General features: G+C 59.8%; 57 protein-coding genes, 1 tRNA gene and 1 other RNA gene (2 of these 59 only partly in view). 33 read left to right on the plus strand and 26 right to left on the minus strand.

Going from position 1 to position 55,666, the window contains the following annotated elements:
- Window positions 1-503 carry the 3' portion of a YggT family protein gene (locus tag ACYPYQ_RS01055; protein WP_459718104.1) on the plus strand. The gene continues 67 nt to the left of window position 1, outside the view, so only the last 503 of its 570 coding nucleotides appear in the window; its start codon lies beyond the left edge, outside the window; its stop codon occupies window positions 501-503.
- Window positions 500-787: a DUF167 domain-containing protein gene (locus tag ACYPYQ_RS01060; RefSeq protein WP_459718107.1), complete on the plus strand. Its 288-nt coding sequence runs from the start codon at window positions 500-502 to the stop codon at window positions 785-787. Before ACYPYQ_RS01055 ends, ACYPYQ_RS01060 begins: the two co-directional genes overlap by 4 nt.
- A gap of 8 nt (window positions 788-795) precedes the next feature.
- On the opposite strand, the gene ACYPYQ_RS01065 is transcribed toward ACYPYQ_RS01060, so the two are convergent.
- The 13 genes from ACYPYQ_RS01065 to ffh form a co-directional block, all read right to left on the minus strand.
- Window positions 796-1,515: a carbonic anhydrase gene (locus ACYPYQ_RS01065; RefSeq protein WP_459718110.1), complete on the minus strand. Its 720-nt coding sequence runs from the start codon at window positions 1,513-1,515 to the stop codon at window positions 796-798.
- Window positions 1,516-1,598: 83 nt separating this feature from the next.
- Window positions 1,599-2,555, minus strand: coding sequence for a hypothetical protein (locus ACYPYQ_RS01070; protein WP_459718113.1), 957 nt, complete (start codon window positions 2,553-2,555; stop codon window positions 1,599-1,601).
- Window positions 2,556-2,702: 147 nt separating this feature from the next.
- Window positions 2,703-4,157 carry a ribonuclease G gene (gene rng / locus ACYPYQ_RS01075; RefSeq protein WP_459718117.1) on the minus strand — a complete coding sequence of 485 codons (1,455 nt, stop codon included), beginning with the start codon at window positions 4,155-4,157 and terminating at the stop codon, window positions 2,703-2,705.
- Window positions 4,154-4,774: a Maf family protein gene (locus tag ACYPYQ_RS01080; protein WP_459718120.1), complete on the minus strand. Its 621-nt coding sequence runs from the start codon at window positions 4,772-4,774 to the stop codon at window positions 4,154-4,156. The genes rng and ACYPYQ_RS01080 overlap by 4 nt, the downstream gene beginning before the upstream one ends.
- Window positions 4,775-4,787: 13 nt before the next feature.
- Entirely contained in the window at window positions 4,788-5,258 is a 471-nt protein-coding gene (gene rlmH / locus ACYPYQ_RS01085; RefSeq protein WP_459718123.1) for a 23S rRNA (pseudouridine(1915)-N(3))-methyltransferase RlmH, read from the minus strand.
- On the minus strand, window positions 5,255-5,608 hold the full coding sequence (gene rsfS, locus ACYPYQ_RS01090; RefSeq protein WP_459718126.1) for a ribosome silencing factor: 354 nt from the start codon (window positions 5,606-5,608) through the stop codon (window positions 5,255-5,257). Before rsfS ends, rlmH begins: the two co-directional genes overlap by 4 nt.
- Window positions 5,602-6,264 (minus strand): nicotinate-nucleotide adenylyltransferase, encoded by a 663-nt coding sequence (gene nadD, locus ACYPYQ_RS01095; RefSeq protein WP_459718129.1) that lies wholly within the window; start codon window positions 6,262-6,264, stop codon window positions 5,602-5,604. Before nadD ends, rsfS begins: the two co-directional genes overlap by 7 nt.
- 3 nt (window positions 6,265-6,267) lie before the next feature.
- Window positions 6,268-7,548, minus strand: a complete 1,281-nt coding sequence (gene aceF / locus ACYPYQ_RS01100) for a dihydrolipoyllysine-residue acetyltransferase (protein WP_459718132.1) — start codon at window positions 7,546-7,548, stop codon at window positions 6,268-6,270.
- Window positions 7,549-7,562: 14 nt separating this feature from the next.
- On the minus strand, window positions 7,563-10,217 hold the full coding sequence (aceE, locus tag ACYPYQ_RS01105) for a pyruvate dehydrogenase (acetyl-transferring), homodimeric type (protein WP_459718136.1): 2,655 nt from the start codon (window positions 10,215-10,217) through the stop codon (window positions 7,563-7,565).
- 3 nt (window positions 10,218-10,220) lie between these two features.
- Window positions 10,221-10,820, minus strand: coding sequence for a 5-formyltetrahydrofolate cyclo-ligase (locus tag ACYPYQ_RS01110; protein ID WP_459718140.1), 600 nt, complete (start codon window positions 10,818-10,820; stop codon window positions 10,221-10,223).
- Between the two features lie 150 nt (window positions 10,821-10,970).
- On the minus strand, window positions 10,971-12,488 hold the full coding sequence (gene ilvA, locus ACYPYQ_RS01115) for a threonine ammonia-lyase, biosynthetic (RefSeq protein WP_459718145.1): 1,518 nt from the start codon (window positions 12,486-12,488) through the stop codon (window positions 10,971-10,973).
- Window positions 12,489-12,545: 57 nt separating this feature from the next.
- Window positions 12,546-13,250 (minus strand): HAD family hydrolase, encoded by a 705-nt coding sequence (locus ACYPYQ_RS01120; protein ID WP_459718148.1) that lies wholly within the window; start codon window positions 13,248-13,250, stop codon window positions 12,546-12,548.
- A gap of 12 nt (window positions 13,251-13,262) precedes the next feature.
- A complete protein-coding gene (gene ffh / locus ACYPYQ_RS01125) occupies window positions 13,263-14,615 on the minus strand; it encodes a signal recognition particle protein (RefSeq protein WP_459718152.1) in 1,353 nt (450 codons plus the stop codon).
- A gap of 55 nt (window positions 14,616-14,670) precedes the next feature.
- Between ffh and ACYPYQ_RS01130 the strand changes: the two genes are divergently transcribed.
- From ACYPYQ_RS01130 to ACYPYQ_RS01195, 14 genes are all read left to right on the plus strand, one after another.
- Window positions 14,671-15,483, plus strand: a complete 813-nt coding sequence (locus ACYPYQ_RS01130) for a cytochrome C assembly family protein (RefSeq protein WP_459718156.1) — start codon at window positions 14,671-14,673, stop codon at window positions 15,481-15,483.
- Window positions 15,484-15,583: 100 nt separating this feature from the next.
- A complete protein-coding gene (gene rpsP / locus ACYPYQ_RS01135) occupies window positions 15,584-15,838 on the plus strand; it encodes a 30S ribosomal protein S16 (protein WP_459718158.1) in 255 nt (84 codons plus the stop codon).
- Between the two features lie 13 nt (window positions 15,839-15,851).
- A complete protein-coding gene (rimM, locus tag ACYPYQ_RS01140; protein WP_459718162.1) occupies window positions 15,852-16,349 on the plus strand; it encodes a ribosome maturation factor RimM in 498 nt (165 codons plus the stop codon).
- Window positions 16,346-17,122: a tRNA (guanosine(37)-N1)-methyltransferase TrmD gene (gene trmD / locus ACYPYQ_RS01145; protein WP_459718167.1), complete on the plus strand. Its 777-nt coding sequence runs from the start codon at window positions 16,346-16,348 to the stop codon at window positions 17,120-17,122. The genes rimM and trmD overlap by 4 nt, the downstream gene beginning before the upstream one ends.
- On the plus strand, window positions 17,119-17,487 hold the full coding sequence (rplS, locus tag ACYPYQ_RS01150; protein WP_459718170.1) for a 50S ribosomal protein L19: 369 nt from the start codon (window positions 17,119-17,121) through the stop codon (window positions 17,485-17,487). Before trmD ends, rplS begins: the two co-directional genes overlap by 4 nt.
- Before the next feature lie 210 nt (window positions 17,488-17,697).
- Window positions 17,698-18,159 carry a methylated-DNA--[protein]-cysteine S-methyltransferase gene (locus ACYPYQ_RS01155; protein ID WP_459718174.1) on the plus strand — a complete coding sequence of 154 codons (462 nt, stop codon included), beginning with the start codon at window positions 17,698-17,700 and terminating at the stop codon, window positions 18,157-18,159.
- Window positions 18,146-19,042, plus strand: coding sequence for a site-specific tyrosine recombinase XerD (gene xerD / locus ACYPYQ_RS01160; protein ID WP_459718179.1), 897 nt, complete (start codon window positions 18,146-18,148; stop codon window positions 19,040-19,042). Before ACYPYQ_RS01155 ends, xerD begins: the two co-directional genes overlap by 14 nt.
- 4 nt (window positions 19,043-19,046) lie before the next feature.
- The gene (locus tag ACYPYQ_RS01165) at window positions 19,047-19,418 is read left to right on the plus strand and encodes a YkgJ family cysteine cluster protein (RefSeq protein WP_459718183.1); all 372 of its coding nucleotides are present in this window, start codon (window positions 19,047-19,049) and stop codon (window positions 19,416-19,418) included.
- 132 nt (window positions 19,419-19,550) lie between these two features.
- Window positions 19,551-20,531, plus strand: a complete 981-nt coding sequence (locus tag ACYPYQ_RS01170) for a site-specific integrase (RefSeq protein WP_459718187.1) — start codon at window positions 19,551-19,553, stop codon at window positions 20,529-20,531.
- 46 nt (window positions 20,532-20,577) lie between these two features.
- On the plus strand, window positions 20,578-20,772 hold the full coding sequence (locus ACYPYQ_RS01175; RefSeq protein ID WP_459718190.1) for a hypothetical protein: 195 nt from the start codon (window positions 20,578-20,580) through the stop codon (window positions 20,770-20,772).
- 112 nt (window positions 20,773-20,884) lie between these two features.
- Window positions 20,885-22,093, plus strand: a complete 1,209-nt coding sequence (locus ACYPYQ_RS01180) for a DotA/TraY family protein (RefSeq protein ID WP_459718193.1) — start codon at window positions 20,885-20,887, stop codon at window positions 22,091-22,093.
- A 15-nt stretch (window positions 22,094-22,108) separates the two neighbouring features.
- Window positions 22,109-22,564 (plus strand): hypothetical protein, encoded by a 456-nt coding sequence (locus ACYPYQ_RS01185; protein WP_459718196.1) that lies wholly within the window; start codon window positions 22,109-22,111, stop codon window positions 22,562-22,564.
- A gap of 217 nt (window positions 22,565-22,781) precedes the next feature.
- The gene (locus ACYPYQ_RS01190; protein WP_459719289.1) at window positions 22,782-23,114 is read left to right on the plus strand and encodes a helix-turn-helix domain-containing protein; all 333 of its coding nucleotides are present in this window, start codon (window positions 22,782-22,784) and stop codon (window positions 23,112-23,114) included.
- 24 nt (window positions 23,115-23,138) lie between these two features.
- Window positions 23,139-23,309, plus strand: a complete 171-nt coding sequence (locus ACYPYQ_RS01195; RefSeq protein ID WP_459718199.1) for a hypothetical protein — start codon at window positions 23,139-23,141, stop codon at window positions 23,307-23,309.
- A gap of 266 nt (window positions 23,310-23,575) precedes the next feature.
- Here the strand turns inward: ACYPYQ_RS01195 and ACYPYQ_RS01200 are convergent, their stop codons facing one another.
- From ACYPYQ_RS01200 to ACYPYQ_RS01210, 3 genes are all read right to left on the minus strand, one after another.
- Window positions 23,576-25,057, minus strand: coding sequence for a relaxase/mobilization nuclease domain-containing protein (locus ACYPYQ_RS01200; protein ID WP_459718203.1), 1,482 nt, complete (start codon window positions 25,055-25,057; stop codon window positions 23,576-23,578).
- Window positions 25,058-25,826: 769 nt separating this feature from the next.
- Window positions 25,827-27,527 carry a replication endonuclease gene (locus ACYPYQ_RS01205; RefSeq protein ID WP_459718207.1) on the minus strand — a complete coding sequence of 567 codons (1,701 nt, stop codon included), beginning with the start codon at window positions 27,525-27,527 and terminating at the stop codon, window positions 25,827-25,829.
- 720 nt (window positions 27,528-28,247) lie between these two features.
- Window positions 28,248-28,323, minus strand: a tRNA-Ala gene (locus ACYPYQ_RS01210).
- Window positions 28,324-28,462: 139 nt separating this feature from the next.
- On the opposite strand from ACYPYQ_RS01210, the gene rpiA reads away from it, so the two are divergent.
- From rpiA to ACYPYQ_RS01235, 5 genes are all read left to right on the plus strand, one after another.
- Window positions 28,463-29,125: a ribose-5-phosphate isomerase RpiA gene (gene rpiA / locus ACYPYQ_RS01215; RefSeq protein ID WP_459719292.1), complete on the plus strand. Its 663-nt coding sequence runs from the start codon at window positions 28,463-28,465 to the stop codon at window positions 29,123-29,125.
- Window positions 29,126-29,185: 60 nt separating this feature from the next.
- Window positions 29,186-29,893, plus strand: a complete 708-nt coding sequence (gene phoU / locus ACYPYQ_RS01220; protein ID WP_459718210.1) for a phosphate signaling complex protein PhoU — start codon at window positions 29,186-29,188, stop codon at window positions 29,891-29,893.
- Between the two features lie 15 nt (window positions 29,894-29,908).
- On the plus strand, window positions 29,909-31,387 hold the full coding sequence (gene ppx, locus ACYPYQ_RS01225) for an exopolyphosphatase (RefSeq protein WP_459718213.1): 1,479 nt from the start codon (window positions 29,909-29,911) through the stop codon (window positions 31,385-31,387).
- Between the two features lie 204 nt (window positions 31,388-31,591).
- Window positions 31,592-31,944, plus strand: an RNA gene (gene rnpB / locus ACYPYQ_RS01230) — RNase P RNA component class A.
- A gap of 92 nt (window positions 31,945-32,036) precedes the next feature.
- Window positions 32,037-33,587, plus strand: coding sequence for an adenylate/guanylate cyclase domain-containing protein (locus ACYPYQ_RS01235; RefSeq protein WP_459718216.1), 1,551 nt, complete (start codon window positions 32,037-32,039; stop codon window positions 33,585-33,587).
- Window positions 33,588-33,613: 26 nt separating this feature from the next.
- Here ACYPYQ_RS01235 and ACYPYQ_RS01240 read toward each other — a convergent pair whose 3' ends face one another.
- Window positions 33,614-34,312, minus strand: coding sequence for a DsbC family protein (locus ACYPYQ_RS01240; protein ID WP_459718220.1), 699 nt, complete (start codon window positions 34,310-34,312; stop codon window positions 33,614-33,616).
- A 23-nt stretch (window positions 34,313-34,335) separates the two neighbouring features.
- Window positions 34,336-35,499, minus strand: coding sequence for a UbiH/UbiF family hydroxylase (locus tag ACYPYQ_RS01245; protein WP_459718223.1), 1,164 nt, complete (start codon window positions 35,497-35,499; stop codon window positions 34,336-34,338).
- Between the two features lie 125 nt (window positions 35,500-35,624).
- Between ACYPYQ_RS01245 and dusB the strand changes: the two genes are divergently transcribed.
- From dusB to ACYPYQ_RS01275, 6 genes are all read left to right on the plus strand, one after another.
- Window positions 35,625-36,635: a tRNA dihydrouridine synthase DusB gene (gene dusB, locus ACYPYQ_RS01250; RefSeq protein WP_459718226.1), complete on the plus strand. Its 1,011-nt coding sequence runs from the start codon at window positions 35,625-35,627 to the stop codon at window positions 36,633-36,635.
- Between the two features lie 144 nt (window positions 36,636-36,779).
- Entirely contained in the window at window positions 36,780-37,037 is a 258-nt protein-coding gene (locus ACYPYQ_RS01255) for a helix-turn-helix domain-containing protein (RefSeq protein ID WP_459718230.1), read from the plus strand.
- A gap of 19 nt (window positions 37,038-37,056) precedes the next feature.
- Complete coding sequence (gene purH, locus ACYPYQ_RS01260) at window positions 37,057-38,619, plus strand: bifunctional phosphoribosylaminoimidazolecarboxamide formyltransferase/IMP cyclohydrolase (RefSeq protein ID WP_459718233.1); 1,563 nt, start codon at window positions 37,057-37,059, stop codon at window positions 38,617-38,619.
- A 90-nt stretch (window positions 38,620-38,709) separates the two neighbouring features.
- The gene (gene purD / locus ACYPYQ_RS01265; RefSeq protein ID WP_459718237.1) at window positions 38,710-39,981 is read left to right on the plus strand and encodes a phosphoribosylamine--glycine ligase; all 1,272 of its coding nucleotides are present in this window, start codon (window positions 38,710-38,712) and stop codon (window positions 39,979-39,981) included.
- Between the two features lie 202 nt (window positions 39,982-40,183).
- Complete coding sequence (locus tag ACYPYQ_RS01270; protein ID WP_459718240.1) at window positions 40,184-41,347, plus strand: Fic family protein; 1,164 nt, start codon at window positions 40,184-40,186, stop codon at window positions 41,345-41,347.
- A 366-nt stretch (window positions 41,348-41,713) separates the two neighbouring features.
- Window positions 41,714-42,376, plus strand: a complete 663-nt coding sequence (locus ACYPYQ_RS01275; RefSeq protein WP_459718243.1) for a BglII/BstYI family type II restriction endonuclease — start codon at window positions 41,714-41,716, stop codon at window positions 42,374-42,376.
- Here ACYPYQ_RS01275 and ACYPYQ_RS01280 read toward each other — a convergent pair.
- The 4 genes from ACYPYQ_RS01280 to ACYPYQ_RS01295 form a co-directional block, all read right to left on the minus strand.
- Window positions 42,338-42,778, minus strand: coding sequence for a very short patch repair endonuclease (locus ACYPYQ_RS01280; protein ID WP_459718247.1), 441 nt, complete (start codon window positions 42,776-42,778; stop codon window positions 42,338-42,340). The genes ACYPYQ_RS01275 and ACYPYQ_RS01280 overlap by 39 nt on opposite strands.
- A gap of 11 nt (window positions 42,779-42,789) precedes the next feature.
- On the minus strand, window positions 42,790-44,022 hold the full coding sequence (dcm, locus tag ACYPYQ_RS01285) for a DNA (cytosine-5-)-methyltransferase (protein WP_459718250.1): 1,233 nt from the start codon (window positions 44,020-44,022) through the stop codon (window positions 42,790-42,792).
- Window positions 44,023-44,462: 440 nt separating this feature from the next.
- Window positions 44,463-44,921 (minus strand): tellurite resistance TerB family protein, encoded by a 459-nt coding sequence (locus ACYPYQ_RS01290; RefSeq protein ID WP_459718253.1) that lies wholly within the window; start codon window positions 44,919-44,921, stop codon window positions 44,463-44,465.
- Window positions 44,922-44,960: 39 nt separating this feature from the next.
- Window positions 44,961-45,257 carry a SlyX family protein gene (locus tag ACYPYQ_RS01295; RefSeq protein ID WP_459718255.1) on the minus strand — a complete coding sequence of 99 codons (297 nt, stop codon included), beginning with the start codon at window positions 45,255-45,257 and terminating at the stop codon, window positions 44,961-44,963.
- A 52-nt stretch (window positions 45,258-45,309) separates the two neighbouring features.
- Between ACYPYQ_RS01295 and ACYPYQ_RS01300 the strand changes: the two genes are divergently transcribed.
- The 3 genes from ACYPYQ_RS01300 (at window position 45,310) to ACYPYQ_RS01310 (ending at window position 47,570) form a co-directional block, all read left to right on the plus strand.
- Window positions 45,310-45,870, plus strand: coding sequence for an L-threonylcarbamoyladenylate synthase (locus tag ACYPYQ_RS01300; protein WP_459718260.1), 561 nt, complete (start codon window positions 45,310-45,312; stop codon window positions 45,868-45,870).
- A 142-nt stretch (window positions 45,871-46,012) separates the two neighbouring features.
- Window positions 46,013-46,927, plus strand: a complete 915-nt coding sequence (gene hemF / locus ACYPYQ_RS01305; protein ID WP_459718263.1) for an oxygen-dependent coproporphyrinogen oxidase — start codon at window positions 46,013-46,015, stop codon at window positions 46,925-46,927.
- 22 nt (window positions 46,928-46,949) lie between these two features.
- Window positions 46,950-47,570 (plus strand): class I SAM-dependent methyltransferase, encoded by a 621-nt coding sequence (locus tag ACYPYQ_RS01310; RefSeq protein WP_459718266.1) that lies wholly within the window; start codon window positions 46,950-46,952, stop codon window positions 47,568-47,570.
- A gap of 97 nt (window positions 47,571-47,667) precedes the next feature.
- Here ACYPYQ_RS01310 and ACYPYQ_RS01315 read toward each other — a convergent pair whose 3' ends face one another.
- The 4 genes from ACYPYQ_RS01315 to ACYPYQ_RS01330 form a co-directional block, all read right to left on the minus strand.
- On the minus strand, window positions 47,668-51,786 hold the full coding sequence (locus ACYPYQ_RS01315) for a DUF6701 domain-containing protein (RefSeq protein ID WP_459718270.1): 4,119 nt from the start codon (window positions 51,784-51,786) through the stop codon (window positions 47,668-47,670).
- A gap of 76 nt (window positions 51,787-51,862) precedes the next feature.
- A complete protein-coding gene (locus ACYPYQ_RS01320; RefSeq protein WP_459718273.1) occupies window positions 51,863-52,495 on the minus strand; it encodes a class I SAM-dependent methyltransferase in 633 nt (210 codons plus the stop codon).
- 53 nt (window positions 52,496-52,548) lie between these two features.
- A complete protein-coding gene (locus ACYPYQ_RS01325; RefSeq protein WP_459718277.1) occupies window positions 52,549-53,052 on the minus strand; it encodes a hypothetical protein in 504 nt (167 codons plus the stop codon).
- 98 nt (window positions 53,053-53,150) lie between these two features.
- Window positions 53,151-54,053 (minus strand): hydrogen peroxide-inducible genes activator, encoded by a 903-nt coding sequence (locus ACYPYQ_RS01330; protein ID WP_459718280.1) that lies wholly within the window; start codon window positions 54,051-54,053, stop codon window positions 53,151-53,153.
- 149 nt (window positions 54,054-54,202) lie between these two features.
- Between ACYPYQ_RS01330 and ACYPYQ_RS01335 the strand changes: the two genes are divergently transcribed.
- The 3 genes in view from ACYPYQ_RS01335 to ACYPYQ_RS01345 are tightly spaced (at most 60 nt apart) and all read left to right on the plus strand, a layout consistent with a single transcriptional unit that may run on beyond the window.
- Complete coding sequence (locus tag ACYPYQ_RS01335; RefSeq protein WP_459718284.1) at window positions 54,203-54,676, plus strand: rubrerythrin family protein; 474 nt, start codon at window positions 54,203-54,205, stop codon at window positions 54,674-54,676.
- A gap of 26 nt (window positions 54,677-54,702) precedes the next feature.
- Window positions 54,703-54,867 (plus strand): rubredoxin, encoded by a 165-nt coding sequence (locus ACYPYQ_RS01340; protein WP_459718287.1) that lies wholly within the window; start codon window positions 54,703-54,705, stop codon window positions 54,865-54,867.
- Between the two features lie 60 nt (window positions 54,868-54,927).
- Window positions 54,928-55,666, plus strand: the 5' portion of a protein-coding gene (locus tag ACYPYQ_RS01345; protein ID WP_459718289.1) for an FAD-dependent oxidoreductase. Its footprint extends 434 nt past the window's final position; 739 of the gene's 1,173 nt are visible here — the first part of the coding sequence; its start codon is at window positions 54,928-54,930; its stop codon lies off the right edge, out of view.

Below are 55,666 nucleotides of genomic sequence, written 5' to 3' on the forward strand. Positions count from 1 at the left end.
TGTTCCGTTTCCACGCGGTGTGGCTGCGCGTGCCGATGCGCAACCCGCTCGGCGAGTTCGTGCTGGCGATCACCGATTTCATCGTGCTGCCGCTGCGCCGCCGCCTGCCTGCCCTCGCAGGCATGGATAGTGCCACGCTACTGCTGGCCTTCGTCTTCGAGTTCGTCTATCTCGTGGCTTTCCTCGGTTTGCAGGGATACCAGTTCGACACGTTCCCGCTGCCGGGCTTGCTGGCCTGGACATTGGTCAAGCTGCTGAAACTGAGCCTGTATCTGCTGATGGCCAGCCTGTTGCTCGAAGCGGTGCTGTCGTGGGTCAATCCGCATACGCCGCTGGCACCGCTGCTGTCGGCGGTGAACCAGCCCTTCGTGCAACCTTTGCGCCGCCGCATCCCGGCCGTCGGTAATTTCGATCTGTCCATCCTGGTATTGCTGCTGTTGTGCCAGCTGTTGCTGATCGTGCTGGTCGGCGCGCTGGAGCAGGGCGCGATGCGCTTGCTGTGAGTGTGTGGTATCGCCGCAATGGCGACGTGCTGACGCTGACGCTGCATGTGCAGCCTGGGGCCAAACGCAGCGAGGTGGCGGGCTTGCATGGCGAGGCATTGAAGGTGCGCCTTGCCGCCCCGCCCATAGAGGGGCGGGCCAATGATGCGCTATGCAGGTTCATCGCCGATATCTTCGGCGTGCCGTTGAAACAGGTGGAGCTCAAGCAGGGCGCACAGTCGCGCCACAAGGTGCTGGCGGTCAGCGGCAGCAGCGTCGATCCGGAAAGTTGCCTGAAGTCCTGAGCATCCTGTCAATGCGCGCGCAGGCGTCTCTCTGAAAGCAGGGCTTTTATATCGCCCAGTTTGCTGCGGTCGCTCTCGCCGTTCACGTTGATGAGGTGCAGCTTGCCCGCGCCGCTGTGCATGTCGTCGGCGAAGTCCATCACCGCTCCGATCACGACCAGCTCGCCCTTGCGCATCTCTTCCGCGAATTTGATCATCGCTGCACTGACCTGGTTATGCACATTGGCCTGCACGCCATCCATGTTGTTGAGGTTGGACGAGATGTTGATGGTGTCCAGCTCGCGCCGGATGGCTTCCGATTCTTTCGAATAGTTGCCGCTGACGGCGGCGATGGCACCGCAACGCGAATGGCCCACGAACATCAGTACCGGCGTATGCAGGTGATGCACGCCGTATTCCACCGAACCTTCTGCCGTGGTGAGCTGGTTGCCGATGTTGCGGATCATGAACAGTTGCCCCTCGGGCGCGCGCGCGAACATATTGGTATGCACGCGCGAGTCGGAGCAGCTGACGACGGTGGCGAAGGGGTGTTGCCCTTTGGCCAGTTCGGAGAAGAATTCGATGCGCCGTATCGACATGTAGATGCCGTTGTTGGCGGAGAGGTCATTGAGGAATGCACTCACCGCCGCGGCTTCGGCTTTGGCTTGCCCATGAGCCGGCTGGGCGTATGACTGCGGAGAGAAGCTGATCGCACAGGCAAGCAGCAGGAGGGCGTATCGGTTGAGCATGTGACACCTTGTAGACATTCCGGGTATGCAGGATAAACGCTTGGGCAGACGGGACAATAGACGAAAAGCGGGTGTTATCGGCCTTATTCCTCGTCGAACAGCATCTGCAGGCGCAGCCACAGCAGCGGATCCATGTCGTAGCTTTGCGCGTGCCGGAAATGCAATTGCGGATTGAATTCGAAGAACAACCAGCGTCGGTTCAATTGGCGGCGGTAGAGCACAGACAGCACGGCATCGTCCAGACGCGACTGGGGGCGACTCACCCCGATCAGACTGAGCTGGTATTGCACTGCGCGTTTCTCGTCCAGTGTATGGAAGACGGTGAAGTCCTGCTGCAGGTCGAAACGCTGCGGCAGGTGCAGCCATGTCACGCTGCTGGTGGCGCGGAACAGTGTCTGCTCTGCCAGCTGGCGTTCGAAGTCCACCTGTGTGGTCTCACCCAGACCGGACTGGCTGAACCAGTAGAGCGATTGCGCCGGTTTCATGCGCCATTCGCCCAGAGGCACGACGAGGCTGGCACGTGCACGGGCAAAGGGTTCAAGCGGCGCATGCAGCTTGATGCCGATGTCGGTGCTGGTGTGCCAGACCTGTTCCTCTCGCTCTTCCAGGCGCAGGGCGAGGCCGTATTCGCCCGGTGCGCGGAAAGGCCCGACACGTTGCGCCGGATTCTGGGCGGCACCCGGGCCGGCGGTGTTCTGTTCCGGATCGCTTTCCAGCAGCAGGTGCAAACGATGCTCGGTCGAAGGCAGGTGCAGCTTGACGCGACCGGACAGGGTGGTCTCGCGCTGGCCGCCGGCCAGTAACCGCTCGTCAAGGTCTAGTTGGAGCACACTGCGATTGCTCTCCTGGAAGTCGCGTTCATCGCCGAAGAAGCGATCCAGCCCGGTGATCAGCCGGACGAATTGCTCTGATACGTACTCTCGTGTGGCATCCGCCTGCTGCATGCCTGTGCTAGCCAGCGCGGGGAGCGGGTTGCCGAGCTCGGCCCAGCCCGCACCAGGCAGGCACAGCGCAATCCACAGGCATGATGCGCGGAACATGGTTATACGGGACTGTAGGGGCATTGGCGGATGATACACAGAAAAAAAGCCGGCTCGCGCCGGCTTGGAATCGCACTGTTGCTGTTGCCTTGACTCCGGACTTCTGCCAGGCAGAAAACCGGAAGGCCAGCGTTTAACGCACGACCCCTACATCAGGATGACATCGTATTGCTCCTGATTGTAAAGACTCTCCACCTGCAGCGACACCGGCTTGCCGATGAAGTCGGACAACTGGGCCAGACTCTGCGATTCCTCGTCGAGGAACAGGTCGATCACCTGCTGCGAAGCGAGGATGCGGTACTCGCGCGCATTGAACTGGCGGGCTTCGCGCAGGATCTCGCGCAGGATCTGGTAACACACGGTCTGTGCGGTCTTCACTTCGCCGCGCCCTTGGCAGGTAGGGCAGGGTTCGCACAGCACATGGGCCAGACTCTCGCGGGTACGCTTGCGCGTCATCTCGACCAGGCCCAGCGTGGAGAATCCGTTGACGCTGACACGGGTGCGATCCAGCGCCAGCATCTTGCGGAACTCCTCCAGCACGCCGTCGCGGTGTTCCTGGCTGTCCATGTCGATGAAATCGCAGATGATGATGCCGCCCAGGTTGCGCAGGCGCAGCTGGCGCGCGATGACCTGTGCCGCTTCCAGATTGGTCTTGAAGATGGTGTCGTCGAAGTTGCGGCCGCCGACGAAGCCCCCGGTGTTCACATCGATGGTGGTCAGCGCCTCGGTCTGGTCGATGATCAGGTAGCCACCCGACTTCAGGTTGACGCGCTTGGACAGCGCGGATTCGATCTCGTCCTCGATGCCATACAGGTCGAACAGCGGACGGGTACCGATGTAATGGTTCAACCTCCCCGCCGCCGCAGGACTGAAATCCGCCGCGAACTCCTGCATGCGCTGGTGGGTGTCGCGCGAATCCACCAGGATGCGCGAAGTCTCCGGTCCGACGAAATCGCGCAGCACGCGCAGGCTGATATCCAGCTCTTTGTACAGCAGGGCGGGTGCGCCGAGCTGCTTTGCGCGTTGCTGCAGCTTGTCCCACAACTTGTCCAGGTAGGCCACGTCGGTGCGCATCTCCTCGTCCGTCGAACCTTCGGCCATGGTGCGGATGATGTAGCCGCCGCCATGCTCGGCGGGGAGCAACTGCTGCAGGCGCGCGCGCAGGGTCTCGCGCTCCTCCTCGTTCTCGATGCGCTGTGACACGCCTATATGCCCTTCCTGCGGCAGATAGACCAGCAATCTCCCGGCGAAGCTCAATTGCGTGGACAGTCGAGCGCCCTTGCTGCCGATCGGATCCTTGATGACCTGCGCCAGCACGCTCTGCCCTTCGAACAATACCTTCTCGATGGGCTTGGCAGCGTCGCCGTTGATGCGGTTCTCCCAGATGTCGGCGACGTGCAGGAAGGCGGAACGTTCCAGTCCGATGTCGATGAAGGCCGACTGCATGCCCGGCAGCACGCGTTTCACCTTGCCGACGTAGACGTTGCCGACCAGACCGCGCTGGCTGCCGCGTTCGATGTGCAGTTCCTGCACCACGCCCTGTTGCATCACCGCGACGCGTGTCTCCTGCGGGGTGACGTTGATCAGTATCTCTTCATTCATGCGGTGGAGACTCCGAAAGATTGCAGCAATTCTACCGTCTCGAACAATGGTAGCCCCATCACGCCTGTGTAGCTGCCGTCGATATGCTTGACGAATGCACCGGCGGCACCCTGGATGCCGTAGGCACCGGCCTTGTCGTGTGCCTCGCCGGTCAGCAGGTAGCGGCGGATGCGCGCCTCGCTCAGTTCGGCGAAGGTGATGTCGGTAGTCGACAGGCGCATCTCCACGCGTCCCTCGAATGCGATTGCTACCGCGGTGAGCACCTGATGGCGTGTGCCGGAAAGTTCGCTGAGGATCTGCAAGGCGTGCTCGTTATCGTCCGGCTTGCCGATGATCTTGCCGTTCACGGTGACGGTGGTATCGGCTGCCAGCACCGGATAGGGACGGAGTTTGCGCAGCAACAGCGCCTCCCAGCCCGCCTCGGCCTTTTCGCGGCAGATGCGCTGCACATAGTCGACCGGTAGTTCACCATCGAGCGGAGTCTCGTCCACGCGCACTTCACGGCGCGCATCGTTGCGCAACAGCAACGGATCGAAATGCACGCCGATCTGCTTGAGCAGTTCGCGGCGGCGAGGACTCTGCGAGGCGAGATAGATGCGTGCGTGGCTGGTACTCATGGCTGACCCGGAGTCATTCTCTGTGATAGGGGTGATTGTGCATCAGCGAGTGCGCGCGATAAAGCTGTTCCGCCAGCAGTACGCGCACCATGCCGTGCGGCAGGGTGAAGGCGGACAGCGCCATCAGTTGCCGTGCGCGCTGTTTGACCGACGCGTGCAAGCCATCCGCGCCGCCGATGATGAAGGCGACATCGCCGCCCTGCTGCATCCAGTCTTTCATCTGTTGGGCCAGTTGCCTGGTGGTCGGGGTGGCACCGTGTTCGTCGAGCGCGATGCAGTGCGCGGAGGCGGGCAGGGCGGAGAGGATGCGCTGAGCCTCGGCTTCCATGATCTGCTCGGTGGTCTTGCCGGTGGTGCGCGGCTCCGGCTTGATCTCGACCAGCGAGATGGCCGCCTCGCGCGGCATGCGCTTGGCGTATTCGTTGAAACCCTCGGTGATCCACGCGGGCATCTTGTTGCCCACCGCGAGGACCATCAGTTTCATTTGCCGGCTTGGGCGCGCAGCTTGGGTTGGACGCCCCAGAGTTCTTCAAGGTTGTAATACGCACGTACTGCCGGCTGCATGATGTGCACCACGACGTCGCCAAGATCGACCAGCACCCACTCGCCGCTGTCGCCGCCCTCGACGCCGATCACTTCTTCGCCGAGCTCCTTCAGCTTCATTTCCACCTGATCGGCCAGTGCCTTGGTCTGCCGGGTGGATTGTGCGCTGGCGATCACCATCGCTTCGAACAGCGAATTGAACTTGCGCGTATCGATGACCTGGATGTCCTGCGCCTTGATGTCTTCCAGTGCCGCCACGACGGCGGCGGTCTTGTCTTTTACGTTCAGCATGATGAGTAGGTCTGATTGGTTTGTATGTGGTGGGCGACGGCGTCGGGCAGCAGATAGCGGATGCTCTTGCCGTCCTTGCAGCGGCGGCGGATATCGGTGGCGGAGATCTCGAGGGCCGGCATGTCGGCGACGAAGATCGCGCCTGCCGGTGCCTCGTGCAGCGCCTGCGCGCCGGGAGCGAGTCGGGCGCGGTATTCGGTTTGCAGTGTGTCGTCGGCCTGCGCCATCGCGTTGCCCAGCGGCAAGCCCCCCGCGCGCTGCAGCACCACGATGTGCGCCAGCGCGAACAGCTGCCGCCATTCGTGCCAGGTGTGCAGTTGCAGGAAGGCATCCCCGCCGAGGATCAGGCACAGCGGCTGTGTGTCGCCCAGCTCGGCGCGCAGCGCGGTGAGCGTATCGACGGTGTAGCAGGGGTCGGTACGGAACACCTCGCGCACGTCGACCATGAAGTCGGGATGGCCGTTCACCGCCAGGCGCACCATCTCCCAGCGCACCTTGGCCGGTGCATGCGGTGGCGGACGATGCGGTGGCGTGCCGCTGGGGATGAAGCGCACCTGCGACAGGCCGCATTGTTCCAGCGCTTCCTGCGCGATACGCAGATGCCCATGATGGATGGGATCGAACGTACCGCCGAGGATGCCGATGGGTTGCGTCACTGCTCAGACAGCCATGCGGCGCACGTCGGACAGCACGTGCGACAGGTAGGTGGTGAAACGCGCCCCGGCCGCGCCGTCGATCACGCGGTGGTCGTAGGACAGCGACAGCGGCAGCATCAGGCGCGGCACGAACTCGCCGTCCTTCCACACCGGCTTCATGCTGGAACGCGACACGCCGAGGATCGCGACTTCCGGCGCGTTGATGATCGGCGTGAACGAAGTGCCGCCTATGCCGCCCAGACTGGAGATGGTGAAACAGCCGCCCTGCATGTCGGCGGCGGTGATCTTCTTGTCGCGCGCACGGGCGCTGACCTCGCCCAGCTCCTTGGCAAGTTGCACGATGCCCTTCTGGTCCACGTCGCGGATCACCGGCACCATCAGGCCATCCGGCGTATCCACCGCGACGCCGATGTGGATGTACTTCTTCACGATCAGGTTCTCGCCGCTGGCGGACAGCGAGGCGTTGAAATCGGGGAAGTGCTTCAGTGTCACGGCCACGGCCTTGAGCATGAAGGCGAGCGGGGTGATCTTGATGTTCTGCTTGGCGTATTCATCATTCAGCTGTTTGCGGAAAGCTTCCAGCTCACTGATGTCGGCATCCTCGAACTGCGTGACATGCGGGATCATCACCCAGTTGCGGTGCAGGTTGGCACCGGAGATCTTCTTGATGCGCGACAGCGCCTTGGTTTCGACCGCGCCGAACTTGGCGAAGTCCACCTCTGGCCACGGCAGCAGGCCGGGCAATGTGCCGCCGCTTGCCGCGCCGCGCGGTTGCGCTAGCGACTGCTTGACGAAGTTCTGCACATCGTCCTTGGTGACGCGGCCTTTGTCTGCACTGCCCTTGACCAGTGTCAGGTCGACACCGAGTTCGCGTGCGAAACGACGGATGGACGGGCTGGCGTGTGCCTTGCCGCCGGATGCCACCGCGACCGGCGCTGCGGCAGCAACCGGCGCAGGTTTCGTTGCAGGAGTTGCCGCAACAGGTGCAGCCTGTGGTGCGGGTGCGGGTGCGGACGGTGCGGCGACAGCGGACGCTGCACTGGCACTGGCCTCGATCAGTGCGATCAGGTCGCCTTCGGAGACCTTGTCGCCGACCTTGACCTTGATTTCTTTCAGCACGCCGCCGAACGGTGCAGGCACATCCATGGTCGCCTTGTCGGTCTCCAGAGTGATCAGCGTCTGTTCGGCAGTGATCTGCTCGCCGGCCTTCACGCCCACTTCGATGACCTCGACACCTTTGAACCCGCCGATGTCGGGTACCGATACTTTCTTGATTTCTGCCACGTCGTTCTCCTCGCTTACACCGTGGTGGGATTCGGCTTGTCGGCGTCGATCTGGTATTGCTTGATCGCTTTGCTGACCACGCTCGCGTCGATGCTGCCTTCGTCGGCCAATGCCTTCAGTGCGGCAACGGCGACGAAGTAGCGGTCCACCTCGAAGAACTCGCGCAGTTTCTTGCGGAAGTCGGAACGGCCGAAACCGTCCGTGCCCAGCGTCTTGTACTGCGCCCTCACATAGGGACGGATCTGGTCCGGGTAGGCGCGCATGTAGTCGGTCGCGGCGACGACCGGCACCTTCGCATCCAGACACTGCTCGACATAACTGACGCGGGCTTTGGCTTCCGGATGCAGCATGTTCCAGCGTTCGCAGTCGATGCCTTCGCGGCGCAACTCGTTGAAGCTGGTCACGCTCCACACATCCGAGGAGATGTCGAAGTCGCGCGCCAGCAGTTCGGCCGCCGCGATGACCTCGCGCAGGATGGTACCGCTGCCCAGCAACTGTACTTTGGCCTTGGATTTGGCCTTGGTGCTGCTGAACTTGTACATGCCCTTGATGATGCCTGCTTCGGCACCCTTGGGCATGGCGGGGTGGGTGTAGTTCTCGTTCATCACCGTGAGGTAATAGAACACGTCCTGCTGTTCCTGATACATGCGGCGCATGCCATCCTGCACGATCACGGCCAGCTCATAGGCGAAGGTCGGATCGTAGGACACGCAGTTGGGGATGGTCGCGGCCATCAGGTGGCTGTGGCCGTCCTGATGCTGCAAGCCTTCACCGTTCAGTGTGGTGCGACCGGCGGTGCCGCCGACCAGGAAGCCGCGCGCGCGCAGGTCGCCGGCTGCATAAGCCAGGTCGCCGATGCGCTGGAAGCCGAACATCGAGTAATAGATGTAGAACGGGATCATCGCCACGCCGTGGTTGGCATAGGCGGTGGCAGCAGCGATCCAGTCGGCCATGCCGCCCGCCTCGTTGATGCCCTCCTGCAGGATCTGGCCGGATTCGGATTCCTTGTAGAACATCAACTGGTCCGCGTCCTGCGGGGTGTACAGCTGACCCACCTGCGAGAAGATGCCGAGTTGACGGAACATGCCTTCCATACCGAAGGTGCGCGACTCATCGGGCACGATAGGCACGATCTGCTTGCCGATGGCCTTGTCCTTCACCAGCATGCCCAGCAGGCGCACGAACGCCATGGTGGTGGAGAACTCGCGATCATCGCTGGATTTGAGCAAAGCGTCGAAAGCGTCCAGTGTCGGCGTGTTGAGCGGATGCGCCAGCGGCTCGCGTGCCGGGATGTTGCCCATCGCCGCGCCGCGTTCCTTGAGGTATTTGGCTTCCTGGCTGTCCGGCGCCGGGCGTACGAAAGGCAGGTTGGGCAGTTGCTCGTCGCTCACCGGGATATTGAAACGGTCGCGGAAGTTGCGCAGCGAGCCACCGTCCATCTTCTTCTGCTGGTGGGTCGGATTCTGCGCCTCGCCGGACGAACCCATGCCGTAACCTTTCACGGTCTTGGCCAGGATGACCGTGGGCTGGCCCTTGTGCTTGGTGGCCGCAGAGTAGGCTGCGAACACTTTGAACGGATCGTGACCGCCACGGTTCAGACGCCAGATCTCGTCGTCGGACATGTCGGCGACCAATTCCAGCAATTCCGGATATTTGCCGAAGAAATGCTGGCGCACATAGGCGCCGTCACGGGCCTTGTAGGTCTGGTATTCGCCGTCCACCACTTCCATCATGCGTTTCGCGAGCAGGCCGCTCTTGTCCTTGGCCAGCAGGCGGTCCCACCAGCGACCCCACACCACCTTGATGACGTTCCAGCCTGCGCCGCGGAACACGCCTTCCAGTTCCTGGATGATCTTGCCGTTGCCTCGCACCGGGCCGTCCAGACGTTGCAGGTTGCAGTTGATCACGAAGATCAGATTGTCCAGTCCTTCGCGGCCGGCCATGGAGATCGCACCGAGCGATTCCGGCTCGTCGGTCTCGCCGTCGCCGAGGAACGCCCATACCTTGCGGCCGTCGGTCTGCGACAGGTTGCGATGCTGCAGATAGCGCATGAAACGCGCCTGATAGATGGCCATCAGCGGCCCCAGTCCCATCGACACGGTGGGGAATTGCCAGAAGTTCGGCATCAGCCACGGGTGCGGATAAGAAGACAGTCCGTCGCCGTCCACTTCCTGGCGGAACTTGCGCAACTGCTCTTCCGTCAGGCGGCCTTCGAGGAAGGCGCGCGCATAGATGCCGGGTGAGCAGTGGCCCTGGAAATACACCAGGTCGCCGCCGTGATCCTTGGTCTGGCCGCGGAAGAAATGGTTGAAGCCGACGTCGTACAGCGTGGCGGCCGAGGCGAAGCTGGCGATGTGGCCGCCCAGTTCGGAAGATTCCTTGTTCGCGTTCAGGATGATGGCCATCGCGTTCCAGCGCGTCAGCGCACGGATGCGGTGTTCCAGCTCATGGTTGCCGGGCGAGCGCTCTTCCTTGTCCACCGGAATGGTGTTGACGTAGGGGGTGGTGGCGCTGATCGGCATATCGTCGCCGGCCAGCCGTGCATGGTTGATCAGCTGGTCCAGCAGGAAGTGGGCGCGCTGTGCACCTTCCTTTTCCAGTACGGACTGGAGCGATTCCAGCCATTCCAGGGTTTCCTGCGGATCATGATCGGGTATCTGTGTCGCCATCGCTTACTCTCTCTCTCGGTTACAACGCAATATTTCGTTTTCCGTCACCAGCCATTCCACTGCGCGGTCGGTGTCCTCCAGCGGGATGTCTTCGACCACTTGCAGCCCGAACGCGGCAGCGACCAAAGCCGGTCGGTGCGGCATGCGTGCCAGCAGTCTGTCGTAGAAACCGCCCCCATATCCCAGACGTCCCCCGTTCCGGGTGAACGCGACGCCGGGTAACAATATGAAATCTATCGTCCCCGGCGCTTCTTCTTTTATGCATCGCTCTATCAGCGGTTCGCGTATGCCCCACGATCCGGGCGCCACGTCCTGGCGCAGATCCTGTATCTGATAGAGATCCAGGTGCTTGCTTGCCCGGTTCACGCGCGGCAGCAACACACGCTTGCCGTCACGCAGGGCCTGTTCCAGCCAGACCTCGGTCGCCAGTTCCGCCCCGAAATTCAGGTAGCCCAGTACCGTCGAGGCTTGTTGGTACACGGGCAGGCCGCTTACCGCGCCCAGGATGGCATGACTCAGACGCAAGCGTTCCGATGCAGCCAGATTTTCGCGGGCGGCGATTATACGTTGCCGGAGGGTCAGCTTCCTAGCCTGGATGCTCATAAGCGCTTGCCCCATTGGCTACAAAGCAACGAACGCGCGCCATTGCCGGCGGAACTGGACTTAACTTCGTCGTAATGCCCGCAACTCCGGTGCAAGAAAGCGGTGTGCGGCAGGCTGGAGATGACACGGAAGCGATCCGTGCTCACTGCATCATCCCAGAAACAGGCGATAGGCCGGATTTTCGCTCTCGTCCCAATAGCGGTAACCCAGGTTGTCGAGGAAGGTCTTGAGCGCCTTCTTGTCCTGCTTGGGTACTTGCATGCCGACCAGCACGCGGCCGTAGTCTGCGCCGTGGTTGCGGTAGTGGAACAGACTGATGTTCCAGTTGTGGCTCATGCTGTTGAGAAAATTCATCAGCGCGCCGGGCCGCTCCGGGAATTCGAAGCGGAACATGATCTCGTCCTTCGCGTCGGGCGCATGACCGCCGACCAGATGGCGCAGGTGCAGTTTGGCCATCTCATTGTCGGACAGATCCAGCGCCGGCAGTTTGTTGCGCTGGAGTTTGTCGATCAGGTCGCTTGTCTCCGACTGGTCCTTGACCTGGATGCCGACGAACACCTGTGCCGCTGCCGGATCGGCGTAGCGGTAATTGAACTCGGTGATGTTGCGCTTGCCCAGCAGCGAGCAGAACTTGCGGAAGCTGCCGGGCGTTTCGGGGATGGTCACCGCGAGGATGGCTTCGCGCTTCTCGCCGATCTCGGCGCGCTCGGCCACGAAACGCAGACGGTCGAAATTCATGTTCGCGCCGCTGCACACGGTGACCAGCGTCTCACCCTTGATCTGTTCGCGCTTGGCATAGGCCTTGGCACCGGCGACCGCCAGTGCACCGGCCGGTTCGAGGATGGAGCGCGTGTCCTGGAACACGTCCTTGATCGCTGCGCAGACCTCGTCGGTGTTGACCAGTATCACTTCGTCCACATATTGCTTGCAGATACGGAAGGTCTCTTCGCCCGCCAGCTTCACCGCTGTGCCGTCCGAGAACAGGCCGACGTCGTTGAGCGTGACGCGTTTCTTCGATTTCAGCGAACGTGCCATCGCGTCGGAGTCGGTGGTCTGCACGCCGATCACCTTGATGTCCGGACGCACCTGTTTGACGTAGGCGGCCACGCCGGCGATCAGGCCGCCGCCGCCGATGGCGCAGAAGATGGCGTGGACGGGGGCCTGGCGCTGGCGCAGGATCTCCATCGCGACCGTGCCCTGTCCGGCGATCACGTCCGGATCGTCGAAGGGGTGCACGAAGGTGAGCTGCTTTTCCTTCTCCAGCGCATAGGCGTGGGTGCAGGCATCGCTGTAGCTGTCGCCGTGCAACACGATCTCCACCGAACGCTGGCCGAAATGCTTGACGGCCTCGATCTTCACCTGCGGGGTGGTGGTGGGCATCACGATGACGGCCTTGCAGCCGAGGCGGTGCGCGGACATCGCCACCCCCTGGGCGTGATTGCCGGCCGAGGCGGCGATCACGCCGCGCTTCAGTTGCTCGGGAGTGAGCTGCGCCATCTTGTTGTAGGCACCGCGCAGCTTGAACGAGAACACGGGCTGCATGTCCTCGCGTTTGAACAGGATGGTGTTGCCGGTGCGCGCCGACAGGTCGGGTGCGTGTTCTAGCGGTGTCTCAACGGCCACGTCGTAGACGCGGGCGGTCAGGATGCGTTTCAGATAGCCTTGCATGGTGATTCATGGACGATTGATCTTGTCCGCAAGAGTAGCAGGAAACCCGTCGATCGCCTAAATTTGCAGGCCAGTCAGCCTGTAGAAAGCGGGCAGGTCGCTCAGGTCGTCCAGCACGGCGGCGGCATTGATGAAATCCTGTCGGTGTGTATAGGGATTGGTGGTGACATAGGTCTTGATGCCCGCCGCCAGTGCCGAACGCAGTCCGTTGTTGGAATCCTCCAGCGCGATGCAGTCCTCAGCCTTCAGGCTCAGCTTGTCCAGCACCCAGAGGTAGATGTCGGGAGCGGGCTTCTTGTGCGGCACGATGTCGCCGCAGCCATTGGCCGCGAAGTATTTCTCCCAGTCCTTGCCCAATCCCACTTCCAGCAGGGCGGTCACGTTCTCCGCCGTGGTGGTGGTCGCGATGGCGAGCTTGATCCCGGCCTGGTAGGCGTCCTCGATCAGTTGCTTGATGCCGGGGCGCAGCGGGATCGCGCCTTCGCGCAGCATGGTGGTGTAGTGGCCGGTCTTAACCTTATGCAGGTGCTTCACGAATTCGTCGAAATCGGAAGGTCGCTCATAGCCGGTCAGAAAGTCTGAGACGAAATACTTGATGCGCTCCTTGCCGCCGGTCACCTTGAGCAGCTTGTCATACAGCGCGACGTCCCAGTGCCAATCCAGCCCGTTCTCGGCAAAGGCCTTGTTGAACGATTTGCGGTGGCCGTCCTCGGTGTCCGCCAGCGTGCCGTCTACGTCGAAAATTATCGCTTTGATGGTCATCTTCTTTCCTTGTTACATCCCGGGGAATCTCTTCCCCGCCATGGATTTCATCATCTTGCTCATCATGCCCTTGCCGCTGAACATCTTCATCATCTTCTGCGATTGCTCGAACTGGTTGAGCAACTGGTTCACGTGCATCACCTGCACGCCCGCGCCGGCAGCGATGCGCTTCTTGCGCGAGGCCTTGATCTGTTCCGGGTGGCTGCGCTCCCAGGGTGTCATGGAATTGATGATGCCTTCGGTGCGGTTGATCTGGCGCTCGTCCACCTTGGCACCTGCTGCGGCTTGCGCGAGTTGCGCGGGTAGCTTGTCCATCAGTGCGGACATACCGCCCATCTTCTTCATCTGCACGATCTGCATCTTGAAGTCGTTGAGGTCGAAGCCCTTGCCGCTGTGCATCTTCTTCGCCAGCTTCTCGGCTTCGCCCAGATCCACATTGCGTTGCGCCGCTTCCAGCAGCGACAGCACATCGCCCATGCCGAGGATGCGTTGTGCCATCCGCTCGGGGTGGAAGGCTTCCAGACCATTCGGTTTTTCGCTGACACCGACGAACTTGATCGGCTTGCCGGTGATCTGTCGCACTGAAAGCGCCGCACCGCCGCGCGCATCACCGTCCAGTTTGGTGAGGATGACGCCGGTCAGCGGCAAAGTCTCACCGAAGGCTTTGGCAGTGTTCACCGCGTCCTGGCCGGTCATCGCATCGACCACGAACAAGGTCTCGATGGGCTTGAGTGCGCCATGCAGTTCCTTGATCTCGGCCATCATCGCCTCGTCCACGGCCAGACGACCGGCGGTGTCGACGATCAGGATGTCGTGATGGTGTTTCTTCGCCCAGTCATGCGCGGCGAGTGCGATCTCCTGCGGCTTCTGCGAGATGTCGGAGGGGAAGAAGTCGATCCCGAGTTGCTGCGCCAGTGTGCGCAGTTGCTCGATGGCGGCCGGGCGGTATACGTCGCAACTGACCAGCAGCACCTTCTTTTTGTGTTGTTCGCTGAGCAGTTTGGCCAGCTTGCCGCTGCTGGTGGTCTTGCCCGCGCCTTGCAGGCCGGCCATCAGGATCACGGCGGGCGGCACGGTGGCGAGGTTGATGCCGACATTGGCTTCGCCCATCAGCTTGGTCAGTTCGCGATTGACCACGCCGATCAGCGCCTGACCCGGTGTCAGGCTGGCGATGACTTCCTGTCCAAGTGCGGCTTCCTTCACCTTGGCGATGAAGTCCTTCACCACCGGCAGCGCGACGTCGGCTTCCAGCAGGGCGAGACGCACTTCGCGCAGGGCATCCTGGATGTTGCTTTCGGTCAGGCGCCCCTGTCCGCGCAGGTTCTTGATGATGCCGGTGAAGCGTTGTGTGAGATTGTCGAGCATGATGCCTGAGTGACTTGGTGTAGAATCCGCACAGTCTAAAACATACGCACTCTTCATGTCGAACCAAGCTCTGCCTCTGCTGACTTTCGCCCTGTACGCTGTATTGGCATTCCTGTTCTGGCGCGCCCAGACGGCCGGAACGGCAGAGCAGAAGAATCGCGGTGCGCTCGGATTCGCCGTGATCCTGCCGCTGCTGATGCATGGCACCTTGTTGTACCAGACGCTGTTCGTATGGGGCGCGCTCAATCTGGGCGTGACCTATGCCTTGTCGCTGATCCTGTGGCTGACCGTGCTGATCTATTGGGTAGCCAGACTGTTCTATCCGCTCTCCGGTTTGCTGGCCTTGATGTTGCCGCTGGCGGCGATCAGCGTGCTGTTACCCATGCTGTTCCCGGTCGGGCACATCCTGTCGCAACCACCGTCCGGGCTGTTCGATACCCATGTGCTGATGGCGATGCTGGCGTACAGTCTGTTCACCATCGCCGCCTTGCACGCCGGACTGATCTCGTTGGTCGAGAAGCGCCTGCATCATGCGAGGCTGCCACGGATATTGAAGAGCATGCCGCCCCTGATGACCATGGAATCCTTGCTGTTCCGCGTCATCGGCATCGGTTTCGCGATCCTGACGGTGACCGTGGTTTCCGGCATCCTGTTCTCGGAGCAGGTGTTCGGGCAGCCCTTCCAGTTCACGCATAAGGTGTTGTTCGGATTGATCTCCTGGCTGGTCTTCGGCGGGCTGTTGGTTGGTCATCACTTCTACGGTTGGCGCGGCCATACCGCAGTGCGCCTGACGCTGAGCGGCTTCGCCTTTCTGCTGCTCGCCTATCTGGGCACCCAATTCGTCCTGCAAGTCATCCTGCAGCGCTGATTTCCCTGAAAAAATCAGTCCTTGCCTTAGTTCGGCAAGGTGTCGTAGAATTCGCGCCCTTTGGCACGGGCCAGATCAACTTTTTATATCGGAAATCATTATGGTAGTCATTCGTCTTTCTCGCGGCGGTTCCAAGAACCGTCCGTTCTACAACGTGGTCGTTGCCGATTCCCGCAACCGCCGCGACGGCCGTTTCATCGAGCGCGTCGGTTTCTACAATCCGCTGGCCGTTGACGGTGCGGAAAGCCTGCGTATCGCGCTGGATCGCGTTACGCACTGGCAGGACAAGGGTGCGCAGTTGAGCGAGACTGTCAGCCGTCTGGTCAAAAAAGCCGGTGCAGCAGCAAAGGCCTGATGAGGCTGTTCCCATGGTCGTCATGGGAAAGATCGTGGCGGCACAGGGCATACAGGGCTGGGTGAAGGTACAGACTTTCACCGAATATCTGGACAGCCTGCTCGATTACGACGTTTGGTACTTGGGGAACGAAGCAGCCTGGCAGGCCACGAAGGTGCTGGAAGCCAAGGTGCATGGCAAGGTGGTGGTCGCCAAGCTGGAAGGCGTGGCCGACCGCAACGAGGCTGAAAGACTGAAGGGCAGATTGGTCGCTGTGCCGCGTGCAGAATTACCGGAGCAGGATGAGGATGAGTATTACTGGTCCGACCTGATCGGTATGACGGTTCAGAACCAGCAGGACGAAGTGCTGGGCACGGTCGAGAATCTGCTGGAGACGGGTGCCAACGATGTGCTGGTGCTGCAAGGAGCGCACGGGCAGCTGATGCTACCCTTCATCGAAAGCGTGGTGCAGGATGTCGACCTGGCAGGCAAGATCATCCGTGTGGATTGGCAGGCGGATTACCTCAAATGAGGTTCGATGTCGTCACGCTGTTCCCCGAGATGTTCGAAGCGATCACCCAATATGGTGTGACGCGGCGGGCAGTGGAGCAGGGCAAGTTCGAGTTGCAGGTGTGGAATCCCAGAGACTTCACGACCGACAACTACCGCACCATCGACGACCGGCCCTACGGCGGAGGTCCCGGCATGGTGATGTTGGCGGAGCCGCTGGAAAAAGCGATCAGCGCAGCAAAAGCAGCGCAGGCCGCAAGCGGCAAGGCGAAGAGTCGTGTGATCCACCTCTCGCCGCAGGGCAGGACGCTCAGCCACGAAGTGGTGATGGAGTTGCTGGCGCGGGATGAAGGATTGATATTGCTGGCGAGTCGCTACGAGGGCGTGGATGAACGCCTGTTGCGCAGCCAGGTGGATGAAGAGCTTTCCATCGGAGACTATGTACTGTCCGGTGGCGAGTTGGCGGCGATGGTGGTGATGGACAGCGTGGTGCGGCAGATCCCCGGTGTATTGGGGGATGACGCATCGGCGCAGCAGGATTCCTTCGTGGAAGGCTTGCTGGATTGTCCGCACTACACGCGGCCCGAGATTTATAACGGCGAGGCGGTTCCGGAAGTGTTGATGTCCGGGCACCACGCCGAGATAGAGAAGTGGCGATTGAAGCAGTCATTAGGCAGGACTGCGGAACGTCGCCCGGATTTGCTGGCTTCACGCCAGTTGACTAAACAGGAAGCTCGGCTACTGGCTGAGTACCAGCAGGAACAAGCTTCCGCACAAGAAAAGGAAACAAAATGAATCTGATCGGCATTCTCGAAAAAGAAGAAATCGCGCGTCTGAACAAGACCATCCCCGACTTCTCGGCTGGCGACACCGTTGTTGTTGGCGTGAACGTGATCGAAGGCGAGCGCAAGCGCGTGCAGCTGTTCGAAGGCGTGGTGATCGCCAAGCGCAACAAGGGGCTGAACTCCAGCTTCATCGTGCGCAAGGTCTCCTCCGGCGAAGGCGTTGAGCGTACCTTCCAAACCTACTCCCCGCTGATCGCCAGCATCGAAATGAAGCGCCGCGGTGATGTGCGCCGTGCCAAGCTGTACTACCTGCGCGACCGTTCCGGCAAGTCGGCACGTATCAAGGAAAAACTTCCTGCTCGCAAGGCGAGCTGAGTTTTCAGTGAAGACTCATGCCTGCGCAAGCAGGCGTGATGTCGGAACTAAAAGTTGCCTGCTCGCAAAGCTGCAGCAGTATAAACAGCCGCAACAAGCCACATGGAAAACGGGAGCCTCGGCTCCCGTTTTTTTGTGTACCTATTATCAAATGCACAGCGGCTATGCCGGTAGCAAAGCATATTTTTGCATTTCAGATATGATGCGCGCATGAAATACCAAGCCATCATGTCAGCCCCTTTCGGCAAGCTCGGCATCCGCTGTTCGGACACGGATCTGCACGCCATCGAATTCCTGCCGCAGAGCACTAAACTGCAAGCCCCTGTGAGCGCGATGGCGAAAACGATCTGTGCTGAACTGCAAGCCTATCTGGTTGATTCGCAGCATGAGATCGATTTGCCATTCGAACTCGACGGCACGCACCACCAGTGCAACGTGTGGCAAGCGATGCTGGAGATCCCCAGTGGCCAGACGCGAAGTTACGGCGAGCTGGCGGCGCAGATCGGCTCCAGTGCACAGGCCGTCGGCCAGGCTTGCGGCAGCAATCCCATCCCGCTCGTCATCCCATGCCATCGTGTGGTGGGCAAGTCGGGGCTGGGCGGATTCATGCATCGTGCGGATGACGATGCACTGAACATCAAACGGTGGCTGCTGGCCCATGAGCGACGCTGAACTGCTGGACGAGTTCGGTGATGCGCTGTGGCTGGAAGACGGGTTATCGCGCAACACGCTGGAAAGCTATCGGCGCGATCTGAACAAATTCTCACAATGGCTGGCCGAGCAACGCGGATGCGGGCTGCTGGCGACGAGCCATGCCGATATCCAGGGCTTCCTCGCGTATCTGGTGAGCAAGCAGAAAGCACGCGCGACATCGACCTCGCGCGCCATTTCCAGTCTGAAGCGTCTGTTCCGCTATCTGCTGCGACAGAATCGCATCACAGTCGACCCCACTTTGCAGATCGCCACCCCCAAGCTGCCGCGCAGCCTGCCCAAAAGCCTGACTGAAGAGGACGTCGAATTGTTGTTGAACGTACCCGATGTGGAGACGCCGCTGGGCATGCGCGACCGCACTATGCTGGAAGTGCTATATGCCAGCGGCTTGCGGGTGTCGGAGCTGGTCAACCTGAAAGTTGCGCAGGTCAGCCTGGACATGGGCGTGACGCGAGTGATGGGCAAGGGCAGCAAGGAACGGCTGGTACCGCTGGGTGAGGAGGCGCTGGACTGGATCAAGCGTTACATGGCCGAGGCACGCCCGGCATTGCTGGCAGGCAAGATGAGTGATGACCTGTTCGTCACCCAGCGCGCCGAAGCGATGACGCGGCAGATGTTCTGGTACCTGATCAAGAAACACGCCAGACAGGGCGGTGTACACAAGCCCCTGTCCCCGCACACCCTGCGCCATGCCTTCGCCACACACCTGCTCAACCATGGTGCCGACTTGCGCGTGGTGCAGATGCTGCTCGGTCATTCGGATATCTCGACCACGCAGATCTACACACATGTGGCGCGGGAACGTCTCAAACAGTTGCATACACAGCACCATCCTAGAGGTTGAGACCGTGAGCCAGCACATCATCCAGACCGACGATGGCCGTACCTTCTATGACATGTCCGGCAGCGACAATCCCTGTCTGGGCTGCGCCGTCTGCTGCAAGCACTATCGCGTCTCGTTCTACCAGGGAGAGATGGACAGCCAGCCGGGCGGCTACGTGCCATCGGACATGGCGGTATCGCTGACACCGTTCCGGGCCTGCATGAAGGGGACCGAGATGGCACCGGGCCGGTGTATCGCTTTGGGTGAGGATGGGCTGTGCACCATCTATGAGAACCGTCCTTCCGTCTGCCGAGAATTCCCCGCGCTGATGCCGGACGGGTCGCAGAATCCGGAATGCACCCGCTTGCAGGCCTTGTACGGGGTAAGACAGAAATAGGCTGTGGAAGTCATGGTGGAGGTGATCAGGATCGAACTGACGACCTTCTGATTGCGAACCGGAATACCGAGGCAATGATTGCCGGTCTTTCATGCATGATTTACACTCCACGGCACATTTACGGCACAACTGGTGAGAAAAATCATGGCAACTATCCGTCCCAAAGATGGCAAATGGCAGGTGCAGATCAGAAGGAAGGGGCACGGGTCTATCACGCGGACTTTCACGAAAAAGACCGATGCAAATAAGTGGGCGAGCATCGTAGAAAGTGAGATTGAACGAGGGGTGTTTGTGGACCGGACAGAAGCCGAGGGCACGACGCTTAGTGAGGCGCTGGATCGGTACGAGGTCGAAGTCTCTGTGATGAAGAAGACGCATTCGAAAGAGCGTTCGATTATCAAGTCACTGAAGGCGTCGAGGCTGGGCGGATTGTCTCTCGCTCAGGTAAAACAAGTTGAAGTGGCGAAGTATCGGGATGCTCGACTGAAGGTGAGGGGGGCGGCGACCGTTCGGAACGAGCTGGCGCTACTTTCTCACCTCTTCACGGTGGCTTCGAAGGAGTGGGGAATCGGTATCCAGAATCCTGTGCTGATGATTCGAAAGCCCGCGCCCGTGCGCGCGCGGGATCGTAGGCTCTCAGCCGATGAGCTGGACTTAATCATCGAGACAACAGAATCCCCCGAACTGCCAGTTGTGATCCGGCTCCTGACGGAAACGGCAATGCGTAGAGGCGAACTCTCAAAGCTGCGGTGGGAACACATAGACCTCAAGAAGGCGACCGCAATCCTATTTGATACCAAAAATGGCGAGGATCGAGTCGTGCCGCTTTCTAGCCGTGCTGTGGCTGCTCTGCGCTCTCTCCCGCGTAGGATTGACGGTAAGGTGATCGGCATGACCGCTGATGCCGTCACAAGGGCTTTTGGACGTGCTTGTGCTCGTGCTGGTATCGAGGATGCCCGTATCCACGATCTACGGCATGAGGGGGTCTCTCGTTTGTTTGAGCGAGGTCTTGATCTGATGGAGGTCTCGTCCATTTCTGGGCATAAGACATTGAGCCAGCTCAAGCGATATACACACCTGTCGGCGGAGCGGTTGGCGAAAAAGCTGGGGTAGTCGATTGGGGTTGCCGTCAGTAGCTAAATCGGGTTAGGATGAATTCATGAAAACCAGAGTTATTACCTCTATCCCTGAAATCTTCTCGTTACGCGGGAATGACTATAGTTCATTCGTCGTAAAGGGCGGGGCAGAAGAAATGATGCGCAAAAATTGGAGCGGCGTTGGTCATCGCCTGAGTGGCGCTATCGTTAAGGTTGGACGTAGCGCAGATGTCAAGCAGAAGAAGCAAGCGGCTTAAATCTCGGGCTAGGCCTGCGACTCCTGTTTCAGCGGATAGTCCAATTTCCCGAATTGCTCAGAACGTGCCGGGTCAATCTCCTGGGGTTCCAGTGCGTCTACAAACAGGGCAGATGCTCGCAAAACAAACGCACTTTCAAGGCCCCATTCCTCACCCCGAGATATTTGCCCAGTATGGTGAGGTTATTCCAGATGCACCAGAGCGCATTTTGCGAGTGTTCGAAGAAGATTCGAAGCATGCACGCGATATTCAGAAATTAGCCCTTGAAGCTCAAATGCGCGAAGGAATTTGCGGAAGCTCTACAATGAACAGTATCACATCGCCAAATGGATCGACATCCAGAACCTCTCTCGGTCAGTGCTTGGTCAATGGATTCGTTTCTGATAGCGAAAATACGCCGGCCATCGTGCGTATCTCGAATATCGGTAACAACATTACCACATTGGGTGCGGTGACCATTACAGCGATCGGTGCAATCAACGGGGTAAATGATTCTCCGCTGTCCAAGGTCGCGGATGTTGTGCCATGGAAAGCCGCAGTATCTGGCAGCTTGCGCATCTGGCTGGATGTGATGAAGCCGATCGCAGAATTGCTGTTCTTCTGGGGCGTCATCGCTGCCGTCTGGATACCCATGATCCCCGCCGTGATCTGGATCGGGGGGATCGCATCGCTGTTGGCAGTGTGGGTCGAGGCAGTGGCGGCAGCGCCGATCTGGGCGTTCGCGCACTTGGATACGGATGGCGAGGGCATGGGGCAAAGAGCCCAGACGGGTTATCTGTTCATCCTGAACGTGTTATTCAGGCCGGCGCTCATGGTCGTGGGATTCATCCTCGGCAGCATGATGGTCGACCTGCTCACGATCTACGTGGCGGATATCTTCCCGACGATCATCGCGAACTCCAGTTCGGATAGCTGGACGGGGATCATCAAGCTCGTGGCGTATATCAGTGCCTTCGTGATCATTTTGCAGATGGTCGTGAGCCTATCCTTTGGTATGATCCGCTTCGTACCGGATCAGGTGCTGGGCTGGGCCGGTGGTAACATGGTGAACCAAGTGGGCGCGCATGCTGAAGACGTGGCCGGCGGTGCAGCCAAGAATGCGTTTGCAGCACGGGGCGCAGTGTCTGGGGCGGCGAGCAATGCGACGCAGGCAAGCGAGATGCGGCAGCGTGCTGCAAACAATAAGGCCAATCAAGAAGCGAAGCAAGCTCGTCATCAAAGTTCGATGAGCGCCCTAACTAATAGACAAGCAACGAACGGTCAGGCAGATAGCATGTTGTCTGCAACAGCTTCAGGCAAAATTTCCAATGAGCAAGTTTGATAAAGGGCAGATGAAATGACTTTCGATCCGATTTCACACGCGGCCGGCATTGGTGCCGGACAAGAGGCAGGCCAACGTCGTGCACATGCCGCCGAGCTGGAGGCGCTGGAGGCTATGGAGGCCAAGAATATAGCTGAACGCTCTGCTGAAGAATATGCAGATACTGCACTAATACTAGCTGTAGCGCTCAATCAAGAGCGCAACAATAATGCCGCCCTGCAGGACGAGATCAAGAATAAATGGATCCGGTACGGGGTGCGTCTACGCGCGAGCATCATGGCACGTCAGGTGGAGAAGGAATATCTGATTGCTGCCCTCAAGGCGAGTGATCCCTCCAATGCGGAGCGCATGGCGCAGGAAGCCGAGCAGCATTCGACGACCGAATACAATCGCATCGCCAACGATCCGAAGTCAGTGGGCGAGGTGCGGGAGGTGGTGCTGAAGGAGGCGGGGGCGGGGCGACTCGGCTAGCCCGGCCTTGGAGGGAGGCTGGGGTAAACCCGGTCTGCTAACCGGCAGCAAGCTGCCTAACGCCTCACTTCGTTCGTTGCATGGAGGGCGGCTGGGCTGAGCAGCCAACAGCCTTCACACAAACCCCCTTCATCGGGGGTTTTGTTTTTCTTGAATGAGCAATCTCAGTCAGGAATAAAGCTTGCCTTATCGCGCACCATTTCGTACAATGCTTGCTATGACAAGCAAATCGAAATTCTATCACGAGGAAATCTCTCAGCTCGCCATTGATCTTGGGTTGCGGATAAGTACGGCTCGTAAGCGTCGCCGAATCCGTCAATCCGATCTGGCATTGCGCACCGGATTGTCGCGGTCGACGATACAAGCGATCGAGCGGGGTGAGGTGTCGTGTTCGATGGGGGCTGTGTTAAATGTGCTGTGGACACTCGGGCTGGCGGAGACGTTGCAGATCATCGCGGATCCCGGTCTGGACCGGCAAGGGCTTACTTTGTCGTTGAGTCGTGACAAGCTGCGTGTGGTGATCCCAAGGGTGAATAATAATGACTTCTGATCTATTCGTCTGGAGATGTTCAATATGACTGAGAAATTCTATCGCAACAAGGACGGCAAGCTGGTATTCGTTGCAACGGCCGATGTGAGTTCAGTTCAGCATCAAAGACGGATATTCCCACAAGAGCGAAGCTTCCCTGTGGCGCGTCCTGCGAAGTTGGGCAGTGATAATATCTGGACTTCATTTTCCAAGTGAAGACACTACGTTCTATGAGCTCGGTGATACACGCATGGCCTCTTGCCTGCGTCGCTTCCTACACAAGACTGGGGTTGCTGTAGACGCAAGCACCCGTGCCATAAAACCCCTGCTTGAAAAACATCCCGCCCGGCATATCATTCATGTATTGCATCAACCACCTCTTGTAGGTTATTGAATAATATGTGTAATTTTATGCGACATGAATTCAAATAAGTCGACCCCGATCACACATGATGAGGCGGTTCGCAAATTTTGCCCGCACATCAAGGAGAGTTGCCGTGGTGCAGGTCTGTGTCTGGTGTAGGTGCTGAACGTATGGCATCGGCCATGCGGGCGGAGGCGTCGGCCTCCATTTTTATTTGTTGTGCCCATGGTCTTAATATTTCAGCGATCTGATCCTTCGGGAGATTGAGTCGGAGAATCAGTTCGCGCGATTCTGAACTGCATTTTTCGCGGGCGATAAATGCTTCTGCAATTTCGGTTTCGGTCTTGTCGGCGTCGAGTGCGTCGGCGAGCCGCGCGGCCGCTGGTCTGCCGATCTTTGTAAGGGCGGTGCGGAGGTCTGCGAAAAAAATACGACGAGCAGAACGCCTGCGATTAAGCTCAAGCATCCGGTCGAGGCTCCCAGAAACAAACGGTGTTTTTTGAGCTGGTCTATCTGGGTTCGCTGGTGCGCGATGATCTTCTTCGCTCGATCGATCTGCGATTGCTGGCGTGCTGAGTGTGCCTTCCATTTTTCCAATGTCGGCCGGAGCGGGTTCGATTGTTCGCTGGCCTGCGGTGATGGCGGAGGCGAGTTCGGCAAGAGGCGCAAAGTCGCGATTTTGGACATACGTTACTCCCTTCGATTGTAGGTCAGCCCAGCTTGCTTTCAGTTGTGCGCCCTTGAATTCGAGGCCGCTCTCGGCCAGTGAAAAACTAAAGCCGTTCAGCCTTCCTGTGCTCGCCAGATTTGGGCGAACCACAACCCCGTCGGCGGCGCATTTTTGGACGAACTCGACGACGGTTGGTTGGTTCGATGAGGCTCGGTGCACGATGTCGAAGAGGCGCATACGCTCGGGCTGTTGGCCTGTGCGGATGGCTTTCTCTATCTCGCCTTTTTTTAGCGGAGGCGTGGGTGTTGGGGGGCGCGGGATGAGGGGTAGTCCGAACCGGTCTTCGATCACATCTTCGCAGAGCGCGAGTCTCAACCCCAGGCGGTAGTCGTCGAAAATCTCGCCCCGATCATTGATCCGTGAAAAAATAATATGAACGTGGTCGTGATCGGTGTCGTTGTGCCGGACCGCGATAAAAGTATATGAGTCATCAAGCCCGATTTCGGCCCGCGCGGTGCAGATGATCTCCCTCCATCTGTCGTCGTCGGCCTTTGTGGACGGGGGGAGAGACAAGGTGATGTGCCCCACGGGATTTTTGACTGACGGACGCAGGCCCGCGCACAGAATCATGTCACGCTGAGCGTCTGCTTTTGTGCTCTCGCTCCCGTCGATGATTTGAGCGCCCGGCTTGTCGCAGGCGTAATTCAAAATGCCTTTAAACCCCCTTCCGGATTTTTGTACCTTGCCGACGATCCCTCGCCCGCGTCCAGACTTCGCCGCTTTTCGTCCAGCGGCGACCTTGCGCATTCTGCCAAGTGACTTACCCGACTTCGCCGCTTTCGTCTTTGCTCGACGCTCATCCGCCTGATTTTTGCTTTTTGCGCGCGCGATCTGGTCGACGATCTTGTTCCCAGTCTGTGCGATAGTCATGCTCGACCTCCCGCTAATGCTGACCGCAGATCAGAGATCATTTTTTTGATTTCGTCGGACTCTATATATGCACCTGCTCGCATTGCGACTGCGACAGTCGATAAGTTGCCGAGGGCTCGGCCAAGATTGGCCCGCAGGTCGGCATTGACGGCTGGAATCGGCGCGGGGAGTTTGTCAAACAGGGCGAGCCTGACTGCCTCGCCCCGTGTGTGTCGGCCTCGGATTGAGTCCAGGTCATCAAGCTCGCGGGGGTTGAGCCGTACGCTGACACAGTGTTCGCGACGCTCTTCTGGGGGCAGATCGCGACGACCTGAGTGTCTTTTATGTGCGGTCATGTAAACCTCCTTTTGTGATAACCAGACAACCGAAGGGCGGGCTGGCGAGACGTTGAAGAGCGAAGCGTTCAACCCGACTCGCTCCATCTGTTAACAACAGGATAAACATACATTATAGTGTTAGCAATAACTAAATGTCTTTTGAATCAATAAGGTATTGACGTTTTACGGTCGAGAGAAAAGGATCGGAGAGCTGCTTTTTGATGGGTGGACGGGGCCGCCCCCCGTCCCCTCGGCTGCCCCCGTTGGGGCAGTGGGTCGAGGTCCGCCCAACTTCTCCGCCCACTGTTCTGTGCCTCCGCCCCCTTCTGCAGGCGCCTTTGATTTGAGGGTTTTGAGGCAAAGGCGTCTGCAGAAGCAAAGCGGGGATCGGGGATCGGCTCCGCAATTCAGGCACGGCAGGCCGCACACTCCCGCACTCCTTCCGGCGTGTGTCAGAACGGATAGCGCTCTCCTTCAAACCAGACTTCGTTCGGGGCGTTGGGTTGTGCTTTTGGCACTTCCTCCCCTCCGAAAGTGGGGTTGGTGTTGACCTCAGGGGAGGGGCGAAGCTCCGCCCTTGGGGAATTATGAATAAGTGTAAGTAGTCTCTGTATCAGCTTCCGTTTTTCCTCTTCTTCGTCCTGCAGTTCCGGCTGAGGCTGATCTGCCCGAGCGCGTAAGATTTGACTCATCTCGTCCTTGTCGATGAGTCTCCATTGATCCTTGTCCATGTATTGGTTGTGCTTGGTTAATCTGTTTAAGATGTGGATGTGATTGATGACCAGAACATCGTCCTCGTGACTGAGTGTTGCCTTTTCGATACTGATCGAGAGAGGCCGTTCTTTCCGCCTTACGTTCAGTCCTCCGCTGGCCTCCACAAACCTGCACCCGCGCCCGTCGCGTGCTGACTCCCAAGCTTCGCGCGCCAGGTCGTCTTGGGGTGCTCTCTCAATTGATCGCAGAGCGCGCCACGATTGTTGGGAGGGCAGCCCAAAAAACTGGTAGCCGCGAATGCCCCAAGTCGATCTCCAAGCCTCTTGCCAACGGACCGAGGCTGCAAGTTCCGCGTCGATTTTGTCGGACTCGTCCAGACCGCCGATGCTCTTTAAAATGTATTTAAATAGGTAGGTGATCGCCTTGCTTGGCGGCTGCAGATTTCCGTCTTTGTCGTAGTAGTCATCGAGCATATTTCGGACGTCGCACCCCACTTGTTTTTTCCAGCTTGGGGCGACTTGTCGCAAGGCTTTTTCGAATGCTTCTTCGTCACCCTTTCGAACCCATGCGCAGCAGTGCCAATGCGGCGTGCCGTCCTCTTGCGCCTCGACAGTGCGCATGCCAGCAGGGAAGATTTTTTGTTCACGCAATAACTGGAACGCAGAGCGATGGTGTTTATTGATCCAAGCTTGCGCCATCCTCGGTGTTGATCCATCCCAGCTATTGCGCCCCCTCGTTGGATTTGGGTGCATTTTGCCCGGGGCGGTTAACGTATAGAACATCGGGACGAGGCCGTACTTTTCCCCGTAATCTTGCAGCCCCTTAGTGAGGGCCAAGATCTCGGCAACGCGCCTCTTTCCAGCCCCCCGCAGGATGGTTAGCATTTTGACCAGCCGACCGCTTTCTTGCTGGTAGAGGTACGTCTCGTCGGCCCATTCTTTTTGCAGTTCAAGCTGACGATCACGCATCGCCAACTCGAAGGGCGTGCAAACCTTATGCCCCCACTTTCCACCTGTTGCACCCGCAGCCATGTTTAGTAGCGCGACCGACTGCTTAACCTTCAATCTGAGGCGGCGACGCTCAAGCGGCGTCTGGCACTGCTCGCGGATTTTGTCCTCGGTCATGCCGATATACGCGCCTGCGTTTGTTACCAGCTCGGGCGTGAGTCGTGCGGTCAGCCATGCCTTTTTCTTGGCGTCGTCTTTGTCGAGTGCGCGCTGAACGATCCGGCGCGCGGCCTCGTCCTGCACTGATTTTAAAATGTGGAATAGCGGGTCTTTGTGCTTGGCGGCTTCGGCGTTGAGCCACGCGAGGGCAGCAGCTCTACCGGATGTCCGGCGGCGGTTGTCGTAGTCGTCGAGTACGTCACTACGCGCGCGCTTGTCGGCCTGACCGCAGATGGCGTCAAGGCATTGGGAGATGGCGAGGTGCGCGTGCACGCTTATTCCTGAATGGAATAAGGCCTTGCCTATTTAACACAAGATGAGTATAATGCCGACTATCCCTAGTTCGACATTAGGTCTGCTCCCTTGTGAAAAAGAGGCAGACCTTTTTATTTGGCGGCGAGTTCTTTACGAACGCGAGTGCGCAGCGGAGCCGGTGTCGGGGTGCGACGGGCTTCGAGGAAGCTCTTTACATCGCCCACACGGAACGAGATCGAACGGCCCACACGGGTAACGGCAGGGACGCGATCAGCGGCACGAGTGATGTCATTGCGCAGGGTGTCGTAAGTCCGGCGCAAAAGCGGTGCGACCTGACGAGTGGATAGAAGTGTGTCGGGGTGTTGGTCTAACAGGGATGCAGTTGCAGTCATGGCGGAATCTCCGGCACGATGCCCTCGCATCTGCGTTGATCCCCGACTGTCTCGACACCTAGCTGGTCTGGTGTTCGGGCGGTGCTTATTGAGCAAGTCGAACAGGTGTCAACTTGGGGAGTCTTAGGAGGTTCCCGCCTCTATTCGTGTTCCAGCCACCGCATCCTATCCTAGGTTGCGAGCCGCTGCAAGCATTTTGTTGTGCCGGAATCCATGCATCGAAGGTCAATACCTATGAGGTTTCCGGCACAATTACGGCACAATGAGTGTGCCGCAAACAGTTGAAAACAGTTGCAAGCAGTTGCAAAGAAAACCTCTTAAAAGCCATTGCCTGCGGTGCTTTCTGTGGTGGAGGTGATCAGGATCGAACTGACGGCCTTCTGATTGCGAACCAGACGCTCTCCCAACTGAGCTACACCCCCATGCCGGACGAATCCTAAATGCATATGCCGGGTTTGAAAAGTGGCTGGACACCGTCCACAGCGGCATCCGTTTCCTTATTCCGCGAATTCCTGCAATAATCGGCGCACCGAGAGAGACAACAAGAGAATAGATATGGCAATGACACAAGACGATTTGAAACGCGCGGTCGCACAGGCAGCGATCGCCTATGTTCCCAACGATTGCATCGTGGGTGTGGGCACCGGCTCCACCGCCAACTTCTTCATCGACGAGCTGGCCAAGATCAAGCACAAGATACGCGGCGCAGTCGCCAGTTCAGAGGCTTCCGCCAAGCGTCTGCAGGGTCATGGAATCGAAGTGCTGTCGCTGAACGACGCGGGCGAATTGCCCGTCTATGTCGACGGCGCGGACGAGATCAACAGGCACATGCACATGGTGAAGGGCGGCGGCGGTGCGTTGACGCGCGAGAAGATCGTGGCGGCGGCGAGCGCCAAGTTCATCTGCGTGTGCGACCAGAGCAAGCTGGTGGATGTGCTGGGCAAGTTCCCGCTGCCGATTGAGGTCATTCCGATGGCGCAAAGCTACATCGCGCGCGAGATGGTCAAGCTGGGCGGCCAGCCCAGGCTGCGCGAAGGGTTCACCACCGACAACGGCAACGTCATCCTCGATGTGCACGGTCTTTCCATCATGAATCCGACCGAGCTGGAAGCGAAGCTGAACCACCTGCCGGGCGTGGTGACCAACGGCCTGTTCGCGTTGCGTCCCGCCGATGTGCTGCTGCTGGGCACGCCCGATGGCGTGCAAACGATGACCGCGCAGTAACATAAGCTTAACGAAGCATCAGTAGCATCCGGAATTTGTATTAATCCATAAGGAATGATCATGGTCGGCACCGAACACACCTCCAAACAATTCGACGCGGAACTGGAAGCCGTTCGCGCGCGTGTGCTGCAGATGGGCGGACTGGTCGAGAACCAGATCAAACTTGCTGTCGAGTCGCTGGTCACGGGGGATGTCGCGCTGATGAACCAGGTGATCGAGGACGACCACCGCGTGAACCTGATGGAAGTCGAGATCGACGAAAGCTGCAACCACATCCTGGTGCGTCGCCAGCCGGCGGCGGGCGACCTGCGCATGGTGATGACCGTGATCAAGACCATCACCGACCTGGAGCGTATCGGCGACGAGGCGGAGAAGATCGCGCGCATGGCCAAGCTGCTATCGCAGAAAGAACGCCTGCATCTGCCGCGTTACAACGAGATCAAGCATGCCAGCGACATCGCACTCGACATGCTACGCAAATCGCTGGACGCCTTTGCACGTCTCAACCTCACCGCCGCAGCAGAGGTCGTGCGTCAGGACGAGCAGGTGGACGAGGAGTTCCGCGCCATCATGCGTTACCTCATCACCTTCATGATGGAAGACCCGCGCACCATCTCCACCTCGCTGGAGATCCTGTTCGTGGCCAAGGCCATCGAGCGCATCGGCGATCATGCCAAGAACATGTCCGAGTATGTGGTCTACATGGTCAAGGGGCGCGACGTGCGTCACGTCACCGTCGAAGAGATCGAACGGGAAGTGCAGCAATAAGCTGCCCGCAGCGTTTTGCACCGCCAGCCTCTCCTCGCCGCCGTCGACCTCGGTTCCAACAGTTTCAGGCTGCAGGTCGCGCGCGTCGAGAACGACCAGCTCTACATGCTGGACGGACTGCGCGAAGCGGTGCGTCTCGCCTCCGGCATCACCGCCGACAAGCGTCTGGACCAGCCTTCCCAGCAACGTGCCATCGAATGCCTGCAGCGTTTCGGCGAGCGCCTGCGTGACCTGCCGCGCGAAGCGGTGCGCGCGGTCGGCACCAACTCCCTGCGTGTCGCCAAGAACGCGCCCGAATTCCTCAAGCAGGCGGAAGCCGCGCTCGGCTTCCCCATCGAAGTCATCGCCGGCCGTGAAGAGGCGCGCCTGATCTATCTGGGTGTTGCGCAGGGTTTGCCGCAAGGCGAGGGACGACGCATGGTGATGGACATAGGCGGCGGCTCCACCGAGTTCATCATCGGGGAAGGTTTGCAACCCATCCATCTGGAAAGCCTTTACATGGGCTGCGTCAGCTACAGCGCACGTTTCTTTCCAGACGGCAAAGTGACCAAGTCCAACCTCAAACAGGCCGAAATTGCCGCCCGCAATGAGCTGCAAGCCATCGTGTCAGAGTATTCGCACGGGCACTGGAGCGTGGCCCTCGGTTCCTCGGGGACGGCACGGGTCATCTGCGACGTGCTGGAGCAGAACGGTTACAGCGCCTCCGGCATCACCCGCGAAGGGTTGGAGCAACTGCGCGCAAAGCTGCTGGAGATCGGCGATGTCGCCAAACTCGATCTGCCTGGCATGAAGGCGGATCGTGTGCCGGTGTTCGCGGGCGGCTTCGCCATCATGTATGCCGCCTTTTGCGAACTGGGCATCGAGCTGATGCGTCCCGCGCTGGGTGCGTTGCGGGAAGGTGTGCTGTACGACCTGCTGGGACGCTTCACCCACAACGACATGCGCGAGGCGACGGTGCGGCAATTCATGCGGCGCTACCATGTGGACCACGCGCAGAGCGTGCGCGTGCGTGCGCTGGCTGCGCATCTGGCGCAACAGTTCGCCGACGACCATGTGGATGAAGAAGACATGCAGCTGCTGGCCTGGGCATGCGACCTGCACGAGATCGGCATCAGCGTCGCCCACAGCGGTTATCACAAACATTCCGCCTACATCCTTGCCAATGCCGACATGCCCGGATTCTCGCGCAAGGAGCAGCAACGTCTGAGCCTGCTCGCACTGTCGCATCGCGGCAAGCTGGAGAAGGTGAGCGACCAGCTATCCGAATGGCAAGTGACCGCCAAGGTGATGGCCTTGCGTTTGTCCGCCCTGTTCTACAGGAACCGCAGTGATGTAGTGTTGCCCGAGATGCAGGGCAGGTTCAGCGGCACGAAGTTTCTTCTGCAGCTGAGCGGCGACTGGCTGGCGCAGAATCCTTTGACGGAGACCGCCCTGCAAGCGGAGGCCAGGCTGTGGAAATCGGTAGGCATCAGCTTGCAGGTGGATGCGGGCTGATTGCGACATGCCCCGCATGCTCGTGCGTGCTTTATTCCGCTGTATTCAAACCCGTTCCGAAGCTGGCCAGGCAGTCGCTGCATAGAACGTTTGTGCAGAGGACAACGTCAGTTGCAGTGCAGACTCATGCGCACAGCGCGTGACGTCGAAACTAAAGTCCGGGTTCCCGGACGCTCTTCGATCACCGTGCTAAACTTCCCCCCCGAAGCTGGCTAGACAGTCGCTGCATAGAACGTTTGTGCAGAGGAAAGTCCGGGCTCCACAGAGCGGGATGCCGGCTAACGGCCGGACGCCGTGAGGCGATGGAAAGTGCCACAGAGAACAGACCGCCGATGGCTGCGCGAGCAGTACAGGCAAGGGTGAAACGGCGAGGTAAGAGCTCACCGCGGACGTGGCAACACGGACGGCACGGTAAACCCCATCCGGAGCAAGACCAAATAGGCTGGCCATGACGTTGCTCGCGTCGCCAGCGGGTAGGTTGCTTGAGCGTAAGGTAACGAAACGCCTAGAGGAATGACTGTCCACGACAGAACCCGGCTTACCGGCCAGCTTCACCTGACATCCTTCGTGGCGTATGCGCGCAACGAATCGAATGAAAACGAAAGCTCCGACTATGCGAATAAAAAGCCTGATCCGGTTTTCACTGCTGATGATCCTGTCCCTTTTCGCATTGAACTTCGCACTCAACTTCTGGAACGCGCACCAAAAGAGCAGGGCGTTCGAACAGCTGCAGCACGAGACGCAACTGTTGGCGGTGACCACCTCGATCAAGCAGGGTATCGTCGATATCCAGAAGCAGGTCTCCCGCCTCGGGCAATTGCCGCAGGACAGGGTGCCTGCGCTCAGCGCCGGCGAAAAGGACAAGGTGGAAGCGCAAGCCGCGCGCGTGGCGGGTGAGATCACCCGGCTCAGATCGATGGCGGATGAGACGCTGCTGCCTAAGGTGACCGCCATGCAGGCGCGCTACATGGAACTCGCTGCTTCCTGGCATCTGTTCTACAACTATTTCGGTATCGATTCCACGCAGGCCATGACCGAACTTGTCCTGCATGCCGAGCCATTTAGCCAGCAACTGATCTATCAGGACCTGCCAGCGCTCGAAGCGCAAGAGAGCGAACTGATAGAGCAGGCGCGGCAGCATTTGACAGCGGTCGAGTGGTGGTCTGAGCGCACGGCACTCATCGTGTTCGTGCTTTCATTGCTGATCGCGCTGTCCTTCGCCGTGCGCGTCTATCGCCGTGTCGTGGACGGTGTGCAGGCCTTCGTGCCTGCTGTTGCAACCGTGTTGGAAGGCGGCGAGGCGCGCATCGGCCTGCAAAGCAAGGACGAGCTCGGGGAGATCGCCGCCGCGTTCGACACAGTGAGCTATGACCTGAACTCTGCGCGAAAGCAATGCGCCGTGCTGGAGCAGGAGCTGGCAAAGCGTAACGAGGAGGTCGAGGCGCAGCGTCTGGAATCGCAGGTGCTGTTGCGCAACATCCTGCCCGCGACCGTGGCGGAAGAGCTGCGCGAAAAAGGCACCGTACAGCCGAAATATCTGGAAGACGTCACCATCCTGTTCACCGACTTCGTCGGATTCTCCGCTTCCACAGAGAAGCTGGCGGCGGAGGATCTGGTGCATATGCTGCACGATTACTTCAGTGCCTTCGACGAGATCTGCGCGCGCTACGGCATGGAGAAGCTGAAGACCATCGGCGACAGCTACATGTGTGCCGCCGGCTTGCCGGAGCGCAACCCCTCGCATCCGGTGGATGCGGTGATGGCGGCGATGGAGATCGTGCAGGCAGTGACAGAACGCAGCCACCGCAACAACTGGTCGATCCGCATCGGCATCCACACCGGTCACGTCATCGCCGGGATGGTCGGTACGCAGAAGTTCGCCTACGACATCTGGGGCGAATCGGTGAACTATGCCTCGCGCGTGGAATCGAGCGGCGAACCGAACCGCATCGCGCTGTCGGCGCAGACTTATAGCCGCATCAAGGACTTCTTCGAATGCGAGAAGCGCGTGAAGACGCACAGCAAGGTGTCGCACAAGATGGAGTTGTATTTCGTGAACGGCTTCACGCACAGCCTGGTCGAAGACACCAGGCAGATGCCGCCGGAAGCTTTCGTGCGCCGCTATCGCGGCTACTTCCAGAAAGAGCCGCCGTCCTTCCCGCCGCTGCGGGCGGCATTGGCAAGCAAGGCCGAGAAATAAAAAAACGGGGCCGATGCCCCGTTTTTTTATTTGTTCTCGTTCAGCGCTCTTTCCAATTGTTCCGCCGGCATATAGCCGGGATTCATCACGCCGTTGGCAAAGATCAGCGCGGGTGTGCCGTTCACCTTCAGCTTGCGGCCCAGCGCCATGACTTCATCGGTCGGCAGCTTGCAGGTGGCAGGCTTGGGTTGCACGTTGTCCTGCATCAGCTTGTCCCAGGTCTTCACCGGGTCCTTGCTGCAAAGCACGGCCTGCACCTTCTCGGCGGAGCCGTTGAAGATCGGGTACATGAACAGGTACAACGTCACGTTGTCGATGCTCTTCAGTTCCTGCTCCAGCTTCTTGCAATAGCCGCAGTTCGGGTCGGTGAAATATGCCAGCTTGCGGCTGCCGTCGCCCTTCACTTTCTTCATGGCGATATTCAGCGGCAGCTTGTCGAACTCCACCGCGAACAGTTTGCGCGCGCGTGCCTCGGTCAGATTGCGGCGCGCATTCAGGTCGAACATCTGGCCGTCGATCAGTATCTCGGCCTTCTCGTCGGTATAGAAGATATGGTCGCCGGTCACCACTTCATACAAGCCGGAGACGGGTGAAGGATTCACCTGATCCACCGGCCCGATCAGTTGTTGGTATGCCTTGAGGGCGTCCTTGACGGCTGCGGACTTGTCATCAGCGGCATGGGCGAGTGAAGTGGCGAGCAGCAGCAACAGCAGGGTTCTGAACATTTGATGCATCCTTGGTTTGGAAATCAGTTGAGGGCGTGGCGGGCCAGCATCTTCTTCAGCGGCACGATGGCGTTGGTGGCGGCCATGCCGACGTTGCGCAGTGTACGCAGCACCGGGTTGGCATTCACGAACAGGTGTTTCAGGGCGTCAGTCGTGAGTTGCATGGACAGGATGTCTTCCTGACGCGCACGCTCGTAGCGGCGAAGCAGGCGCAGATCGCCGCAATCCAGCGCGCCGCGTTGCATGATCGTCTGAGACAGTTCGCGCGCATCGCGCAGGCCGAGGTTCACGCCCTGTCCGGCCAGCGGATGAACGTTGTGCGCCGCATCGCCCACCAGCGCCAGACGCGGTTTGGTGATGTGTGCCAGATTCAGCACGCGCAATGCGAATGCGGCGGGCGCGGTGATCACTTTCAGTTCGCCCAAGGTATGGTTGGAAGCTGCCGCCACGCGCGCACACAATTCCTCGTGCGACAGCGCCAGCAACTCGGCTGACTTCTCCGGCGTCACCGACCATACGATGGAGATGCGCCGCCCCGGCAAAGGCAGCAGGGCGAGGATGCCATCCTCGGTGAACCACTGATAAGCGATGCCGCGGTGCGCCTTGCTGATGGTGAAATTGGCGACCAGACCATGCTGGTTGTAGGGAGTGGGCACTTCCGGCATGACCGCCTGATGTCGTACCCAGGAATCGCGGCCGTCCGCGCCTACGATCAGCCTGGCCTTGATCTCGCGTCCGTCCTTCAGCGTCAGAAGGGCTGCCTCGCCATCGATGGCCAGCGCTGCACACTGCGCGGGGTGCAGCAGGGTGAGGTTCTGCTGCTCGCGCAGGCCCTGCCACAGTGCATCCTGCAACAAACGGCTCTCCAGGATGAAAGCCATCTCCGGCACGCCCAGTTGGTAGGCGCTGAAATTCAGTTTGGCGCCGGTGTCGCCGAACACGCGCATCTCCTCCACCTGTTGCACGCGCGACATGTCCAGTCGCTGCCATGCACCACATTCGTGCAGGAACTCGGCGTTACCGGGGGTGAATGCGTAGATGCGCGCATCCCAATCGTCATCGGCCTTTGATGCCTGAGGTGAGGGACCACTTTCAACCAATGCCAGCTTCAGCCCGCTGTCGCGCAAAGAGGCCGCCAGGCTTGCGCCGACCAGGCCGCCGCCGACGATGATGATGTCGAACTCCATAAGGACACCTCACACTTTAGGGTTAAGTAGACAGCCCGGATAGGGTACTGACCGTAAAAATCTGCGGGCATCATAGCATGCGGGGATTGATTAATTTATAATCGCCGCCCCCTTCAGGAATCGCCATGCAAATCGGTCGCTACAAACTCAAGAACAACCTGATCGTCGCCCCCATGGCGGGTGTGACCGATCGTCCGTTCCGCATCCTGTGCAAGCGGATGGGCGCGGGTATGGCCGTGTCCGAGATGGTGGCTTCCAACTCATTGCTGTACGGTTCCGAGAAGACCAAACGTCGCGCCAACCACGAAGGCGAAGTCGATCCCATCTCGGTGCAGATCGTCGGTGCCGATCCGAAGATGCTGGCACAAGCCGCACAACACAACGTGGACAACGGTGCGCAGATCATCGACATCAACATGGGCTGCCCTGCCAAGAAGATCTGCAATGTGATGGCCGGTTCCGCGCTGATGCAGAACGAGAAGCTGGTGGCCGAGATCCTCGAAGCCGTGGTCAAGTCGGTCGACGTGCCGGTCACGCTCAAGATCCGCACCGGCTGGGACAAACAGAATCGCAACGCCGCCAACATCGCGCGCATCGCCGAAGCCAGCGGCATCCAGGCGCTCGCCATCCACGGCCGCACCCGCGCCTGCGCCTACACCGGCGACGCCGAATACGACACCATCCGCGCCGTGAAGGACGCGGTGCGCATCCCCATCATCGCCAACGGCGACATCACCACGCCGGAAAAAGCCAAATACGTGCTCGACCATACCGGCGCCGACGCCGTGATGATCGGCCGCGCAGCGCAGGGTCGCCCCTGGCTGTTCCGCGAGATCGAACACTTCCTGAACACCGGCACCCATCTGCTGTCGCCGCAAGTCGGCGAGATCCAGCAGGTGCTGGTCGCGCATCTGGCCGACCTGTACGACTTCTACGGCGAACACACCGGGCTGCGCGTCGCGCGCAAACACATCTCCTGGTACACCAAAGGATTGGCCGGTTCCGCCGTGTTCCGCCATCGCATGAATCAACTGGAAAGCGTGGACGAGCAGATGCAGGCCGTCTCCGAATTCTTTGAAGAACAAAAAGTCGGCAACGCACGACTGCAGTACGAACGGGAGGCGGCAGCCGCATAAGTGGCCCGCAATGCGCCACCGGCACAGATATGTCGGGGTGGAGGGGGAGGAGCAGGGACGACGCAGGCTGGCGCAGCAACGCCTGTCATGCATCGGCATCGGAGACAGGCAGCAGCGCAGCAAAGCACAACAAGGGGGCAGTAAATGAGCAGCGAAGAGTGTGGCATCAACGAGAACGACATCGCCAAGCATGTGCGCAAGGCACTCAACGATTACTTCAAGGATCTGGCTGGCGAAGAACCATCCTGCGGCGTATACGACATGGTGATCGACTGTGTGGAAAAACCACTGATCGAAACCGTGCTGCACCATGCTGGTGGCAACCAGACACGGACCGCCGACCTGCTCGGCATCAACCGCAACACCCTGCGCAAGAAGATGCAGGAACACCGCATTAAATAATCATCCACGAAAGAAGACCATGGCCATCACCCAAGCACTCATCAGCGTCTCCGACAAATCCGGCGTGCTCGAATTCGCCAAGGGCCTGCACGCCCTCGGCGTGAAGATCCTTTCCACCGGCGGCACCGCCAAGCTGCTCGCTGACAACAAGATCCCCTGCACCGAGGTCGCCGACTACACAGGCTTTCCCGAGATGCTGGACGGCCGCGTCAAGACCCTGCAGCCGAAAGTGCACGCCGGCATCCTCGCGCGCCGCGACCTGCCCGAGCATGTCGCCACGCTGAAGAAGCACGATATCCCCACCATCGATCTCGTGGTGGTGAACCTGTACCCGTTCGCGGCCACCATCGCCAAGCCCGGCTGCACGCTGGAAGACGCCATCGAGAACATCGACATCGGCGGCCCGACCATGGTGCGCTCCGCAGCCAAGAACCACGCACACGTCGCCATCGTCACCGACCCGGCAGACTACGCCGACGTGCTGGCCGAGATGCAGACCAACGGCTGTGCCGTGTCCGACGCCACCCGTTTCGACCTGGCCAAGAAAGCCTTCTCGCACACCGCCGCCTACGACAGCATGATCAGCAACTACCTCACCGCCATCGACAGCGACGGTAGCAAGCAGGATTTCCCTGCACAGATCAACTTCAACTTCGCCAAGGTGCAGGACATGCGCTACGGCGAGAACCCGCACCAGAAGGCCGCCTTCTACCGCGACCTGATCGCTGTGCCCGGCGGTATCGCCGATTACACGCAAGTGCAGGGCAAGGAACTGTCCTACAACAACATCGGCGATTCCGATGCGGCGTGGGAATGCGTGAAGACCTTCGAGCAGCCCGCCTGCGTCATCGTCAAGCACGCCAACCCCTGCGGCGTCGCCGTCGCCGACAGCGCGCTGAACGCCTACAAACTGGCCTATGCCACCGACACCACCTCCGCGTTCGGCGGCATCATCGCCTTCAACCGTGAACTGGACGAAGCTACCGCCGCGCAGATCACTGCCAACCAGTTCGTCGAAGTCATCATCGCGCCGAGCGCCACCGAAGCTGCGCTCAAAGTCACCGCCGCCAAGCAGAACGTGCGCGTGCTCACCGTGCCGCTCTCCAACGCGCACAACCAGTGGGACGTGAAGCGTGTCTCCGGCGGCCTGCTGGTGCAGACGCCAGACGCACTCAATGTCGGCCCGCAACACCTCAAAGTCGCCACCAAACTGCAACCGACAGCAGAGCAGATGACCGACCTGCTGTTCGCATGGCGCGTCGCCAAATACGTGAAGTCCAACGCCATCGTGTTCTGCAAGGGCGGCCAGACACTGGGCGTCGGCGCCGGCCAGATGAGCCGCGTGGACAGCACCAAGATCGCCAGCATCAAGGCGCAGAACGCGGGCCTGAGCCTGGCCGGTTCCGTGGTCGCCTCCGACGCCTTCTTCCCGTTCCGTGACGGCATCGACGTGTTGGCCCAGGCCGGAGCCAAAGCCGTCATCCAGCCGGGCGGCTCGATGCGCGACGAAGAAGTCATCGCCGCTGCCGACGAACTGGGCCTGGCGATGGTGTTCACGGGTCACCGTCACTTCAGACACTAAAGACATTCAGCCACAGAGTACACAGAGGTACAGAGAAACCAGCTTCCCTCTCTGTGTACTCTGTGACCTCTGTGGCAATAAGGGGTTGTTATGAAAATATTGGTCATCGGTTCCGGCGGTCGCGAGCACGCACTCGCCTGGCGTCTGGCGCAAGGCAAGAAGGTGCAGAAGGTCTACGTCGCCCCCGGCAACGCGGGCACCGCGCTCGAAGAAGGCGTGGAGAACGTCAACATCACCGCCATCCCCGAGCTGCTTGAGTTCGCCAAGACCAACGACATCTACATGACCGTGGTCGGCCCTGAAGCGCCGCTGGCCGCAGGCGTGGTCGATGTGTTCCGCGCTGCGGGGCTGAAGATCTTCGGCCCCACCAAAGCCGCCGCGCAACTCGAATCCTCCAAGGATTTCGCCAAGCGCTTCATGACGCGCCACAACATCCCCACCGCCTTCTTCGAGACCTTCAGCGAGATCGCCCCCGCCAAAGCCTACGTCGAGAAACACGGCGCACCTATCGTCATCAAGGCCGACGGCCTCGCCGCAGGCAAGGGCGTGGTCGTCGCCATGAGCAAGCAAGAAGCATTCGACGCCATCGACATGATGCTGTCCGACAACAAGCTGGGCGATGCCGGTGCACGCGTCGTGATCGAAGAATTCCTCGCCGGAGAAGAAGCCAGCTTCATCGTCATGGTGGACGGCAAGAACGTACTCGCCATGGCCAGCAGCCAGGACCACAAGCGCCTGCTCGATGGCGACCAGGGCCCCAACACCGGCGGCATGGGCGCATATTCGCCCGCACCCGTCGTCACGCCCACCATCCACGCCAAAGCGCTGCGCGAAGTCATCATGCCCGTCGTGCGCGGCATGGAAGCCGAAGGCGTCACCTATACCGGCTTCCTCTACGCCGGCCTGATGATCTCGCCGGACGGCGGCCTCAAGGTGCTGGAATTCAACTGCCGCTTCGGCGATCCTGAAACGCAGCCCATCATGCTGCGCCTCAAGAGCGACTTCGCCGTGCTCATCGAGCACGGCATCAACGGCACGCTCGACAAGGTCGAAGCCGAATGGGACAAGCGCACCGCGCTCGGCGTCGTCATGGCCGCGGCGAACTACCCCGACACCCCGCGCAAGGGCGACGTCATCACCGGCCTGCCCAAAGGCCTGGAAGATGCCCACGTCTTCCACGCCGGCACCGCCATGCAGGACGGCAAGGTCGTCACCAGCGGCGGCCGCGTGCTCTGCGTCGTCGCGCTGGGCGACATGGTCAAGCACGCGCAGAACCGCGCCTACGAGATCGCCGACGGCATCAAGTTCGACGGCTGCCAGATGCGCCGCGATATCGGCTATCGGGCGATAGGGCGGAAGTAAGCAGACAAGAAGCCGTTCGTCCTGAGTGCCGCGCTATGCGCGGTGTATCGAAGATGGACAAAAACGGGGAAGTGTTGCCACTTCCCCGTTTTTATTACGTTGCCAGCAATAAGGCAATGTGAGCCCCATTCAAAACAATGGGCTTTATTAAAATATTCCGCTAATATTTAAACAGCGTAATTTCTTATTAAAGGTGGATCGCATGCACAGAGACATCACCGGGCAATACCTCTCAAGCCTTGCGGGTGGTGAGACTGTGCGCGCATTTGTACCAAGCGCCCTGCCGCCCAGCCCCGCACTGGAGGTCAATGAAGCACGCCAGCGTTTGTTGGAGCGGGCCACGCTTGCAATCGGTCGACTCGACAGCGTGAGCACATTGCTACTCGACCCGCAGCTTTTCCTGTACGCCTATGTGCGCCGCGAGGCTGTACTCTCCTCGCAGATCGAGGGCACGCAATCATCGCTGTCTGACTTGCTGCTGTTCGAGCTGGACGAAGCGCCCGGCGTACCGTTCGATGACGTGGTCGAAGTCTCCAACTACATCGCCGCGTTGGAGCACGGCATGGCGCGTCTTCGTGAACCTTTCCCGCTATGCAACCGTCTGTTACGCGAAATGCACACCCACCTGATGGCGCGCGGGCGCGGCAGTGACAAAGCACCGGGCGAATTCCGCCGCAGCCAGAACTGGATCGGCGGAACCCGTCCCGGCAATGCCCACTTCGTGCCGCCACCGCCGCAGGAAGTCGAAACCTGCATGTCCGCGCTCGAACGATTCATCAACCTGCCGAATGAATCCGTCCCGGTGTTGATCAAGGCCGCACTGGCGCATGTGCAATTCGAAACCATCCATCCTTTCCTGGACGGCAATGGCAGGTTGGGCCGTCTGCTCATCGCACTGCTGCTGCATCAGGGTGGCCTGCTGGCACAACCGCTGCTTTACCTTAGCCTGTATTTCAAACATCACCGCCCCGTGTACTACGAATTGCTCGACAAAGTGCGCACCGATGGCGACTGGGAAGCATGGGTGGACTTCTTTCTGGAAGGCGTCGAACAAACCGCACAAGGCGCAGTGCAAACCGCACAACGCCTGGTGGCGCAGTTCGGGCAAGACAGCCAGCGCATCCAGCAAAGCGGACGCGGTGCAGCCAACGCACTGCGCATGCTGCACGCCTTGCGCAGCCACCCGGTATCCACCATCAAGTTGCTCAGCACAGAGGCGGGCATCAGCTTCCCCACGGCCAGCAAAGTTATGCAAGCTCTGATCGAACTCGGCATCGCGCGCGAACTTACCGGCCAGCGCCGCAACCGGGTATTCGTGTACGACGCCTATCTCGCCATCCTCAACGAAGGGGGCGAAGCGCTATGAGCGATCTCTCTGCCCCAGAATGAAGATCGCAACGGCTTGGAAGAGTCGAGCTGGCTGAGCTTTCAGCAGTCAAGGAATCCTTGACAACTGCTTCCAGCAGCATTGAGTTCGATTGCAGCCAGATGCGCAGGAATATTGGTTATCGGGTGAAAATGCGGAAGTAGTTCGAAGCCGAATCTCGCGAAACGGGGAAGCAGGAATGCTTCCCCGTATTGTTTTGCGATCCTGTTAGCATTGCTCCCGCATGAGAAGCTTTTGAAATACATCAGGAGGTTGTGACTAACCCAAAGTGGCTTGAGCATTGTTGGCATGGTGCATTACCAGTCAGTTGGGTTGTGTTAATTATTGGCTTCATGACAGGCGGATATGAAATATCAAACGTACTCACATCGACATGCTTTGGATTTACTGGCAAATAATCCGGCTTACCAAGCGGAATGGCTATCGCTCAAATCGGTTTTGGATGGCCTGTCGGATGAGAAGATAATCGACTATTTCCAGCGCTTCTCAGAAGGGAAGAGCAAGAGTATTTCGGCTGCAATAAATAAGGCGCTAAAAGACGATCTCATGTTGGAGGGGTGGCGTGAAGAAAGTCCGATATTCCAAGATACCAACTACCAGGGCAATTCATGGAGGCTAGACTTTGCAAAAGGAATGGTCGCTGTCGAGGTTGCGTTCAATCATGGTGAGGCTGTCGCGTGGAACCTGATCAAACCCAATCTCTCTGGAGAGCTGAATCATGTCCAGAAAGCCATCCAAACTGAGATAGGGATTGTGATTACTGCGACGGAGAGCTTGAGGGAGGCGGGTGGGTTCGATAGTGCCGTCGGAACCTATGAGAAATTCCTCACTTACTTGAAGCCGATGCGGCAGATGTTGACTGTTCCGATGTTGATAATCGGCTTGGAAGCACCTGAATCTTTCTATTTGAGGCACCGCGTTGAAGGTAGGAAGAAGGTTGGTGTCGTAGAGCAAAAAGTGGCGACCTATTCAGTCGGTATGCTGTCGGATAAAGGTGGCAATCTTTGAAACAATTGTGGGTAAGTCTTTTTTGATTTCACATTCCCAGAGTGTGAGTGTCTGCCAGTTTGAAGCATGCAAAGCATCGAGTTTCTTTTTGTCCCTTTCAACATTGAGCTTGAACTTCTTTTTCCAGAACTTTGTATTCGTCTTTGGCAGAGGGTAGGCGCATATCGGGCACCTATGCCAGAAGCAGCCATTGATGAATATCGCTATCCGCCTACCCGGGAAGCAGATATCCGGTCTGCCAGGAGCCCTTTTCCAGTTGAGTCGGTAACCTCGTATCCCTGCGCTCCACAGAGCCTTCCGAACTGCCAGTTCGGGTGAGGTCCCGGAAGCTTTGTTTGCGCGCATCACTTTAGCAGTGGTCGCAGACCTTGAGGGTGGGGATGGCGGGAGTTGGCGAGCCATTCGCTTGTGAGTTATTTGGCGAAGTCCTTCAGGCGCTTGCCCATGCGTTCAATCAGACCGACAACCAAGGCGTTTCCCATACAGAAGTATCGCTTACCTTTGGGCATCCCTGTGTTGGTCCAGTCATCAGGGAATCCATTCAGTCGCTCTGCTTCTATTGGTGTCAACGTCCGGTATCTGCCATTGGTCGGATCCTGGATTAGATGGGTCGATCGATTCGGATTCTGGTTCCCCTCGCCAGTAAGTAGTGTCCTTGAAGGGGTGTCGAGCTTTTCAGGGAAGGGTATCGCACCCTCGGTGAAGAAGTACTTATATCCTGTTGCCTTGTTTGTTCGCTCCTCTCTCTTGGAGCCTTTGACGTATTTCCAGCCTTTGGTTTTATTGATGTCGCTCTCTGGGATATAAAAGCTCTCGTCGACTGAACTTTGGAGTATCGATCCTAATGTCGAGATGGGCTGATGTTGTGGCGTTACCTTTAAAGTATAGATGCGACCTTCGGACATAACGCCTGCATTGTGCAGTTTGAAAGCAAAGCTGTCGGAGATCTCTTGAACGGTTTTGTCGAAGAGGTCTGGTTCATCATGGTCGACAGGCTCAACTTTGACCTGGAAATCGCTGGCGAAGAATCCTTTCTGCTGTAGCCATTCATGTGTCAGTCCGACCTTCTTTAGTTTCTTGGCTACTTTTGTGTCATTTCTAAAGGCGAAGATGAAGATGCGCCTACGTTTTTGAGGCAACCCGTAATCAGCAGCATTGATGACGCGCCATTCGACCGAATAGCCTAAATCCCTTAAGCAACCAAGCAGGATTCCCATATCCCGCCCACGTTGCTTTGCAGGGGATACGAGTAGTCTATCTACGTTCTCTAAAAGCAAGAATGGTGGCTGTTTGATGCGAACGATCTTCTCGATCTCCCACCAGAGCACTCCCTTTTTGCCGAGCATGCCTTTTGCCTTCGTTGTGGCTACTGAATAGTCCTGGCAAGGGAAACCTCCTACTAGAAGAGTGTGGTCTGGGATGACGCTCGGATCTTTCTCGAGCAATGAGGTGACGATGTTGATGTCTTGATTGAAATGCGGATTGCCGCGCTCATCGGGAAAATGGCTGAGATAGCATTCAGCCGCGTGCTGCACTTTAGTTGCAGGCTCCCATTGATTTGCAAAGACCGTCTTCCAACCACTCCTTTCCAATCCAAGACGGAAACCGCCGACCCCGGCGAATAGTTCACTGGCTGTAAGTTTCATATGGCTGTCATGCTTTAGGTAAGGTATGTTTGAACTCACTATAATTGTAAAGAGCTCGTAAGAAAAGATCCAGCGATAAATATATTTCCTTGTTTAGGAGCATAGAGGAATTGGGGCGACTGATCAACATCTAGTTGATTTGCATGTGGTTGAGACAAGCTGATTGAATCAGTTCGAAGTTTCTACATGCGCCACTCCAAAAAGCAAACGCCGCATCTATGCGGCGTTATCTTTATGTCGGCCTATGGGATGCCGAAGCGGTCAGCCGGTCAGGCTGGTTGTGTTGCTGTCTAATTGTGGTGAAGTCTCAGGGGGTCGATAGCTGCCTCCCTTCTGCTGTTGATCGATGATGCTGCGTCTTCGATTTCTTTATACACCCCTGTGAGGCTCATTTTCAACCGAGTGTTTCGCTCATGTTTTGCTGGGTGGTCTGGCTTGATTCAGCTTTGCATGGCCTGCTTCGCCCGCATCTTTGCGGCGATGTAGTCGGCCTGTGAGATGTGCAGCAGGTCGGTCATTCTGCGCATCAGGTGGTTCTCGTGGGCGCTGATGTGGTGGTCGGCGTAGGCGACTTGCCACATGTATTCGACGATGCGGCCCTTTTCTTCGCGTGACAGTTCGCGGTTGATGAGCGAGGTGAACTGATGGAGATCGGTGGCGTGCTGCGCGGTCTGCTGGCCGAGCGCGGAAAGTTGTTGCACTTCGCTGTCGCTGAGCTGGAAGCGTTGCTTGAGGATGCGCATGACGGTGGCCAGCTCGGCCTCGCTGCTTTCGGCGTCCGCGCGCATGACTTCTGTCATCAGCACGGCAGTGGCGAGTTGCAGGGTGTGTTCGGGGCGCGGTGTGTCGTTGGCCGGGGTGATCAGGGTCGAGAAGAATTCATTAAGTTTGTTGAGCATGGTGTTCGGGTCGTTGCGTTGAAACGGGTGGGGCGTCTGTTAATAGTGCGGCGGCCTTTCGTTTGCCGGCATGCCCGGATTCGCAGCTTCAGAAAGTCCGCGGATCCGCCCGGCGAGTTCCCGGCAGAAGTCCTCAAGCCGCTCAATCTTTTGTTGCTGCTGGTAGACGGTCTTGTTCAGCTCGTCGATCAGGTCTTCCTGCAGGGTGAGCTTTTCTTCGATGTGGATGAGGCGTTCGTCAGTCATGCGTGTGCTCGGAAAGTTCGGCGGCAGGCCGGGGCGCGCATTGTAGCGCGGTACGCCTGTCTGCAATTTCGGTATGATTGCGCGCGTCATGCGGTCGCCTTGATTGAAGGGCGGTCGCGCGGATCCTCTACACGCTAAAACCATGTCATCAGCACGGCACATCTCCGCTCGTTCGCTCGCCGCCCACCTCAAGCGCGGCGGCGTGATCGCTTATCCCACCGAGTCCTGCTACGGCCTCGGCTGCGATCCGCACAATCGGCGCGCGGTGCGGCGCATCCTGAAGCTGAAGCGGCGGCCGCAGAAGAAGGGCTTGATCCTCATTGCGTCGGACTATCACCAGGTCGCGCCATTCATTCAGCCGCTCACTGCCGCCGAGCAACAGCGTTTGCAGCAGGATGGCGCGCAGGCGGTGACGTATCTGATGCCGGCGAAACCTTCCTGTCCGCGCTGGTTGCGCGGGGTGCATGATTCGCTGGCGGTGCGGCTGACGGCGCATGCGTTCGCGCGGCAACTGTGCCGCAGTGCCGGCAGTGCGCTGGTGTCCACCAGTGCCAACCGCAGCGGCATGCGCGCGGCGAAGACTTATGCGGAATGCCGGCGCATATTCGGAGATCGCGTGTGGGTATTGCGCGGTCGCGTGGGCAAACGCAAACGTCCTTCGACGATCAAGGCGTGGGGCGGTGATAGAATCGTTCGCCAATAATCATCAACCCGTCATCCCGGCGCAGGCCGGGATCCAGCGCCTTTATCAAACATGCCGTTGGTGTTGTCTCCGCGATGCGGAGATATTTGATTGACTGGATTCCGGCCTGCGCCGGAATGACGAAAGTACCGGAGGAGAAACAATGGATAGCAACGCCGTAAAGACCTACCTGCTGGAACTGCAGGAACTCATCGTCGACCGTCTGGAACAGGTGGATGGCAAGAAGTTCCTCCGCGACAAGTGGACGCGCGCCACCGGTTCCGGCGGCATCGGCAAGGGCGAGGGCATCAGCTGCATCATCGAGGAAGGCAATGTGCTGGAGCGCGGTGGCGTGGCGTTCTCGCATGTGCAGGGCGACAAGATGCCTGCTTCTGCCACGGCGCACCGTCCCGAGCTGGCCGGTTGCTCGTGGGAGGCGATGGGCGTGTCGCTGGTGATGCATCCGCGCAACCCGTATGCACCGACCTCGCATGCCAACGTGCGCATGTTCATGGCGCACAAGCCGGACGGCGACAAGGTGTTCTGGTTCGGCGGCGGCATGGACCTCACGCCTTACTACGGCTTCGAGGAAGATGCGCAGCACTTCCACCAGATCTGCAAGAACTCGCTGGCGCCGTTCGATCCGTCGCTGCACCCGAGATTCAAGAAGTGGTGCGACGAGTATTTCTTCCTCAAGCACCGCAACGAGCCGCGCGGTGTGGGCGGCATCTTCTTTGATGACCTGAACACGCCGGACTTCGACACCTGCTTCGCCATCCAGCAGAGTGTGGGCGACCACTACCTGTCGGCCTATGTGCCGCTGCTGGAGAAGCGCAAGGACATGCCTTACGGCGAGCGCGAGCGCGACTTCCAGTTGTATCGTCGCGGCCGCTATGTGGAGTTCAACCTGGTGATCGACCGCGGCACCATCTTCGGCCTGCAGTCGAACGGCCGCACCGAATCCATCCTGCTGTCCATGCCGCCGCTGGTGAAGTGGCGCTACGACTGGCACCCGGAAGCGGGTACGCCGGAAGCGGAGTTGTACGACAAGTATCTGGTGCCCAAAGACTGGGTATAAGCTTTCTGAAAAGGAGGTCAGCATGCAGCCGAAACAGCACTGGGAAACAGTCTATACGACGAAATCGACCGATGCGGTGAGCTGGTTCCAGCCGCATGCCAGTCTCTCGCTCGATCTGATCCGCGCCACGGGTCTGGGCAAGGATGCGGGCATCATCGATGTCGGCGGCGGTGCCTCCACGCTGGTGGATGACCTGCTGGCGAGCGGTTACAGCGATCTCACCGTGCTCGATCTTTCGGCACATGCGATGGAGGCGGCACGCAAGCGTCTGGGCAAGGATGAGTGCCGGGTGCGCTGGATCGAGGCCGACATCACCGAGGTCGATCTGCCGCCAAAGCGTTACGACATCTGGCACGACCGCGCCGTGTTCCACTTCCTCACCACGCCCGAGCAGCGCGAGGCCTATGTGCAGACCGTGTTCCGTTCGGTGAAGCCGGGCGGGCATGTGATCGTGGCGACCTTCGCCGAGGATGGTCCGCTGGAATGCAGCGGCCTGCCGGTGATGCGCTACCGGCCGGAAGAGTTGCACGACCAGTTCGGCGAGGCGTTCACCCTGCTGAAGCACCAGAAGGAAGCCCACCACACGCCGGCCGGAAAGGTGCAGCAGTTCGTCTACTGTTACTGCCGCAGGGCGGTGTCTTGAAGGGATGTCGCAATCGCTGCGCCGGACCGTGACAACGAAGAACCCGCCGCTGGCGGGTTCTTCGTTTCAGCAAAGGTCACCTTGAAAGGTTCGCCGCTCAATAAGCCTCGCGCTGGTAGATGAACGCGTCGTTCCCTTTGTAGATGCCGAACGTGGCGCGTCCCGGGATGCTCGGGTCGGTCGCTGCGCCGTTGCTGCCGCCCAGCAGATAGGCCGGCGCACTCAGACTGAGGTCGACACTGCCCGGTACGCCTGGTGCCGCCACCGTGAAGGTGCGCACACCGGCGGTGACGGCGGCTGTGCCCGGTGACACGATGCTCACTGTGCCGCCCATCCCCACCAGATTGGAGACGACCACGTTACCGCCCGCCGTGCTGAGCGCGCTATCGAACGCGGATACATCGTCCGTATTGCTGGTCAGCCAATTGCTGCCACCGTAGAACTGTGCCGTCACCCTCATCGCGAGCGGCAGCAGATCCGAACCATAGCTGTTGCCGATCTTGAGACGCCCGCTGAATACCCGCACGCCGCCTTCGATGGAGGTGGCCGCCAGACTGCGCCGAGAGGTGGCATCGGCATCCGCTGCACGCAGGAAGATGTCGGTGGGTGCGGTGGGCGAGGTGGCGAAGGTATAGGTCGGTGTCGCCGGTGTGCCGAGGACGGTACTGCCCTGATTGAAAGCGGAGGCGGCGATGCTTGTATTCGACAGTACACCGGGATCGGCGGAAGGCGGGTTCTGGGTGGTGGTGCTGCCGACCGCATCCCAGGCCGTCAATGTCACGGCCTTGGCGAAGTTGGGCGAGGTGCTCGCCGTGCCGTCGTAGTTCAGTGTGATGGCATCGCTGGCGTTCGCCGCACTGACGTTCACCGTGAACGGCTGCCCGGAGTAAACCCAGCCTGCCACGGGGCAGGTCTGTCCGGTGGGGCAGACGGTCATCGGTGCGGTCACATAGGTGTTGAAGTGGTGCGGCACGAAAGGTCCGACGTTGCCCGCGCCATTGCAGACCGTGCCGCCTGTGCCGGTGTTGCCGTTGGCGCTGAGACCGGAAAGCAGGTAGCTGCCGCTGCTCAGCGTGGTGGTCAGATCGCCGTTGCCCACTTCACTCCAGTTGAGCGTGCTGGCGGTCACGGCACCGTTGGCGAAAGCGGGCAGTGTGCCTGTATTGAATGTGCCGTTGGAGGATGACACGCCGCTGGGCTGACATTTGCTGAAGGTGATCGACACGCTCTCCGGCACATTCGCCGGGACGGCCAGATGCAGATTCTCCTTGCCAAAGTTCGGCGTCGCGGTCGGAGTGGCCAGGCCGTTGTAGGCAGTCACCGTGGCGGCGAAATCATTGCCGGCCTTGATCGGCCCGCCCGTCACACCCGAGATGCCGAAGTGATGCGGTGCGACCACGAACTGTCCGCTCGCGCCGACCTGCGCGGTGGCGGCGCTGTTGCGCATCCACAGCTCCACCTTGCCCACGTCCGCATAGTTGAAGGCGTACGGCCCGGCGGAAGGGCTTCCGCCGGGAAAGCTGACGGCCAGCGAGGCGGACCAGGCGGAGGGAGTGGCCCCGTTCGCTTGGCACAGAGGAAGGGTCACGCCGCTGAACGCCGCCTGTACGCCGGCATTCGCCACCGGGTTGTGGCAGGACAAGGCGAACGCCATATCGCGTGTTCGTACCTGGGTCGGGTGCAGACGAGTGGGGACGCCTGCCGCGTTCAATGTCGTGATGTAGACGTTCGCAACATCAATGCCGGCCACTTGCGGCGACCAGCCGAGCACGGCGCAAGTCTGCCCCGGCGCGCCGAAGGCGATGTTATGCACGCAGGCGCTGTCAGTGAACGTATAGTTCGGAACGGTGTAGGTGATGGTGTTGGAAAGCTCGGCAATAGGGGTGTTCGCCAGCAGGTCGATTCCACCGGGATCGTCCACGAAGATCGTCACGGTGTCAGCCGTCTGGTAGGTGAAGTAAAGCGTCGCCGCGCTTTCACCGGCAGCAAAGATATAGGTCGCCTGCCCGCTGTTGGCTGCACCCGGTATCAGTGTGCCCGCGCCTGTACCGATGCCCCAGTTCCCCAGTCCGGTGTTAGTGGAAAGATTGATCGTATAGCCGCTCAGGGCGGCATGTGCGGTCGTATGCGGGGAGATCGTCACAGGTGTTGCGGCCAAGGCCACTGCCGTGACCGGGGCATCGATACTGACATGATCCAGCAACGAGGGGCAGGCGCGTGCCGAGCCGTACCAGTTCTTTCCTGAATCTTCGTTGGCATAGCCGTCGGCAATCTCGGCTGGAGTCAGTGCAACGTTGAATATCTTTACTTCGTCGATCATCCCATCGAAGCGACGCGTTCCGCCGCCGTAGCCTTGGTCGTCACCGATCTGCAGCGGCAAGGTGTTGGTCGGCAATGTCCCGCTCAGAGCCGCCGAGCTGTTCGCGACGCCATTGATATAGAGGGTCTGCAAGCCGTTCGTGTATACCAGCGCGACATGCGTCCAGGCGTTGATCGGCACTGATGCTGCAGAAGTCAAACTGCTGGTGCCCCACTGCCAGTAGACCTTGCCGGAAGCGTCGATGTGCGCTTTGTAGTTCGTTCCCTTGGAGATGAAGCTCATTAGCGCATCCTTGCCGGGTGTGCCGCCCCAGCGCGCGGGCTTCAGCCAGGCAGTGACTGTCAGCGTGTTCGTCAGATCGAGTCGGTCGCTATCGGCGATCTGAACATAGTTCGCTGCCAGGTTGGCCCCGTTGCAGAGTTTGGCCGTTGCCGTTGTTGCGCCCAGTTGGGCGGTGCCATGCAGGGCATTCGTGCTGCTATCCACCACCTCGTTCGATGTGCCGTTCCAACTGCTTTCGTCCATGTGGTAATCCGCAGCTAAAGAGGGGGGGAGCGTATAGTCGACAGTGATGGGCATGGCATCGACCGCCACGGTCTGAAAGGAATCATAGGGTCCGCGCTGGGCGGCGAAGGCCGCGCCGAAGGTGGCGGCGTTGATGTCGGACGGCGTCCAGGTGTTGCCCCACAGGTTGGCCGCATCACCGAAGGTCAGCTGCGTCGGTGCAGGCAGCAATGAGCCGCCGCCGTTCGGGATGTTGTTCCCCGTCGCGAGGTTGGTCGGCTGGATGACATCGGTCTTCACCAGTTGCATGGCGTTGACGGTGAACGTGCGTGAGGCATTCAGCCACGGACCGACGGAGATGCCGGTGATGGTGGCATCAGCGGGAATGGCGAAGTTGTAGCCTGTGCATTTCAGGTAATTGGTGATCTGGCTGTTGGTAGCCGTTGCGGTCGCGTAGACATTGTTTTGTGACCCGACATTGGTCAGTCCTCCCCATGCTCGTGTGCCGATACCGGTGTCGTTCACGCACAGGGTGGGGTTGGAGGTGGCAGAGCCACCGCCACCGCCGCCCGGGGTGTATGTGATCTTCACCAGGCCCGGCGCGCCCGCGCCGCCTGTCGTGTCCCTTTCCGCCGCGCCACCGCCACCCCCGCCGTTACCCGACGCTGGGGCAAAACCGTTCTGACTATCGGCGCAACCGCCGTTGCCACCCACGCCACCGCCGGTCGGAGGGGCGGCAGCGGTACAGGTGTACCAGGCGCTGGCACCGCTGGTGCCGTTCGCAGCCGTGCCTGCCGATGAGCCGCCGGGGCCGCCACGACCGGTACTGCTGTCGCGGCCGGCACCTCCGTTGCCGCCGGAGAACTTTATGCCCCCCACGCCCGCCGTCGCAGATCCACCAGTGCCCGCGAGACCGCCTTCATCGCTAACGGGTGCCGAACCGCCCGTGCCGCCTTTGGCGAGGATGGTCGAAGTATTGATGAACCAGGAGTCGCCGCCGGTGCCACCCGTTCCATTCGTTGCGCCCGCAGTGCCGGCAGCGCCGACCGTCACGGTGTAAGTCGTGCCGGGTACGACCGTGATCGACGTGGTTCTGGAATAGGCACCGCCGCCGCCGCCGCCGCCACCGTCCGAGCTATCGCCCTCGCCGCCCCCGCCCCCGCCCCCGCCGCCCCAGGCTTCCACGTCCACGCTGGTGACGCCGGCCGGTGCGGTCCATGTGCCGGTTGCAGTGTAGGTGTCGGTCACCGCCTGACTGTGCGCGGCAATGGCCAGCAGCATCGCACCGAACAGCAGGCGGAATGCGGCCTGTCTGGAAAGCTGGGCAAAAGGATGATGGATCGCCTTCAGTGCTTGGGTCTGTGCGGTTTGTGGTGCTTGGTGCTTGGACATTTTTACTCCCGCTTCATATGCAGTGTGTTCGTATCAATCGCCGACCGGGCTGGCGTGCCGGGCTTTGTGACCCAGTCTATTCGATTTTGTTCAATACGATCCGGCGGAACCAGCCCCCGCCCAGCGCCGGCTCGTCGCTGTCAATGGTGAGCTGCGGCGCAGCGCGCAAGACGTCCTCGAACACCACATCCATGCGCGTCGCCAGGCGGCGTGAAATGCCGTTCAGCAACCTGCGCAGGGGCGCGCGCTGGCCCGGCTGCAGGAACTTGTCGAACAGCAGTATCTTGCCGCCCGGCTTCAATACCCGCGCCGCTTCGCGCAAGGCACGTTGCGGTTCCGGCACCACCGCCACGATCAGGTGCAGCACCACGACATCGAAGCGTGCATCGTCGAACGGCAATGCCATGCTGTCGCCGAGCACGAAATCCACATCCAGATGGTCGCCGCGCGGCCGGGCGCGCGCCAGCATGCCGGGGTTGAAATCCAGCGCCGTGTAGCGGTGCATGGCCGGCAGATGCGGCAGGTCGAGTCCCGTTCCCGCGCCGCTGATCAGTACTTGCTGCGCCGATCCGGCGGGGAGTGCGGCCAGCGAACGCTTGCGCGCGGCGCGCATCGGCGCTTCGATGACGAGATCGTACAGCGGGGCGATCAGCGTGTAGCTGGTTCGCAGGATCGGGTTCTGGCGGTAGGGCTGCAGCGGGGTGGTCATTCTGGTTCCCCCGTAAGGTTCGCGCGCACCGCTTCAGGGTGCGCGCGAGGGTGTCAGGCGGTGGCTGAGGTGGTGTTGCTGCGCAGGTTGTTCAGCTCCTGGTTCCTAAGGTATTGCGCCTGGGCCAGCGCGGCCTGGGCACTCTGGCTGCCTTCGCTGGCCTTCGGAACGGAATCGCCCTGCCCGAACTGCGCGACAGTGTCGATCGCGGAATTACCGGTCGAGGCTTGGCTGGAATCGAAGGAACCCTGCGCCTGCGTGATCGCGTCCTGCGCGTTCAGGATGGCATCGCGCGCAGCCTGCTCGGTGTCGGTGCTGGTGCTCTGCGGCACGGATTGCTGGAAGCGGCTGAGCAGGCCGGACGCGTTGTAGGTGAGCGCAGAAGTGGAGGAAGTCTGGTCGTTGCTGGTCAGCGTGGCGACCACGTTGTTCTGCGCGTTGGCAGACTGGTCCTGCGTGTTCTGCGGCGGCTGCGACGGGGTGGACGACGTGCCCGTCGGTTGTTGCTGCGCGTAGTTGTTCAGGCTGGAAACGGAGAGGCCGGGTATGGTTGGCATGATGGGCTCCTGGTAAGCGGTGCGTTGACACTTGGCTGCATTCTACGCCGGGCGGCGGCCAGCGCCAACCGCCTGTTTTCCCATGGTAGGGGTGGGGCTTAAGCCAGATGGCGGATGCCGGTCACCTTGGCACGCCCGACCGCTTCGGCCAGCACTTCCACCGCCTGCGTGCGGGCGAAACTCTTGCGCCAGGCCAGCGCGATGCGGCGCGACGGCGCGGGTTGTGTGAAGGGCACCACGCTGAGCAGCTTGCTGCGGTAGCGTGCGCTGTTGGCCGAGGCGGGCAGCACGGTGATGCCCAAGCCGGAAGCGACCATGTTGCGTATGGTTTCCAGCGAGGTGCCGTGCTGTGTGTCGGCATTCTTTCGGCTGCCGGGGCAAGCCTCATCCACTTGGTTACTGTAGCAGTGGCCGGAATCAAGCAGCAGCACTTTCTCCTGTGCCAGCTCGGTCGGCTTGATGCTGCGCCGTCCTGCCCAGCGGTGGTCGCTGTTCACCACGACCTCGAACGATTCGTCATAGAGCGGGCGAGTGAGGATGCCGGCATCGCCGAACGGCAGCGCGATGAGGATGACGTCCAGCTTGCCGTTGCGCAGCAAGGCATCGAGATTGGCGGTGATGTTCTCTTCCACCTCCAGCGCCATCTGCGGTGCGAGTTTCCTCAACTCAGGGATCAGGTCTGGCAGCAGGTAGGGGCTGACGCTGTGGATGATGCCCAGCCGCAGCGGTGTGCTGAGCTGGTTCTTGCCTTGCGCGGCGATCTCGCGGATGCGTTCCGCTTCTTCCAGCACGCGCTGGGCCTGCTCCACGATGGATGCGCCCACGGGGGTGACGGTGACCTCGTTCTTGCCGCGCTCGAAGATCTTCAGCCCCAGTTCGTCTTCCAGTTTCTGTATCGCCAGCGACAGCGCGGGCTGGCTGATGAAGGCCTTCTCCGCGGCACGGCGAAAGTTGCGTTCCTGGGCGACTGCGACGATGAAGCGCAGTTCGTTGAGGGTCATGCTGCTCTCCTGTTGCGCCGAAATGACGGGCGTGTGATTTGCATAGTAAATCAACTGACTTTGAACAATCAATTGGCTTGATGGCTCGAATGCGCCTACATTGCACCCGTGGCCAGGAAGCCACCCGACAACCCAACTAGGAGAACATCATGCAAAGACCGGACATCAAGACCCATGCCAACCTCGAGGCCGCACTGGCGGGCGAATCGATGGCGCACACCAAGTACCGCTATTTCGCCGCCATCGCGCGCGCCGAGGGCAACGAGGAAGTGGCGCGCGTGTTCGAAGAGACCGCCGCCCAGGAGGTGCAGCATGCACTGGGGCACCTCGACCTGCTGTACCCGAAGTCGACGATGACTACGGAAAAGTGCCTGCAGATGGCTATCGAAGGCGAGACCTACGAATACACCGAGATGTATCCGGGCTTCCTCAAGACCGCGCAGCAGGAAGGGCACGATGCGGCCGCGAGCGAGATCAAGGAACAGATCGCTGAATCGAAGGAGCACGCCGAGATGTTCAAGGCCACGCTGGAAAAGGCGGCCAAGCGCTTCGCCGCTCTGGCCAGGGTGGAAGAACGTCACGCCAACCAGTACCGCGCCGCATTGGCGAAGGTCACGGCTTAATCAGAAACGAAGACAAGGAGAACATCATGAAAGTATGGCAATGCGTAGTGTGCGGTTTCATTTACGACGAGACCAAGGGGCTGCCGGAAGAAGGCATCAAGCCCGGTACCAAATGGGCGGACATCCCCGAGAACTGGGCGTGTCCGGATTGTGGAGTAGCCAAAGCAGACTTCGAGATGATCGAGGTTTAGCAAAGACGCAGTTTCAATCCCCTCTCCTTCAGGGAGAGGGCCAAGGTTAGGGAGAAGAGCATGAAACAGATCGTCGTACTTGGCAGCGGTCTGGCGGGTTACTCCGTCATCCGCGAACTGCGCAAACTGGATCGAGACATCCCGGTCACGCTGGTCACGCGCGACAGCGGCGATTACTACTCCAAGCCCATGCTCTCCAATGCCTTTGCACAAGGCAAGGACGCTGCCGGGCTGGTGCTGACGCCCGCATCTGAAATGGCTGCGCAACTCGGCATCACGCTGCTGGCGAAGACCGAAGTGCAGGCCATCGACCGCGCGAACAAAAAGCTGGTTAGCACTGCGGGAGAACTTGCGTACGACAGGCTGGTGATCGCGCAGGGGGCCGACCCTATCCGCATCCCGGTGCAGGGCGATGCGGCCGATGCGGTGATGTCGGTCAACGACATCGCGGACTACGCGCAGTTGCGCAAGTCTGTGCAGGGGGTGGCACACATCACCATCATGGGCGGCGGACTCATCGGCTGTGAATTCGCCAACGACTGGGCCACTGCCGGTTACAAGGTCAGTGTCATCGACCCTGGTCCGTATCCGCTCGCCAGCCTGATGCCGGAACAGGCGGGCAGGCAGTTGCTCGCGCCGCTGGCGGAGATCGGTGTGGACTGGCATTTCGGCACTTCGGTCAGTCGCGTGGATCGTCACGAGAATGGCTATACCCTGACGCTGGCGGATGGCACGCAACTTCAAACCGGTCTGGTGTTGTCCGCTGTTGGGTTGCGTCCGCGCATCGCCCTGGCGCAGG

It is taken from the genome of Sideroxyarcus sp. TK5 (genome assembly GCF_054601595.1).

Bases quoted from the DNA above. Each gene is read 5' to 3' on its own strand.
- ACYPYQ_RS01065 (WP_459718110.1), bottom strand. From the start codon at position 1,515: ATGCTCAACCGATACGCCCTCCTGCTGCTTGCCTGTGCGATCAGCTTC.
- ACYPYQ_RS01070 (WP_459718113.1), bottom strand. From the start codon at position 2,555: ATGTTCCGCGCATCATGCCTGTGGATTGCGCTGTGCCTGCCTGGTGCG.
- rng (WP_459718117.1), bottom strand. From the start codon at position 4,157: ATGAATGAAGAGATACTGATCAACGTCACCCCGCAGGAGACACGCGTC.
- ACYPYQ_RS01080 (WP_459718120.1), bottom strand. From the start codon at position 4,774: ATGAGTACCAGCCACGCACGCATCTATCTCGCCTCGCAGAGTCCTCGC.
- rlmH (WP_459718123.1), bottom strand. From the start codon at position 5,258: ATGAAACTGATGGTCCTCGCGGTGGGCAACAAGATGCCCGCGTGGATC.
- rsfS (WP_459718126.1), bottom strand. From the start codon at position 5,608: ATGCTGAACGTAAAAGACAAGACCGCCGCCGTCGTGGCGGCACTGGAA.
- aceE (WP_459718136.1), bottom strand. From the start codon at position 10,217: ATGGCGACACAGATACCCGATCATGATCCGCAGGAAACCCTGGAATGG.
- ACYPYQ_RS01110 (WP_459718140.1), bottom strand. From the start codon at position 10,820: ATGAGCATCCAGGCTAGGAAGCTGACCCTCCGGCAACGTATAATCGCC.
- ilvA (WP_459718145.1), bottom strand. From the start codon at position 12,488: ATGCAAGGCTATCTGAAACGCATCCTGACCGCCCGCGTCTACGACGTG.
- ACYPYQ_RS01120 (WP_459718148.1), bottom strand. From the start codon at position 13,250: ATGACCATCAAAGCGATAATTTTCGACGTAGACGGCACGCTGGCGGAC.
- ffh (WP_459718152.1), bottom strand. From the start codon at position 14,615: ATGCTCGACAATCTCACACAACGCTTCACCGGCATCATCAAGAACCTG.
- ACYPYQ_RS01130 (WP_459718156.1), top strand. From the start codon at position 14,671: ATGTCGAACCAAGCTCTGCCTCTGCTGACTTTCGCCCTGTACGCTGTA.
- rpsP (WP_459718158.1), top strand. From the start codon at position 15,584: ATGGTAGTCATTCGTCTTTCTCGCGGCGGTTCCAAGAACCGTCCGTTC.
- rimM (WP_459718162.1), top strand. From the start codon at position 15,852: ATGGTCGTCATGGGAAAGATCGTGGCGGCACAGGGCATACAGGGCTGG.
- trmD (WP_459718167.1), top strand. From the start codon at position 16,346: ATGAGGTTCGATGTCGTCACGCTGTTCCCCGAGATGTTCGAAGCGATC.
- rplS (WP_459718170.1), top strand. From the start codon at position 17,119: ATGAATCTGATCGGCATTCTCGAAAAAGAAGAAATCGCGCGTCTGAAC.
- ACYPYQ_RS01155 (WP_459718174.1), top strand. From the start codon at position 17,698: ATGAAATACCAAGCCATCATGTCAGCCCCTTTCGGCAAGCTCGGCATC.
- xerD (WP_459718179.1), top strand. From the start codon at position 18,146: ATGAGCGACGCTGAACTGCTGGACGAGTTCGGTGATGCGCTGTGGCTG.
- ACYPYQ_RS01175 (WP_459718190.1), top strand. From the start codon at position 20,578: ATGAAAACCAGAGTTATTACCTCTATCCCTGAAATCTTCTCGTTACGC.
- ACYPYQ_RS01180 (WP_459718193.1), top strand. From the start codon at position 20,885: ATGCTCGCAAAACAAACGCACTTTCAAGGCCCCATTCCTCACCCCGAG.
- ACYPYQ_RS01185 (WP_459718196.1), top strand. From the start codon at position 22,109: ATGACTTTCGATCCGATTTCACACGCGGCCGGCATTGGTGCCGGACAA.
- ACYPYQ_RS01190 (WP_459719289.1), top strand. From the start codon at position 22,782: ATGACAAGCAAATCGAAATTCTATCACGAGGAAATCTCTCAGCTCGCC.
- ACYPYQ_RS01195 (WP_459718199.1), top strand. From the start codon at position 23,139: ATGACTGAGAAATTCTATCGCAACAAGGACGGCAAGCTGGTATTCGTT.
- ACYPYQ_RS01200 (WP_459718203.1), bottom strand. From the start codon at position 25,057: ATGACTATCGCACAGACTGGGAACAAGATCGTCGACCAGATCGCGCGC.
- rpiA (WP_459719292.1), top strand. From the start codon at position 28,463: ATGACACAAGACGATTTGAAACGCGCGGTCGCACAGGCAGCGATCGCC.
- phoU (WP_459718210.1), top strand. From the start codon at position 29,186: ATGGTCGGCACCGAACACACCTCCAAACAATTCGACGCGGAACTGGAA.
- ACYPYQ_RS01235 (WP_459718216.1), top strand. From the start codon at position 32,037: ATGATCCTGTCCCTTTTCGCATTGAACTTCGCACTCAACTTCTGGAAC.
- ACYPYQ_RS01240 (WP_459718220.1), bottom strand. From the start codon at position 34,312: ATGTTCAGAACCCTGCTGTTGCTGCTGCTCGCCACTTCACTCGCCCAT.
- ACYPYQ_RS01245 (WP_459718223.1), bottom strand. From the start codon at position 35,499: ATGGAGTTCGACATCATCATCGTCGGCGGCGGCCTGGTCGGCGCAAGC.
- dusB (WP_459718226.1), top strand. From the start codon at position 35,625: ATGCAAATCGGTCGCTACAAACTCAAGAACAACCTGATCGTCGCCCCC.
- ACYPYQ_RS01255 (WP_459718230.1), top strand. From the start codon at position 36,780: ATGAGCAGCGAAGAGTGTGGCATCAACGAGAACGACATCGCCAAGCAT.
- purH (WP_459718233.1), top strand. From the start codon at position 37,057: ATGGCCATCACCCAAGCACTCATCAGCGTCTCCGACAAATCCGGCGTG.
- purD (WP_459718237.1), top strand. From the start codon at position 38,710: ATGAAAATATTGGTCATCGGTTCCGGCGGTCGCGAGCACGCACTCGCC.
- ACYPYQ_RS01270 (WP_459718240.1), top strand. From the start codon at position 40,184: ATGCACAGAGACATCACCGGGCAATACCTCTCAAGCCTTGCGGGTGGT.
- ACYPYQ_RS01275 (WP_459718243.1), top strand. From the start codon at position 41,714: ATGAAATATCAAACGTACTCACATCGACATGCTTTGGATTTACTGGCA.
- ACYPYQ_RS01280 (WP_459718247.1), bottom strand. From the start codon at position 42,778: ATGGCTCGCCAACTCCCGCCATCCCCACCCTCAAGGTCTGCGACCACT.
- dcm (WP_459718250.1), bottom strand. From the start codon at position 44,022: ATGAAACTTACAGCCAGTGAACTATTCGCCGGGGTCGGCGGTTTCCGT.
- ACYPYQ_RS01290 (WP_459718253.1), bottom strand. From the start codon at position 44,921: ATGCTCAACAAACTTAATGAATTCTTCTCGACCCTGATCACCCCGGCC.
- ACYPYQ_RS01295 (WP_459718255.1), bottom strand. From the start codon at position 45,257: ATGACGCGCGCAATCATACCGAAATTGCAGACAGGCGTACCGCGCTAC.
- ACYPYQ_RS01300 (WP_459718260.1), top strand. From the start codon at position 45,310: ATGTCATCAGCACGGCACATCTCCGCTCGTTCGCTCGCCGCCCACCTC.
- hemF (WP_459718263.1), top strand. From the start codon at position 46,013: ATGGATAGCAACGCCGTAAAGACCTACCTGCTGGAACTGCAGGAACTC.
- ACYPYQ_RS01310 (WP_459718266.1), top strand. From the start codon at position 46,950: ATGCAGCCGAAACAGCACTGGGAAACAGTCTATACGACGAAATCGACC.
- ACYPYQ_RS01315 (WP_459718270.1), bottom strand. From the start codon at position 51,786: ATGTCCAAGCACCAAGCACCACAAACCGCACAGACCCAAGCACTGAAG.
- ACYPYQ_RS01320 (WP_459718273.1), bottom strand. From the start codon at position 52,495: ATGACCACCCCGCTGCAGCCCTACCGCCAGAACCCGATCCTGCGAACC.
- ACYPYQ_RS01325 (WP_459718277.1), bottom strand. From the start codon at position 53,052: ATGCCAACCATACCCGGCCTCTCCGTTTCCAGCCTGAACAACTACGCG.
- ACYPYQ_RS01330 (WP_459718280.1), bottom strand. From the start codon at position 54,053: ATGACCCTCAACGAACTGCGCTTCATCGTCGCAGTCGCCCAGGAACGC.
- ACYPYQ_RS01335 (WP_459718284.1), top strand. From the start codon at position 54,203: ATGCAAAGACCGGACATCAAGACCCATGCCAACCTCGAGGCCGCACTG.
- ACYPYQ_RS01340 (WP_459718287.1), top strand. From the start codon at position 54,703: ATGAAAGTATGGCAATGCGTAGTGTGCGGTTTCATTTACGACGAGACC.